Here is a 56,689-nt window from a genome sequence, read left to right on the forward strand (position 1 = left end):
CCCGAGCGCCCACTGGCCCTCGCCACGGGCCCGGCGTGGTGCTCGCGCGGGTCGCGCCGGGGGGTTCCCGGGGCGGGCCGGAATCTCGCTGACCGCCATCGCGGCGTCCTCCGTTGTCTGGGTGCCTCGGTCGATTGGCCGGGCGCGACAACCGGCTCCGGATGGGGCCGTGGACAACGGTGTCAGGTGCGGCCGGCGCGCTGCGGGCCCGAGGCAGGATTGATCGGGCGTCGTCAGTGAGCCGGACAGATGGCGCTGCGCACGCGGCCATAGTCCACGTGGCGGCGAGCCACGAGACGGCGGACCACGGCGGCAGTCATGCACGTCATGCTCCCACACCTCGTCGGCCCCGGCCAATGAGTGGGTGCCCGATCCCACATCACGGGCGGTGGCGCTCGCCACCCTTGATGCTCGCTCTGTGGCAGGCTCGCGGCATGGGTGATTTGTCCGGAAGGTCGGTCCCAGCCACCGGAACCGGCGTCCGGCTCGGCGGTCTGCGCCTGCGTGCCCTGCCGGTGTGGCTGGTGCCGACCGGCGTCACCCTGATCGTGACCCTGGCCGGGCTGGACGCCGCTCAGCCGTGGCGGGACGAGTTGGCGACCTGGAGCGCCGCCACCCGGCCGGTGACCGCACTTCTTCGACTGGCCCTCACGATCGACGCCGCCACCGTGCCGTACTACCTGCTCATGCACGCCTGGATCGCGGTTGTCGGCGATTCGGTGGCCGCGCTGCGTCTGCCGTCGGCGCTGGCGATGGCGGCGGCGGCCGGACTGACCGCCGGGCTCGGGCAACGGCTCGCCGGCACCAGCGTCGGCACCCTGGCCGGGCTGCTCTTCGCGGTGCTGCCCGGCACCTCCCGGTACGCCCAGGAGGCCCGACCGTACGCCCTGGCCACCGCCCTCGCCGTGCTGAGCACTCTGCTGCTGGTCGACGCGCTGCGCCGACCCGGCTGGGGCCGCTGGGCCGGCTACGCGGCGGCGAGCACCGCGCTCGGACTGCTCCACGTGATCGCGCTCACCCTGCTCGCCGCCCACGCCGTGGCGGTGCTCGGTGCCGCCGCCCGGCCGGACCGTCGAGAGCCGGACCGTCGACAGCCGGACCGTCGAGAGCCGGACGGTCGACAGCCGGACCAGCGACAGCCGGTCCGGTGGTGGCCGGTCCGGTGGTGGCTCGGCGCTCTGCTGCCGGTGACGCTGGCCGTGACGCCGTTGGCGCTGCTGGCCGCCGGCCAACGCCGCCGGCAACTGGACTGGGTGGACGCCGCGCGCCCCGCTGACCTGGCGGCGCTGCCCGGCGGGGTGACGCAGAGCGGCGTGGTCGGCGGCGTACTGGTCGGGTTGGCCGCGCTCGGCCTGATCCGGGCCGGCCGGTGGGCGCTGCTGCCGGCGAGCTGCGTCCTGCTGCCCGTGTCGCTGCTCTTCCTCACCGGGTTGGTCGTGCCGCTCTGGGTGCCTCGCTACCTGCTCTTCGTGGTGCCGTTCGCCTGCCTGCTGGCCGGCGCTGCGCTGGCCGCGGCCCGGTCGCCGGCCGTGCTGGTCGTGGTGCTCCTGGCCGGACTCCTCGGCCTGCCCGACCAGGTCGCGCTGCGCCGCACCCACGAGTGGCCCCGCACCGCCACGGTGGACTACCGCGGCGCGGCCGAAATCGTCGCGGCGGGCCAGCGGAGCGGCGACGCGGTGGTCTACTCGCCCCGGGACGGCTGGCTCCTGCTCGACCTGGGCCTCCGTTACCACCTGCGCGAGCGGACGCCCCGGGACGTGCTGCTGATCGAGGACCAGGACCGGCGCGGCGACTTCTGGGCCACCGAATGCGACCGGCCGGCCGGCTGTCTGGCCGGCACCGACCGGGTCTGGCTGCTGCTCGCCGGCCACCCCCGCGACCCGCTCGCCGCCCTGCCCACCGCCAAGGCCGACGCGCTGCGCGCCCGGTACCGCGTGACCCAGGTCTGGCCCCGCCCCGGCCTGACCATCGCCCTGCTGACCCGCTGACCGCCCCGGGTCAGGAGGCGGGGCGGGTGAGCGGAACGATCAGGACGGCCTCGGTGCCCCCGGCGGCGCCGGGACGCAACTCGATGTTGCCGCGCAGTTCGCCGGTGACCAGGGCACGGACGATTTGGAGCCCGAGCTTGCTGCCGCCGTCGGCGTCGAAGTCAGGTGGCAGCCCACGGCCGTTGTCGGCGACCGTGACGTGCAGCGTCTTGCGGGACCGGTGGGCGGAGACCACCACCTCGGGCACCACCGCCGGTTCGGGCGCCGCCAGCTCCGGCTCCGGCACGATCGGTTGCTCCGCCGTGGTCGGTGCCGGGGCGTCCTCGCCGGCCGGCGGAAAGCCATGTTCGACGGCGTTGAGCAACAGCTCGTTGAGGACCATCACCAACGAGGTGGCGATCTCGGCAGGCAGCACGCCGAAGCTGCCCTTGCGCCGCATTCCGACGCTCACCTCGGTCGCCGCCACCTCGGTCGCCGCACTGGCCACCCGGTCGACGATGCCGTCGAACTCGACCGCCTCGTCGCTGGACATGGAGAGCGTCTCGTGCACGAGGGCGATCGACGCCACCCGGCGTACCGATTCCTCCAGCGCCACCCGCGCCTCCGGCATGCCCACCCGGCGGGCCTGTAGGCGCAACAGCGCGGCCACGGTCTGAAGATTGTTCTTCACCCGGTGGTGGATCTCCCGGATGGTGGCGTCCTTGGTGATCAGGGCCCGGTCCCGGCGGCGTACCTCGGTGATGTCGCGGACCAGCACCAGCGCGCCGATCGGCACTCCCGCGGGCATCAGCGGCAGGGCCCGGGTGAGCATGGTCGCGCCGCGCGCGTCGATCTCCCGCCGGGGCGGCGCCTCGCCGCGCAGCGCGGCGAGGATGCCGTTCGCGGCCTCGGTGCCCTCCAACGGATCCTTGGCCAGCCGGCGGTGCAGTGCCGCGAGATCCTCACCCACCAGGTGGGAGACGTAGCCCAGCCGCCGGTACGCCGACTGCGCGTTCGGGCTGGCGTAGGTGACCTTGCCGCTGGCGTCCAACCGCACCAGGCCGTCGCCGACCCGGGGTGCCGAGGTGGTCTCGCCGGGATGCCGGGGCGGCGGGAAGGTGCCGTCGGCGATCATCTGGGCCAGGTCGTCGGCGGTGGTCAGGTAGTTCAGCTCCAGCTGGCTGGGCGTGCGGGCGGTGGAGAGGTTGGTGTCCCGGCCGACCACGGCGATCACCTCGCCGGCTTCGCCGTCGGCCGTCCGTAGCCGGACCGGGATCGCCTCGTGGCGGGCGGGCACATCGCCGTACCAGACCGGATCGCCCTCCCGCCAGATCCGGCCCTGCCCGTAGGCGACCTCCAGGTGCGCCACCTCCGGGCCGCCGACGATCCGCCCCACCTGGTCGTCCTGGTACGCGGTGGGCGCGGTCGTGGGGCGGACCTGGGCCACGCAGAGGAAGCTGCCCTCGCCGTCCACCGGCACCCAGAGCAGCAGGTCGGCGAAGGAAAGGTCGGAGAGCAGCTGCCAGTCACCGGCGATGCGGTGCAGGTGGTCGACGTCGGCCGGGCTCAGACGGGTGTGCTCTTCGGCGAGATCACGCAGCGTGGACACGCCGACCAGGGTGCCACGCCGCCGGTCACATCGTCGCGGTGACCTTCTTCAACCCCCGGGGCGCGTCCGGATCCTCGCCCCGGGCCAGGGCCAGGGCCAGGGCGAGCCGTTGCAGCGGCAGGATGTCCAGCAGCGGGGCGTACCGCTCGTCGACCGCCGGCACGGCAAGACGGGTGGCCCCCTCGACCTCGGCGGAGCCGATCACCACCACGTCGGCACGGCGCTCGCCGAGCCGGGGCAGCACGTCGCCCATCGACCGCCCGCCCGGCCCCGAGCCGACCACCGCCAGCACCGGTACGTCCGGATCGGTCATGGCCAGCGGACCGTGCAGCAGGTCGGCGCCGGAGAAGGCCAACGCCGGCAGGTACGACGTCTCCATCAGCTTCAGCGCCGCCTCCCGGGCGGTCGGGTACGCGTATCCCCGGCCGGTGGTGACAAGTTGGGCGGCGAACCGGTAGCGCGGTGCGAGCTGGGCCGGAGTCGGATCGGCAAGCGTACGCGCGGCCAGCTCGGGCAGGGCGGAAAGGGCCCGGCGCTCCTCGGCGGGCAGCGCGCCATCGCCGGCCCGGATCCCCTCCACCAGCATGAGCAGGGCGAGCAGCTCGGCGGTGTACGTCTTGGTGGCCGCCACCGCCCGCTCGTGTCCGGCCGCGATGTCCACCGAGAACTCAGCGACCTGCGCCAGCGGTGAGTCCGGCGCGTTGGTCACGGCGAGGGTGAGCGCACCGGCGTCCCGGGCGACCCGGAGCACCTCGGTCAGGTCGGGCGAACCGCCGCTCTGGCTGACCCCGACGACAAGCGCGTCGGAGAAGTCCGGGCGGGCGCCGAAGAGGGTGATCGCGCTCGGTGAGGCGAGGCCGGCCGGCAAGTTGAGACGGATCTCGGCGAGGTAGGCCGCGTACAGCGCGGCGTGGTCGGAGGTGCCCCGCGCGGTGAACACCACGTGTCGCGGCCGGCGTTGCGCTATGGCCGCCGCGACCCGGGCGATCGGATCGGCGTACTCGGCGCTGAGCAGTCGTTCGTAACCCGCCGGCTGCTCGTCGATGTCGGCGGCCATGCCGGCCCCTGGGCGCGTCACGAAAGACTCCTCCCCTGCGCGATCTCCGCGCATTTCCTGCTCAGTCTTGCATCTTTGATCTGGCTTGAGCAATCGAACGAGCAGCATTGCGCACCGATCACCAAAATTGGATGTTGTCACCTACGCTGACCCGACCTCACCGCCAACCGGTACCGACAGCGAGAGGACGACGTGGCCGAGGGAACGGACGGCCGGGCGTTGCCGGCGACGGAGGAACTGGCCCTGGCCCGGCGGGCCCTGGACGCCGGCGAGCTGACGCGCGCCGCCAACCATGTCGCGAGTGCGTTGGTCCGGGCACCCACCCTGCCCGAGGTGCACGAGACCCTCGCCCGACTCGCTGCGGCCGACGGTGCCGGCGGGCTGGACCTCTTCCCGCTGCAACACCACACCTTCGTCGGCGCGGTGGTCGCCCGGGCACACCTGCTCGCTGCGGCCGGCCGGCCCGCCGAGGGTCTCGACCTGCTGGTCGCCGCCACCGCGCACGCGCCCGGGGCGGACTGGGCGGGGGTCCCCTGGGTCATCGCTCCGGAACTGGCCGAGCGGATCGGTCCGGACCGCGCGGCCCGGGTCCTGATGCAGGTCTGTGCCGCCGCCCCGGACCCGGTGCCACCGGCCGACCGGCCGGCGCTGGCGGCCTACCTGACGCTGGCCCGCAACGCGATCACCGTCCACCCGGAGCACGGCCTGCTGCTGGGCACGGCGTCCGCGCTGGCTCGGCGGGTGGGTGAGGTCACGCTCGCGGTCCGCTGGGCCGCCCGGGGCGTACGCGCGGCGCCGTCCAAGATGGGCGAGGTCTGGCTCGGGTACGCGCTGCGCAGCGCCGGCCGGACCCGGGAGGCGCTCGCCGCGCTCCGGCGCGCCGTCGACCACGACCCGGACGACCTGGCCGTCTATGCCGACATCGCCGGCACGCTTGCCGACCACGGCCGGCTGGACGAGGCGCTCAGCTGGATCGAACAGGCGTTGGTCCGCAACCCCTCCTTCGACTGCGCCGTGCACACCGCGCACCGGCTACGGTTCCAGCGCGACGGGGACGTCCGTCACCTGGTCGCGCTTGCCGACTTCGTCCGGGACCACCCGGACGACTCACACGAGCACGGCGACCTGGCCGAGTGCTGTCGCGCCCGCCCCTGGCTCGGGCAGCTGACCCCGCCCGCACCGGCACCCGTCCCAGCGCAACGCTCGGCTGAGGCACCGCCGTCCGATCGACCACCGACCGCCGAGGCCGCGCGGCCAACCGCCGGGCCACCGACCGCCGGGCCACCGACCGCCGGGCCATCGACCGCCGAGGCCGCGCGGCCAACCGCCGCACCACCGACCACCGGGCCACCGACCACCGGGCCACCGACCGCCGGGCCACCGACTGCCGAGGCCGCGCGGGCAGCGGACCAGGCGCGGGTGTCCGAGCCGGCGCGAGCGGTCGACCCGCCGCGACCGTCCGACCGGGCACCGGCGACCGATCCACTGCGGGCAGCCGACGCTGCGGGGCCGGTGTCCCCGGCGGTACGCCCGACCGCACCGCCACCGTCGGCCGAGGCGGCCCGCCGGCTCCGCCAACTCGCCCATCCGGCCTGGCCGCATCCGCCGGCCGCGTACGACACGGCGGTCGTGCTGGCCACCCTGGACCTGACCGACCTGCTCGGCCTGCTGGCCCATCCGCCCGAGACCCCGCAGACCGCGCTGGGTCGGGTGCTGTCCGGTCAGGATCCGGCGCTGTGGGTACGGTGCGTACAGGTGTGGACCTGCCTCGGTCTGCTGCACCACCGCACCGACGAGCCCTGGGTGGAGTCGACCCGTCGGCGGGTGCTTGTGGAACTGGTCGACGAGGTCGAGGAGCTCGCCGAGGCGGCGCTCTTCGCACTGGTCACCGCCGCCTGGGTGGACCCGTCCGTACGGCCCGACGTGGCCGGACTGGTTGCCGGCCGGCTGACGGTGGCGGCCCGGGAAGGAACGGGTCTCAACGTCCCGTCGCTGGCCCACCTGGCCCTGGCCACCCCCGACCTGGATTCGGGCACCGTCGCGCTGGCCCGGTCGCTGGCCGGGGTCCGGACCGTCCGGTCCCGCGACCGGCTGCGTACCTTGCTGCGTCGCCTGGTACGCACGCTGCGACCGCGCCTGCCCGGCCCACCGCCACCGCCCTGAAGCAGGTGTTAAGAAGGGGCCCCTGCTCTACCCGAGGCGTTAACAGGGGGCCCTTCCTTTCATCGCCCTTACAGCGCCCTTACAGCGCCCTTTCAGCGGGCCAGGGTGGGTTCGGGGTGGTGCTCGGGCGGGGTGGGGTCGTTGGTGGTGCGCAACGGGATCTCCCGGATGAACCAGGCCAGCACGGGGACCAGGATGGCGAAGAGCACCGCCCACCCGAAGACGTGCGAGATGGCGTCGGCGAGGCCGCCGAGCACCAGCTCTCGGGCCTCTGCCGGCAGTTCCTTGAGCTGCTCGATGTTCATCGCCGCACCGCCCTCACCGCCACCGCCGCCGAACGCCTCGCCGGCCGCCGATCCGGCCAGCCGGCTGGCGAAGATGGCGCCGAACAGCGAGATGCCGAACGAGCCGCCGATGGAGCGGAAGAAGGTGGCCGCGCCGCTGGCCGCGCCGAGGTCGCGCTGCTCGACACTGTTCTGTGCGATAAGCATCGTCGTCTGCATCAGGAAGCCCATGCCGACCCCGAGCACGATCATGTAGAACGACGAGGTGACCTTGCTGGTGTGCACGTCAAGCAGGCTCAACAGGGCGAGACCGATGGTCATCACCACGCCGCCGACGATCGGATAGATCCGGTAACGCCCGGTCCGGGTGATCCCCCGGCCGACGACAAGCGAGACCACGAGCATGCCGAACATCAGCGGCAGCAGCAGCAGGCCGGAGTTGGTGGCCGAGGCACCCTGCACGGTCTGTTGGTAGAGCGGCAGGAAGTTCATCGCGCCGAACATCGCGAAGCCGAGCAGGAAACCGATCACCGAGATCAGGGCGAAGTTCCGGTTCATGAACAGGCCCAGCGGCAGGATCGGTTCGGCGGCCCGCCGCTCGACGAAGCCGAAGACCAGCAGCGCGACCACGGCCAGCCCGATCAGGCCGAGGATCTGCGGGGAGAGCCAGGCGTATTCGTTGCCGCCCCAGGTGGTGATCAGCACGATCGCGGTGATGCCCACGGACAGCAGCCCCGCGCCGAGCCAGTCGATGCGGTGCTCGGTGCGGTACCGGGGCAGGTGCATGGTGGCGATCAGCAGCACCAGGGCCACGCCGCCGAGCGGCAGGTTGACGTAGAAGGCCCAGCGCCAGGAGAGGTGGTCGGTGATGAAGCCGCCGACCAGCGGGCCGGCGACCATCGCGATGGCCATGATCCCGGCGATCATGCCCTGGTAACGCCCCCGTTCCCGGGGTGGGACGAGGTCGCCGATGATGGCCATCACGCCGACCATGAGACCGCCGGCACCCAGACCCTGTACCGCGCGGAAGGCGATCAACTGGACCATGCCGTCATCGGGCCCGCCGAGCAGCGCCGAGCCGGACATGCCGCAGAGCGCGGATCCGACCAGGAAGACCACCACGGCGGTGAGGAAGACCGCCTTGCGGCCGTACAGGTCGCCGAGCTTGCCCCAGATCGGGGTCGAGACGGTGGTACCCAGCACGTACGCGGTCACCACCCAGGTGAAGTGGTTCAGCCCGCCGAACTCACCGACGATGCGCGGTAACGCGGTACTGACGATCATGTTGTCGAGCATCGCCAGCATCATGGCGATCATCAGACCGAAGAGCACGACCCGGACGTTGGGTCGCGTGACCGCCTGATTCTGCTGCACCATCGGTAAGCTCTCCCCCCGAGACAGGGCGGACTTACTTGCCGCCCGGCTAGGCACCTTACTAGCCGCACGGTAAGTTGGATAGCAGAAACCGGTCAAACTAGTTCAGGAGTGTTGGTGAGCCAGAGCACGGGCGGCACGCGGGAGCGGATCAAGGCCGTCGCGCTGGAACTCTTCACCGAGCAGGGCTACGAGGCCACCTCCCTGCGCGAGGTGGCCGAGCGGCTCGGGGTGACCAAGGCCGCGCTCTACTACCACTTCAAGAGCAAGGACGAGATCGTCACCAGCGTGGTCGCCGACCGGTTGGACCGGATGGACGCCCTGATCGCCTGGGCGGAGGCGCAACCGCCTTCGCCGGCCACCCGGCGCGCGGTCATCGCGCGGTACGCCGAGGCCATGTTCGGTGGCGAGCAGCCCTCGGTGATGCGCTTCTTCGAGCAGAACCAGACCGCGCTGAAGAGCCTCTCCGCCGGCCGGGAGTTGCGCGAACGGATGCTCCGGCTGGCCACCGTGCTCTGCGCCGGAGACGACTCGCCGGGCGCGCAGCTGCGGGCCGCGCTCGCGCTGTTCGCGGTGCACAGCAGCTGGTTCGTGGTACGCACCCCGGGCATCACCGATGCCGAGCGCAAGCGGGTGGCCCTGGAGGTCGCCGACGAACTCCTCGCCCCGCTCGCCGCCCCGCCCAGCGGCAGCTAGGGCAGGGTAAGGCGGAGGGCTAGCAGGTTGACGCCGGGGACGGGTGCCCAGTCCTGCTCTGGTACGCGGACAAAGCCCCGCCGCCGATAGAGCCGGTGCGCGGCCTCGGCGTGGCCGTCGCGTACGCAGATCACCACGGCGGTGCAGCCCAGCTCGGTCGCCCGCGCGACGCACGCCTCGACCAACGCCACGCCCGCGCCCCGGCCCTGCGCCGCCGGGTCCACCGCGAGCATCCGGAACTCGGCCTCACCCGGACCGCACAACTCGGCGTACCGGCTTCCGGGCTGGACGAAGGTGACCGCACCGAGCAGCTCACCGGTGTCCGGATCGGTGGCGACCAGGATCTCGCCGTGTGCGGCCCGGCCGGCCACGTCGGCCAGTACGTCGGCGTAGCGGGGCTCGCTCTTGAGCTGCCCGTCGGTCTCGTACGCCGCGACGGTGAGTCGGGCCACCCCGGCGAAGTCGGCCGGCTCGACCGGCCGGACCAGCGGGCGGTTCAACCGATCACCGCGATCAGATCACCGTCCTGCACGACGTCGCCCTCGTTCACCGCGAGCTGCTGCACGACACCGTCGCACTCGGCCACCACCGGGATCTCCATCTTCATCGACTCCAGGATCACCAGGGTGTCCCCCTCGGACACGGTGTCCCCGGCCGACGCGACGACCTTCCAGACGTTCGCCACCATCTCGGCGCGGATCTCCTCGGCCATCTTCGGGGCCCCTTCTCTCGCGACTGCCTGGGAGGTATCCAATCATGCGCCGGCCGGGTACGGGCCAGGAGCAGCCCCGGCCGCACCCGCCCCGGGCGGCCTCTAACATCAACGGGTCGGACCCTGGTGCCGGGAGGACCGGTGCGTGCACCGGCGTCGAGGTCGAGCGCAGGGCGATCCGACCATCACGAGGAGGTCAGCATGGCGAAGAAGGCCCGTAAGAAGAAGGCCCGTAAGAAGAGCGCCGCCAACCACGGCAAGCGCCCCAACTCCTGAGCGGGTGTGCCGGTCCGCGCCGCGGACCGGACAGCGAAACGCCGGTGGCCCTGGTCGGGCCACCGGCGTCGTCGTTTTCGGTGTCGGTGTCGGTGTCGGTGTCGCGGTGGGGCAAGGGTGGCGACCAGCAGGCCCGGCCACCGAACCGCTGGTCAGTCGGCCAGTTCGCGCGACTCCGCGGTCTCGAAGACGACAAGCTCGCTCAGCCGTACCCGGAGCCGCTCACGCAACTCGTCCGGCGCGGACTCGTTGCCGCAGCAGCGCGCCACGAGCGCCTTGACCTCCTGCTCGATGCCGTACTCCCGCAGGCACGGGCCGCATTCGTCGAGATGGTGGCGGATCAGCGTCCGGCGTTCCTGCTCGCACTCCAGGTCGAGGTAGAGGTAGACCTCGGCGAGAACCTCACGGCAATCCGTCTCGTGCGGGTCTCCACAGCTCACGTCACACCTCCCGGCCACTGGCCGCGGTCGAACTCCGGGCCGACGAGGCGGCGGAGAAGCCGCGCTCCGCGGCGTAACCCTCAAGCAGCTTGCGCAGATTACGACGCCCGCGGTGCAACCGCGACATCACGGTGCCGATCGGCGTACCCATGATGTCGGCGACCTCCTTGTAGGAAAAGCCCTCGACATCGGTCAGGTAGACCGCCAGCCGGAACTCCTCCGGCAACTGCTGGAGGGCCTCCTTGACGTCGCTGTCCGGTAGCCGGTCCAGCGCCTCGGTCTCGGCGGACCGGAGGCCGCTGGAGGTGTGCGACTCCGCCTCGGCGAGCTGCCAGTCGGTGATCTCCTCGGTGGGCGCCTGCACCGGCTGCCGCTGCCGCTTGCGGTAGGAGTTGATGTAGGTGTTGGTCAGGATGCGGTAGAGCCAAGCCTTCAGGTTCGTGCCCTGCTCGAACTGGTGGAAGGCCGCGTACGCCTTGAGGTACGTCTCCTGGACCAGGTCCTCTGCGTCGGCCGGGTTACGCGTCATCCGTAGGCCGGCCGCGTACAGCTGATCGACGAAGGGCATCGCGTCCCGCTCGAACCGGGCCCTGCGCTCGTCCGTCTTCTCGGTGGTCAACCGCACATCCCCTCGGGTTGGATGCTTCCCCGCCGAGGATACGCGTCTCGACCCAGCAGCAGATTCGGTTCCGACGGGTGTGCCCGTCGCCACCTCGGTAGGCGACACCGTCGCCAGCCAGTCCGGGCCGGCGAGCAGCCGTCTGAGCTGCCGCGCCTCCCGCTTCTCGCGTTCCCGGCTCCGGATCTCGGTCGGCACCGGTCACCCCCCTCGCACAGTGGTCGTCCGAGGGGTTCAACACCCGCTGCGGGTCGGGGCATTCCTCCCGGCCCCGTTCCTGGTCCCGGCCCGGGGGTCGTACGCCGGGGCCGGGACCAGGAAGGGCCTGGGAGCCCGGTGCCACCGCCCGGTGCGGGCGGGCCGACACCAACGGATGCAACGACCCGGCCCCGCCGCCGGAAACGGCGACGGCGCCCGGTCAGCCCGCCCAGCCGTGCTCGCGCAGCCAGTCGAGCACCACGGCGGCCGTCGCGGCCGGGTCGCCGCGCAGGTCGTGCCGCTCGCCCGACCGGATCACCACCCGTACCCCCGGGGCCGGTTCCGGCACGCCGAACGGATCGCGGTCACCGTTGACCACCAGGGTCGGCACGCCCGTCGCCAACTCCCCGGCCCGGCTGCGCTCCGGTCGTCCGGGCGGATGCAGCGGAAAGGCGAGCGCCACCACCCCGGCGGCGCCCACGGCGGTCGCGGTTCGGCAGGCCACCCGCGCTCCGCTGGACCTGCCGCCGACAAGCAGCGGTACGCCCGGATGGCGGTCGCGCAGCACGGCGAGCACGCTGCGCCACGCCTCGTCGAGATGGCCGGCGGGAGCCGGCGCCCGCCGGCCGGCGACCCGGTAGGGCTGGGTCACCCGGGCCACGACCAGCCCGGCGGCCAGCGCGGCGTGGCAGAGCGCGAGCAGGTCGGGGGCGTCGACATCGCCGCCCGCGCCGTGCCCGAGCACAAGCAGCGCCCGGGCGGTGCCGGCGGGCCGGCCGGTGTCGACTCGCGCCGGACCGCGCGGGGTGTCCAGGAGGTCATCGTGCGGCATCGGCCCATTCTGCGTCGCCGCGCCGGAACACCCCGCACCAGCCGTACGGCCAGCCCTCTCGGTGCCGCGCCGGTCACTGCGGCGCTCAGGCTCCGGTCAGCTCAGCGGCACCAGCGTGAGCAGTTGATCACGCACCGGCGGGCCCGCCGGGTCGACGGCGTCCGGATCCGGCTGCACTTCGCTGCGCCAGGCGACAAGCATCGCCCGCCGCTCGCGCGGGGTGGTGCCGCCCCACACCCCGTGGCAGTCACCGACCTCCAGCGCCCAGGCCAGACAGGAGCCCTGCACCTCGCAACTGCGGCAGAGCGCCACCGCCGCGTCGGCCGGCTCGTTCGGCGCCGGAAAGAACGTCTCCGGATCGACGCTCTGGCATGTCCCTCTGGTCCGCCAGGCCTCGTCCTGCCGACGTTCCCGCAGAGCACGCAACAGTCGCGGATCACGCCGCGCGGCGGCCACCTCGTGCGGACGGGGCATACGCGCCCGAGTCATCCACCCACCTCCCCCGTGGGATCAGAAATATCGATGGGGATCGTTCACAGGGCGTGAGCGACACCCCCACCGGCGCTGTGTTCTATCGCATTTACCGACGCGGAGACAAGACTCTGCCAGGAAGTTGCCAGAACGGCCGAGCGACGTTTCGCCCGCAACCGCGGCAAATCACTCCCGACAATGCGCACCCGTAATCAGAACAGCGTCATGTCCTCCGGCGCCGTCGACCGCGCCGGTGACACCCGGGCGGTGAGTTGCGGGCCGTCGTTGCGGACGTCGCCCACCGCCGGCCCCACCGGCCGGATCTCCAACCCGGCGAGCCAGTCGAGTGGCGCAGGCGCGAGCAGCCCGGCCGGATCATCGGCCGCCCCCAGCCAGTCCGCCCACCGCTGCGGCGGCAGGAGCAGCGGCATCCGGTCGTGCACCTCGGCCAGCTCGCCGAGGGCGGTGGTGGTCAACACGCTGCACGTCAACAGCGGGCCGCTGGGGCCGTCCCACACCGACCAGATGCCGGCGAAGGCGAGCACCGATCCGTCCCACCGGGTCAGGTAGTACGGCTGCTTCGGCTCACCCGGCCGGCGTACCCACTCGTACCAGCCGTCGGCCGGGATCAGGCAGCGGCGGCGGGCGAAGGCGGAAGCGTACGCCCGGCTGGTCGCGACCGTCTCGACCCGCGCGTTGATCATCCGGGCGGCACCGGCGGGCGAGCGGGACCAGGCCGGCACCAGCCCCCAACGGCCGAGCGAGAGCGCCCGATGGCCCGCGGAGCTGACCCGGACCAGCGGCACCGGATCGGTGGGCGCGACGTTGTGGTCGGCGACGAGCCGACCGTCGGTCTCGTCGACGGCCTCGAACAGGCCGCTCAGGTCGCCGGCGCTGCGGGTCGTGGCGTACCTCCCACACATGTCGCACACGCTAGCGCGCCGCCGACCATTCGGATGTCCCGTCCACCGGGAGTGCCGACCCGGCCCACCACCGGCGCCGTACCGGACACGGCAGAATGTAGCCGTGGGGAACTTGACCGCGACCCGGCCGCCACTGCCGTGGACCGCCCCGACCGCCAGCGACCCGGTGTCGGCATCGCTGCGCCTGCCCGGCTCGAAGTCGATGACCAATCGGGCCCTGGTGCTCAGCACCCTGGCCACCGGCCCGTCGACACTTACCAAGCCGCTGCGCGCCCGGGACACCGAGTTGATGGCCGGCGGGCTGCGCGCGATGGGCGCGCACGTGTCGATCGCCGACGACGAGCGCTGGCTGGTCCGGCCACACCGCCTGGTCGGTCCGGCGCACGTCGACGTCGGGCAGGCCGGCACGATCATGCGGTTCGTGCCACCGGTGGCGGGGCTGGCCGACGGGCAGGTCACCTTCGACGGTGACCCATCCGTACGCACCCGGCCGCTCGGGCCGCTGATCGAGGCGCTGCGCTCGCTCGGGGTACGCATCGACGTGACCGGTCCCGGCAGCCTGCCGCTGACCGTGCTGGGCACCGGCCGGGTCACCGGCGGCGAGGTGGTCATCGACGCCTCGGCCTCCAGCCAGCTCGTCTCCGGGCTGCTGCTGGCCGCACCGCGCTTCGACCGCGGCCTGGTGGTCCGGCACGTCGGCCCGCCCGTGCCGTCCGCGCCGCACCTGCGGATGACCGTGCGGATGTTGCAGGCCGCCGGCGCGGCGGTCGACAACACCACGCCCGACGTCTGGGTGGTCGAGCCCGGCCCGCTGACCGGGCGCGGCTGGGAGATCGAGCCGGACCTCTCCGGTGCCGTTCCGTTCTTCGCCGCCGCCATGGTGACCGGCGGCGAGGTGACCCTCCAGGGCTGGCCGAGCGGTAGCGCCCAGCCGGTCGAGGTGCTCCGGTCGCTGTTGCAGCGGATGGGTGCCGAGGTCGCGCTCACCACCGAGGGGCTGACCGTGCGGGGCAGCGGCCGGGTACGCGGGCTGCACGCCGACCTGTCGGACGTCAGCGAGCTGACCCCGGTGCTGACCGCGCTGGCGATGCTTGCCGACTCCCCCTCGGTGCTCACCGGGGTCGGTCACATCCGCGGCCACGAGACCGACCGGCTGGCCGCGCTGGCCCGCGAGTTCACCGCGCTCGGCGCGGACCTCACCGAGGCTCCCGACGGGCTTGAGATCCGACCCCGCCCGCTAGGCGGCGGCATGTTCCGCACCTACGACGACCATCGGATGGCGCACGCGGCGGCGGTGGTCGGCCTCGCCGTGCCCGGCATCGAACTCAACGACGTGTCGTGCACCTCGAAGACCATGCCCGAGTTCCCGGCACTATGGTCGGCAATGGTGACCGGCAAGAGCTGAGCGAACAGGTAGGAGCGGCCCTGGCGACCAAGCGGCGGGAGTACGACGAGGACGACGTCCGGGTCCGGCCCGGCAAGTCCTCGCGTCCGCGTACCCGCACCAGACCGCGGCACGCCGACGCGAAGGACGGCTTCGTCATCGCCGTGGACCGGGGGCGGTACACCTGCGTGCTGGCCGGCGCCGGGGCGGACGAGCCGATGGTCACCGCGATGCGCGCCCGTGAGCTGGGACGCAAGTCGGTGGTGGTCGGCGACCGGGTCGGGCTGGTCGGCGACACCTCGGGCGCACCCGGCGCGCTGGCCCGCATCGTCCGGATCGAGCCACGCCGGTCGGTGCTGCGACGCACCGCCGAGGACGACGCCAGCACCGCCGAGGGGCGGCTGGAACGGGTGGTGGTCGCAAACGCCGACCAACTCGTGATCGTCAGCGCGCTTGCCGATCCACCGCCGCGTACCGGGTTCATCGACCGCTGTCTGGTGGCCGCGTACGACGCGGACATCGAGCCGCTGCTCTGCCTGACCAAGGCCGACCTGGCCGGCCCGGAGGCGGTGCTCGACTACTACACCGAGCTGGAGCTGCCGTACGTGTTGATCCGGCCGGACTCGCCGTTGGACGCGCTGCGCAGCCTGCTCGCCGGCCAGGTGTCGGTGCTTGTCGGGCACTCCGGGGTCGGCAAGTCGACGCTTGTCAACCGCCTGGTACCGGAGGCCGCACGCGCGGTCGGCGCGGTAAGCGCGATTGGCCGGGGCCGGCACACCTCGACCAGCGCGGTGGCGCTGCGGCTGCCCGTCCTGCCCGGTGCCGACGACGATCCCGGGTGGATCGTGGACACCCCGGGCGTGCGCAGCTTCGGGCTGGCGCACGTGTCGGCCGAGAGCCTGCTGCACGGCTTCTCGGATCTGGTGGAGGCCACCGTCGACTGTCCGGCGAACTGCCCGCACACCGCCGACGAGGCCGACTGCGCGCTGGACGCCTGGGTCGCCGACGGCCGGGCCGATCCGCGCCGGCTGGCCTCGTACCGCCGGCTGCTGGCCTCCCGGGCCGGCGAGCCCGACCCACGCGGCGAGCCCGAGCCACGCGGCAACCCCGAGCCACGCGGACGCGCGGAATGACCCGGCCCCGCCAGTCGCTACCGTTTCCGGCATGACCGGGTACGCCGACGATCTCGCCCTCGCCCACCGGCTCGCCGACGCCGCCGACGCCATCTCCGCTGCCCGTTTCCGCGCGCTCGACCTGCGGGTCGAGTCGAAACCCGACCTGACGCCGGTCTCCGACGCGGACACCGCCGTGGAACGGGAGATCCGCGCCCGGCTCGCTGCGGAGCGCCCCGACGACGGGCTGCTCGGCGAGGAGTTCGGTGCCACCCCGACCGCCGGAACGCGGCAGTGGGTGGTGGATCCGATCGACGGCACCAAGAACTTCGTCCGGGGCGTACCGATCTGGGCCACCCTGGTCGCGCTGCTTGTCGACGGCCGGCCGGTGGTCGGGGTGGTCTCCGCGCCGGCGCTCGGCCGGCGTTGGTGGGCGGCGCACGGCACCGGCGCGTACGCGGGCCCCGACGCCGCCCGGGGCGAGCCGATCCGGGTCTCCCGGGTACGCGAGTTGGCCGACGCCAGTTTCTGCTACTCCTCACTTGACGGTTGGGAGCGGGCCGGGCGGCTGGAGCCGGTGCTCCAGTTGATGCGGGACAGCTGGCGCAGCCGGGCCTACGGCGACTTCTACGGTTACATGCTGTTGGCCGAGGGCGCGCTGGACGTGATGGTTGAACCAGAATTGTCGCTATGGGACGTGGCCGCGCTGGTACCCATCGTGACCGAGGCCGGGGGAAACCTCACCAATCTGGCCGGTCGGCCGGCCCCCGGCGGAGCTGAGAACAGCGCCGTGGCCAGCAACGGGCTGTTGCACTCCGACATCCTCGACCGGCTGGGTCGGCCCGTCGCGCACTGACGCCCGGTAACCTCTATCCTCGCCAGGTGGCTACCGCAGGTTGGTGTTTCCTGGCGGCGATGATCGTCGCCTACGGCGTCGCCAACCTGTTGCAGTCGGTCGCTGCCGCCCGCACCACAGTGCACCACACCTTCGATCCGGGGTTGCTGCTGCGCCTGGCCGGCCACCGCACCTACCTGGTCGGCCTGGTTTGCCAGGTGGGCGGATTCGTGCTTGCCTTCCTGGCCCGGCGGGACCTGCCGCTGTTCCTGGTGCAGGCCAGCGTGGCGGCCGGGTTGGGTGTCACCGCCATCCTCGGGGTGGTCGTGCTGAAGTGGCGGCTTCCGGTGGCCGAGGTGGTGCTGCTCCTGCTGCTCTTCGCCGGGATCAGCGCGCTTGTGCTCGCCGCCCGGCCGGCACCGTCGAAACCGCTCGGCACGGCGGGCATGATCGCCCTGCTGGTGACCCTGGCGGCGATCGCGGTGCTGGGCTTCTTCGCGGTCCGGCTGCGCGGCGCGCCCGGCTCGGTGGCCCTGGGCTCGCTCGCCGGACTGGGTTTCTCCGCCGCAGCGGTGGCCGCCCGGCCGTTGGCCTCCGCGCCGAACTGGGAGTCGTTCCTCACCGACCCGCTGCTCTACCTGCTCGTCGGCCACTCCATCGTCGGTCAGCTGCTGCTCGGGCTGGCGATGCAGCGCGGTTCCACCACGGCGGCGGTGGCCGCCATGGACGCCGCTGGCGCGGTGCCCGCCGCGATCATCGGTCTGTTGCTGCTCAACGACAAGATCTGGCCGGGCCGGGAGTGGCTCGCCGGGATCGGTTTCCTGGTCACCCTCGCCTCGGTCATCGGGCTGACCCGCTACGCCGAACCACAGCACCACCACGCCGTAGCCAAGGAAACCACCCGCGCCGTCGTAGGGGTGTAAGGAAGGGCCCCTTCTTAACGCCTCAGGTATAGGCGGGGCCCCTTCTTAACACCGCAGGCCGGGTCAGGCCGCCTCGACCGGTTTCCGCCGGCCGACCACCCGCTCGTAGAGCCGCTCCAACGCGGCGGCGGTCCGTTCCCAGGTGTAGCTGCACCGCACCCGGTCCACCGCGGCGTGCCCGTACGCGAACCGGCCCGCATTGTCGGTGAGCAGCCGACGCAGCGTCATCCCGAGGGTGCGTACGTCGCCCGGTGGCACCAGCTTGCCGGTGACCTCGTCGACCACGGCGTCGGCAATGCCACCCATGGCGTAGCCGACCACCGGGACACCGCACGCCATCGCCTCCAGCGACACCCGGCCGGCCGACGAGTAGCGCGGAGTGCAGGCGACCACGTCGGCCGAGCGGTACCAGGTGGCCATCTGGTCGTGCGGCACCGCGCCCACCAGGTGCACCTGCTCGGTCACGCCCGCACGCTCGGCCAGCTCGCGCAGCCGGCGGGCCTCGGCGTGGTTGTCCAGCCGGTCGGCCGGCGGTCCACCGGCGATCACCAGCTCCGCGTCGCCAACCAGACGCATGGCCCGGATCAGGTCCTCCTGGCCGTGGCCGGGCGAGAGCCCACCCACCGACAGGATGCGAGGCCGCTGGTCGCGCGGAGCGGCCTCGCCGTCGGGACGGAACCGCTCGGTGTCCACGCCGGTGGGGACCATGGCGACCGAGGTACGTTGCAGGCCCATCCGGGTCAGCTCGTCCACCTCGTCGTTGCACTGGGCGACCGCGATGTCGATGGCCCTGGTCAGCGCCCGCTCCAGCGGGATGCGGTTGCCCGGACCGTCGTACTGCGGGCCGAGGTGCCGCAGTTGCTCCATGCCGATCGAGTGGAACGTCTGCACCACCGGAATGTCGGTCTGCCGGACGGCGTGCGCGGCGGCCAGGCCGCCGATCCAGTAGTGCCCGTGCACCACTTCCGGAGTCCAGTCACCGGCCCACTGGTCGGCCAGCCACTGGCCCAGCTCGGCCACGTACGGCACCAGCTCGGCGGTGGGAATCGGGGCGACCGGGCCGACCGGTGCCCGGTGCACCCGGTAACCGTCCACGGCGTCGCTCTCGGCGGATTCCGGATCGTCCCGCCGGGTGTAGACCCGGACGTCATGACCTCGCCCCACCAGTTCGGCGGCGACCCGTGCGATGTGCTGGTAGGTGCCGACGACGGTACCGTCGCCGGAGGGCGGCGCAGCGGCGTGGGCACAGACGAGGCCGACGCGCATGGGTCACCTCCATGCGTGATTGGGCGGTGGTCCTCCGGTCAGAGCGTCCCATTAACCCGCCCCCGAGGAGCCGAAACCTGGCAGATCCGCATGTGACCAGCGGCATGCTCCCCGGCAACGCGGGGTACCGAGGCAGAATGCCCCTGACCCGTCCGCTCGCCGACGCCACCGTCGTGATCACTGGTGCCTCCAGCGGGATCGGCGCGGAGACCGCGTACGCCCTGGCTCGTCAGGGCAGCGCCGTGGTGCTGGCCGCGCGCACCGAGTCGGCCTTGCACGAGGTCGCACGGCGCTGCCGTGAGCTGGGCGGACGGGCGCTCGTCGTACCCACGGATGTGACCGACCCGGAGGCGGTCGAGCGGCTCGCCGCCACCGCCACCGCCCAGTTCGGCCGGATCGACGCCTGGATCAACAACGCGGCGGTCGGCGTGGTCGGGCTCTTCGACGAGATCCCGACCGCGCAGTTCCGCCGGGTGCTGGAGGTGGACCTGCTCGGCACCGCGTACGGCATCCGGGCCGCCCTGCCCCGGCTCGGCGCGGCCGGCGGTGGCGTCGTGATCAACAACGCTTCGGTGCTGGCCGAGGTGGCGATGCCCTACCAGTCCGCCTACAACACCGCCAAGCACGGCATCCGCGGGCTCGCCGACACGATCCGCCAGGAGCTACGGGTCACCGGCCGGAGCGCCATCTCGATCTGCACGCTGCTGCCGGCCGCCATCGACACCCCGTTCTTCCGGCACGCCGCCAACCACAGTGGCCGCCAGTGGGCGCCACCCCCACCGGTGTACCCGCCGGAGTTGGTCGCGAAGACCGTCGTCCGGCTGCTGCGCCGGCCCCGCCGTGAGGCGTACGTGGGCGGTGGGGCCCGCCTGATCGGCCTCCAGTGGCGGCTCGCACCGGCGGTGGCCGAGCGGCTCCTCGGCTGGTACGCCCAGCGCACCCAGTTCACCGCCGGCACCGAGTGGGACACCGCCGGGAACCTCTTCCGGCCCACCGGCGAGGCCCGGTCGACGGGCGGCTGGCACGGCCGACGCCGTCAGCTGGTCCGGATCACCGCCGCCTTCGGTGGGTGGCGGCGGTTACGCCGGCAGAGCAGCGGGTAGTGATCAGACATGCGCGAGGACGAGTACCCCACCCCCGTCTCCGATCCCGAGGCCGACGGTCTGCCGGACACCGCCGACGACGACTCGACGGCCGGTGACGATGTGCTGACCGGACGGGAGGCGGACGGTCCGGCACCGGCGCAGTTGCCCGGCGACCGCTCGGCGACGGTGGCCGTGGACGAGTTCGGTACCACCGCCGAGGAGCAGCTCGACGGCGAGTCGTTGGACTACAAGCTGAGCCGGGAACAGCTCGAACCGGCAGTCGACGACCCGCTCGCCGGCCCGGTCGACCCGGCCATCGCGGCCGAGGCGGACAGCCGCGAGCAGGCGGCACAGGCCCAACTCGACGCCGACGTGATGGACCCGGGCCCCACCTCCGACCCGAACTCACCGGTCTCGCTCTACGACCACGGCCAGCTCGGCAGCGTAGCCGACGCCACGGTGGGCCGGCTGGTCCAACCGGACGAGGGGGCCCACACCGACCAGGAGACCGATTCGATCGCGTACGACGCGGGAGCGGCCGGCGGCGGTGCCAGCGCCGAGGAACTGGCGATCCACGAGACCCAGCCACCGCACTCGGTCTGATGCCGGTTCGACGGGCTCGCCGAGCGGTCCCGTTCAGTCGTCCAGGCCGCGTTCGATCGCGTACCGGGTGAGTTCGACCCGGTTGTGCAGTTGGAGCTTGCCGAGCGTGTGCTGCACGTGGTTCTGCACCCGTGCGGTGGGACAGGCCGAGGCGTTCGGCGATCTGCTTGTAGGACAGCCCCTTCGCGACCAGCCGCAGCACCTCGGTCTCCCGTTCGGTGAGCCGGGGTGCCGCTGGTGCGGCCGGGCCCGCTTCGCGCTGCCCGGCGGCCAGCCGGCGGTACTCGCCGAGGACCAGCCCGGCCAGTCCGGGCGTGAAGACCGGCGCCCCGTCGGCGGTCCGGCGCACCGCCGCCAGGAACTCCGCCAGCCCGGCGGACTTCAACAGGTAGCCGGTGGCGCCGGCCTTCACCGCCTCCAGCACGTCCTGCTCCTCGCCGCTGGCCGAGAGCATGAGCACCCGGACCTCGGGTCGGGCCGCGCGCAGTCCCCGGATCACCTCCACCCCGGAGATGTCCGGCAGTTGCAGGTCGAGCACCACCACGTCGGGCGCGGTGGCGGCGGCCACCCGGACCGCCTGGCGTCCCTCCCCGCAGCTGGCCACCACCTGGTAGCCGGCCTCGGCGAGATCGCGGGCCACGCCTTCCCGCCACATCGGGTGGTCGTCGACCACCATCACACGTACGCCGCTCACGATCGTCTCCTCGGCACGGTGAGTTCCACCTCGGTGCCGCTGCCCGGGGTGGAGCTGATCTGGGCGGTACCCCCGAGATCGGTCAGACGTCCCCGGATGGCCTGGGCCACGCCGAGCCGCCCCTGGGCCGCAGCCTCGGTGAGCCGGTCCGGTGCGAAGCCGGGTCCCTCGTCGCGGATCGACACGGTGACCGCCGAACCTTCGTCCTCAATCAATATCCAGGCGCGCCCGCCACCGTGTCGGGCCACGTTGTCCAGGGCCGCGCCGGTCGCGGCGGCCAGTTCCCGGGCGACCGTCGGCGGCAGCGGCACCGGGGTGGCCGGGGCGGAGAGCGAGACGGTGGCCGAGGCGTACCGGCCGAGCAACCCACGCAGGTCCACCGGAGCATCGGCGGCACCGGCCGGGACCGGCCCGGCGCCGGAGATCAACGCGCGCAGCGCCGCCTCCTGCTCGCCGGCCAGCCGGGCAAGTTCCCCCGCCTCGCCGTCGAGGCGAGCACCGCGCCGCTGCACCAGGGCGAGCACCTGGAGCACCGAGTCGTGGATGTCGCGGGCCAGCCGTTCCCGTTCCCGGTTTGCGGCCTCCAACTCGACCGCCCGCTGCAACCGTTCCTCGGTGGTCGCCGCCAGCCGGGCGACGTGCCCGACGACCACGCCCGCGAGCAGCATCAGGATCGCACCGTTGAGCGCGCTCGGGGTGAGTATGCCCCGGGTCGCGAGGTCGGCTGCGCCGAGCACGAGCGCCGCCGTCACGCCCCGGCGCCGCCCGCCACAGACGGCCCAGGCGAGTACCGGCCCGCCCAGCCAGGCCACCGCCAGGGTCGGTAATCCGGCGGCGAGCGCGGGCCGGCCCATCACCGCGGGGGTGACCAGCAGGATGGCCAGGACGACCCCCAGATCGGCAAGCAGCAGCGGCCAGCCACGCCGGGCCGGCACGGCGTAGTTGACCGCGGTGACGGCGGTCCAGACCCCCATCACCAACACCAGCGCGCCAGCGGCGAGCGGGTGGGCGTAGCGGTCCGCGTCCCGGGTCACCACCACGCAGACGTACGCCAGGGAGGCCATCCGGTACACCGCGATGGCCCGCCAGAGCGGGACCTCGAAACCACCGGGCGCGGACACGAGCGTCACGATGCCACAGGGGGCGTTTCCGGCGCCCCTCGGCCGAGCGGTCGAGCGAATCCTGACGTACGGTGGAAAATGCCGCGTAAGACCTCCGCGATCTCCGTCGGGACAGGGCCATGACGAACGCACAACCCCGCAGACCGCGTACGGTGGTGCCCATCGAACACGCCCTCCTGATCGCCGACGCCTTCGACCAGGCCCAGGTGACCGAGCTTCGACACTCGGTCGCCTCCTGCGCACGCTCCGTTGGGCTGCGCGACGATCGTCTGGACGACTTCGTGCTGGCCGTCAACGAGCTGATCACCAACGCCGTGCGGCACGGTGGCGGTCAGGGCTGGCTGCGGCTGTGGCAGGAACCCGGCCTGCTGCTCTGCGAGGTCTCCGACCACGGCACGGGCATCAGCGTCCAGCGCCTCGACAACCGCAACCGGCCGGCACCCGACACCGCTGGCGGTTGGGGGCTCTGGCTGGCCCGCGAGTTGACCGACGCGATGGAGGTCGAGACCGGATCGGCCGGCACCACGGTACGCATCGTCACCGCGACCGTGCCCACCGAGCAGCACATCGGCCGGCACCGGCAGGACTGAGCGGGCGCACGGGCCGGCGGACGATCCCCGTCGACGGGGTCAGTCCCAGCGCTGGCCGGTGAGCTTCTCGTAGACCTCGACGTAGCGGGCGCGGGTGGCGTCCACCACCTCGGCGGGCACCTCGGGCGCCGGATCCCGCCGGTCCCAGCCGCTGGCCATCGCCCAGTCCCGGACGTACTGCTTGTCGTAGGAGAACTGCGTCCGACCCGGCTGGTACGACTCGGCAGGCCAGAATCGGGACGAGTCCGGGGTGAGCACCTCGTCGCCGAGGACCAGGGTGCCGTCGGCCGCCCAGCCCAGTTCGATCTTGGTGTCGGCGACCAGGATGCCCCGGTCGGCGGCGAGTTCGGCACCCCGGCAGTAGATGTCGATGGTGATCTGCCGCAGCCGCTCGGCGGTCTCCGCGCCGACCTTGTCGACCACCTCGGCGTAGGTCATCGGCTGGTCGTGCTCACCCATCGGCGCCTTTGTCGACGGGGTGAAGATCGGCTCCGGCAGGATGGCCGCCTCGACCAGGCCGCGCGGCAGTTCGACGCCGGAGACCGCGCCGCTGCTCTCGTACTCCTTCAGCCCGCCGCCGGTGAGGTAGCCCCGGGCGACGCACTCGACCGGGACCATCTCCAGCCGGCGGCAGCGGATCGCCCGACCGGCGAACTGCGCCGGCACATCGGTGGCGGAGATGACGTGGTTGGGCACCAGGTCCGCCAACTGCTCGAACCACCACAGCGACAGCGCGGTGAGCAGCTTGCCCTTGTCCGGGATCGGAGTGGGCAGCACCACGTCGTAGACGGAGACGCGGTCCGAGGCGACCAGGATCAGGTCGTCCCCGTCGGCGTAGAGGTCCCTCACCTTGCCGGAGTGCAGAAGTTCCACGGCGACAAGTAGACCACAGCAAGGAAGGGCCCCTTATTAACGCCTGCGGTATAGGAAGGGCCCCTTATTAACCCGCCGGAGCGCGTCAGCGTCGGCGGCCACGGGTCATCCGGATCACCAGCAGAACGATCACACCGACCACCAGCAGGCAGCAGAGCAGGCTCAGGAAACCGAAGAAACCGAAGCCGCGCCCGCGCCGCCGGGCGGCCTCGACGACCAGCTCGCCGGTGCCGGTGGAGGCCCACGCGGCCACCGGCACGTACAGCGACAACACGACCGTCCCCAGGAGCGTGCCGAGCCGCCCCCACCATTTGCCGAAGGAAGACATGCGCCCATCCTCGCCGACCCGGGCAACCCTGCGGCGACGATCGGGACCCGTGTCGCGGCTCGGCCTCGACCCCGACGCGTGGCCAGGCGCCGAAACGACCAGAGGTCCCGGACGAATCCGGGACCTCTGGTCTGGCAGTAGCGGGGACAGGATTTGAACCTGCGACCTCTGGGTTATGAGCCCAGCGAGCTACCGAGCTGCTCCACCCCGCGTCGGTAGAAACAACCTTACCCCACCCGCCGCAGCGCCCTCATCCGCCCCACCCCACCCCGTTCCGGCAGGGCCACGAGCTGGCCCGGAGGGGCCTTGCCGGAGCATTCCGGCCAGGAACAGGAGAACGGCCCCGGACTGGTCCGGGGCCGTTCTGCGGTGGTAGCGGGGACAGGATTTGAACCTGCGACCTCTGGGTTATGAGCCCAGCGAGCTACCGAGCTGCTCCACCCCGCGTCGGTAGATCCACCGTAGCGCACCCACCCCGGCCACCGCAAAACGACCCACGGAACGACCGGGCGAGCCGACGGATCGGACAACCGAAGAGGCCCGCGGCGGCGACCAGGGATCGCCGGGCCGCGGGCCCTGTTCGGTGGTACGTCAGCCGCTCGGCGAGGGGCTGCCGGTCGGCGCCGGGGTCGACGGGGTGCCGCCGGCCGCCTGCTGAGCCTGCTGGAACGCGGTGAGCGCTTCGTCCAGGGCCTTCAGCGCGCGGCCGTACCGCTCGAAGTCGCCGGACGCCTGCGCGGCCCGCACCTCCGTGATCGCGGCCTGCACCTGGTTCGCGGCCACCCCCAGCTCGCCGGTGAGCGGCGGCGCCTCGTTCGTCGGCGGCGAGGCGGGTGGCGACGCTGGCGGCTCCTCACCGTCGCCCGGTGGCTCCTCCGTGGCCGGCGGCGGGTTGCCGGCGGCGGCCCGCTTGCCCTGTTCGACGAGTTGCTTGATGCCGTCGGCCGGGTTGTCGGCAAGCACCACGAACGAACCGCCGTCGCCGTACGACAGCAGCACCTTCTGCAACAGCGGGTACGCGTCCTGCTGGTTGCTCTTCACGTAGACCGGCTCCACGTAGAGCATGCCGTTGCCGAAGGGCAGCGAGAGCAGATTGCCGTACTGCACCTGAGCCTGGTTCGAGGAGAGCAGGTTCAACTGCTGCCGGATGTTTGCGTTGTTGGTCATCTGTTGGTGCACCTGCACCGGACCCGAGACGCGGGTCTGGTCGGGCAGTTCCAGCACCTGCAACGTCGGCCGCCCGTCCTGGTACGACCCGGAGATCAGCGCGGCCAGGTTCTGCCGCCCGTTCGGGGTGACCGCGCTTGTCAACTGGAAGCGCGGCTCCTCCTGCTCGGGGAACTGGGTGTAGAGGTAGTACGGCGGCTGCTTCACTCCGCTGTCCGGCGCGTCGGGCACGTTCGGCACCTGCCAGAAGTCCTGGCCGGAGTAGAAGTCGCCCGGGTCGGTGACGTGGAACCGGGTGAGCAGGTTGCGCTGCACCTTGAACAGGTCGGCCGGGTAGCGGAAGTGCTCGACAAGCGACGGCGGGATCTCCGCCCGCGGCTTGATCAGATCACCGCCGAACGCCTTGTTCCATGCCTTGAGCACCGGGTCGTTCTCGTCGAACTCGTAGAGGGTGACCGTGCCGTCGTACGCGTCGACTGTCGCCTTTACCGAGTTACGGATGTAGTTGACGTTCTCCCGGGCCAGCTGGATGGTGCCGCGGCCGGTCAGCTCGTCGGTGGTCTCCTGCTGGAGGTTGACCCGCTCGGCGTACGGGAAGGTGGCGGCGGTGGTGTAGCCGTCCACGATCCACTGCACCCGGCCGTCCACGATCGCCGGGTACGGGTCGCCGTCGAGGGTGAGGAACGGGGCGACCTTCTCCACCCGGTCCCGGGGGTTACGCACGTAGAGCAGCTTGGAGTTCTCGTTGACCGCCTCGGAGAGCAGGAAGTTCGCCTCCTGCTCCTTGATCGCGTAGAGCAGTCGGCGGGTGAACGACCCGATCTCGACGCCGCCGGAACCGGTGTAGGTGTAGTACGACTCGCGCCCCTCGCCGCTCTCGCCGGCGGGCCGGTCGAACTCGGCCGGGTTGGCGTCCGGGTTGGGCTTGCCGACGATCGCGTAGTCGCCGTCCGTCATCCGCTCGCCGTAGTAGATCCGGGGCTGGTTCGCCGGGATCAGGTCGGTGGGCGAGGAGCAGGACTCCTGCGACCGCTCGCCGAGGAAGCCGGAGACGAAGAACGGCTGGCCACCGCAGACCACCCGGTTCGCGGGCGCCGCGACCACGCCGTACCCGTGGGTGTAGACGGTGTGCCGGTTGATCCAGTTGCTCTGCTGGGCGGTCAGTTCGCTGTAGTTGATCTCACGTACGCCGACCACGTAGTCCTGGGTCTTGCCGTCGAGCGTGTACCTGTCGATGTCGAGCTTCGGGCCGAAGTCGTAGAAGCCCCGAACCTGCTGGAGCTGGGTGTAGGTCTCGCTCACCAGTTGCGGGTCGAGCAACCGGGCGTTCGGCACCACCGCGGTGTCGGTGGCCAGGTTCTCCTGCGGTGTCAGGTTGCTCGCCGCGTACGCCGAATGTTGCGCGATGTCCAACCCGTACGCCGCGCGGGTGGCCTCGATGCTGCGCTGGATGTACGGCGCTTCCTTGTCCCGGGCGCTGGGCTTGACCTCGAAGGTCTGCACCGCCCAGGGGTAGATGCCGCCGATCGCCACCGCCGACACACCGAGCAGCGCCAGGGAGATGCCCGGCCAGACCAGGTTCCGCATCCAGGCGTTGGAGAACACGATTATCGCGATCGCCACCACCACGGAGATGTAGGCCAGGATCTCCTTGGCCGGCAACAGCGCGTTGATGTCGGCGTACCCGGCGCCGTAGACGCCCACGCCGTCGTTGTACTCGAGCAGCATCGAACGCCTGTCAAGCACGTACGCGACTGCCTTGAGCAGGACGAAGACGGCGACCAGCGAGCTCAGGTGGGCTCGGGCGGCGTTGCTCATCCGGTCACCGACGCCTTGCAGGCGTACCCCGCCGAAGAGGTAGTGCATGGCCAACGAGCCGATCAGGGCCAGGACCACCGCGGTGAAGCCGAGGCCGAGCAGGAACCGCCAGAACGGCAGCTGGAAGACGTAGAACCCGATGTCGGTGCCGAACTCCGGGTCGTCGACGCCGAACTCACCGCCGTGCAGGAAGAGCAGCCACTGGTTCCAACGGCTCTGTGCCGACAGCCCGGCGAAGAGACCGACGATCGTGGCGGCTGCCACGATCCACAGCCCGAGCCGGGGGCCGAGCAGCATCCGGTACCGCTCCAGGGTGGCCTGCTCGGGCGAGTGCGGCCGGTTGCGGGGGCGCAGTCGTTGCGCGAGCCAGAGGTTGCCGCCCACGATCGCCGCCATCGCCAGCGCGGCGGCCAGGAAGAGCAGCAGCCGGGTGACGACCACGCCACGGAAGACGCCGGTGTAGTCGACCTCGGAGAACCAGAGCCAGTCCGTCCAGGCCTGGACACCCCAGCCGAGCAGGGTGAATAGGATGAACACCCCGATCAGGACACCGATCGTGACGCGTCCACGTCGGCTCATCCTCGGCAGGGGGCTGCTGCTACGCATGACCACTGTTGGCTCCGCACGCTCGATGTGATCGGCTCCGACCAGGCACCCAGAGTACGGGGTGTTCCTGAAAGCCTCCGCGCAAGGTGTCGCCGGGAATCAGCAGTGGGTCGGTTCGCCACCGGAACGCAGGGTCTCCAGCGCCGTCAACGCCTCGTCGAGCGAACCCACCTTCACCAACGGCAGGTCGGGCTGCCGGTTACGCACCGCCTCGGCGCAGTTGGCCGCCGGCACCAGGAAGGCCGTCGCGCCGGCCTCCTTCGCCCCGACCAGCTTCTGCGGGATGCCGCCGATCGGGCCGACCTGACCGGTGTCGTCGATGGTGCCGGTGCCCGCGATGATCTGGCCACCGGTGAGATCGTCCGGGGTCAACTTGTCGATGATGCCCAGGGCGAACATCAGCCCCGCGCTGGGGCCACCGATGTCCTTGAGGTCGAAGGAGAGGGTGAACGGGTGCGGCTGCTGCTGCTCGATCTCGATGCCGATACGGGGCCGGCCGTCCTGTTCGCGACTGGTGATGGTGCCGGTGCGGGCGGCGCCGTCGCGGGTGTAGCCGATCCGCAGCGCCGTGCCCGCCGGCTTCGACCGGATCAGTTCGGTGAGCCGGGACGCGAGCGGCACCGGTTCCCCGTCCACCGAGGTCACCACGTCCCCCGGCTGGAGCACGCCGGCCGCCGGACCGTCGGCGGCCACCGTCTTGACCACGACCTGCACCTCGTAACCCAACTCGCGCAGCGCAGCGGTCTCCGCGCTGGTCTGCGAGACCTGGAAATCCTCGGCATTGCGCTGCTCGACCTCTTCCCGGGTCTCCCCCGGCGGGTAGACCAGCTCGCGCGGCACCACCGCCTGGTCGTCGGAGAGCCAGCCCTGGATCGCCGCGCGGAGCTTGACGTTGGGCTGCACGCCGACCGTGGTCAGCCGTAGTTGACCGGCGGAGGTGGAGGTCTCCCGGCCGGTGACCTGGATCACCTCCTTGCCGTCCTCCTGACCCAGCGTGTCCACCGTCGGACCGGGACCGAGCACCACGTACGGTACGGGCGCGCCGAGCACCCCGATGCTGAGCAGAGCGGTGAGCAGAGCACCGAGCAGGACGGTCACGCCGCGACGTCTCATGCGGCAGAGCGTACCGATCCGGGCGAGATCGCCCGGTCGGCACGAGGACGACTTCGCCCTCAGCGCAACCGTGGCGGCGGCCACCTGGGGCGCCGTCCGCGTACCGTAGACGTCGTGCCTGATATTCCGTTCGGTTTCGCGCTACCGGGTGGGCAGCCGCCCGACCCCAACGACCCCGCGCAGATGCAGCAGTTCATGTCGCAGTTGCAGCACCTGCTCTCCGCGCCGGGAAGCGGGCCGGTCAACTGGGACCTCGCCCGCCAGGTCGCGGCCAGCCAGCTCGCCGCGGCGGGCGATCCGGCGGTCTCGCCGTACGAGCGCAACGCGGTGGAGGAGGCGCTGCGCATCGCCGACCTCTGGCTGGAGCCGGCCTCCGCGCTGCCCTCGGGTATCCGGACCGCGGTGGCCTGGAACCGGAACGAGTGGATCTTCAAGACTCTCGACGTCTGGCGCAAGCTCTGTGATCCGGTGGCCAGCCGGATGGTCGGCGCGATGGGTGACCTCGTGCCGCCGGAGGCGCGGGCCCAGCTCGGCCCGATGCAGTCGATGGTGGCCACCCTCGGTGGTGCGCTCTTCGGCGGCCAGCTCGGTCAGGCACTCGGTTCGCTCGCCGCGGAGGTGCTCTCCGCGGGCGACATCGGCCTGCCGCTCGGCCCGGCCGGCACGGCCGCGCTGATTCCGGCAAACATCCGCAGCTACGGCGCGGGCCTGGAGCTTGCCGAGGACGAGGTACGCCTCTACGTGGCCCTGCGCGAGGCGGCGCACCAGCGCCTCTTCGAGCACGTGCCATGGCTGCGCGGGCACGTGCTCAACGCCGTGGAGACGTACGCCGCCGGGATCCGGGTGAACCGGGAGGCGATCGAGGAGGCGATGGGCCGGGTCGACCCGACCGATCCGGAGTCGATGCAGGCGATCGCCCTGGAGGGCATCTTCACTCCGGAGGACAGCCCGACGCAGAAGGCTTCCCTGGCCCAGCTGGAGACCGCCCTCGCCCTGGTGGAGGGCTGGGTCTGCCACGTGGTCGACGGTGCGGCGGCCGGTCGGCTGCCGAACGTGGTGGCGCTGGGCGAGGCGTTCCGCCGTCGCCGGGCTGCCGGCGGTCCCGCCGAGCAGACCTTCGCCGCGCTGGTCGGCCTGGAACTACGTCCTCGCCGGCTGCGCGAGGCCGCCGCGCTCTGGGCGGCGCTCACCGAGCATCGGGGCATCTCCGGCCGGGACGCGCTCTGGGGGCACCCGGACCTGCTTCCCTCCGACGACGACTTCGCCGACCCGGTGGCCTTCGCGATGGCCGACACCGACCTGATGACCGAGCTGGAGAACTTCGACTTCTCCGCGCCGGGCGGGCCGGAAGAGAAGGCGCCGGGTGGGCCGCAGGAGCAGGCTCCGGGCGAGCCGGACCGCCGCGACGACAGCGACGGCGGCGAGCCGCGCTCCTGAGCCGGTCGCTGCATCGCAACGGCCGCCGCTGACGGACCGGCGGCGACCGTTGCCCTCGGGCTCAGCCGGGTCGGCCGGTCCCGGAGAGCAGGGTGCGGGTGTTCTCCCACCCGCCGAGAGCCGGGTCGAGCCGGGCCAGGTCCGCTGGCCCACGCAGCCGGTGCCAGGACGGTGTCACGGCCAGGTCACCCGGCCGGGGTGCCGCCGCGCGCACGGTCGCCGGCACCGCGGCCTCCATGTCCAATGCCGGCAGCCACTGCGGTACGGGCAGCCGGGCCGCCACCCCCAGCAGCCCCGGCAGATTGCCCTCGACCGGTGCGACCGCGACCGGGCGGCTGGTCAGCGGGCGCAGCAGCTTTCCGACGGTGAGACCGGGCAGGTCGGGCGCGTCCCCGGCGACCACCGCAACCTGCTCGTACCGGCCCGCCGTCGCCGCGAACACGGCGTTCGGTGTCGGCTCGGGCACCTCGTGAACGGCCATGCCGGGCCAGATCACCGCGTCGGCCAGCCACCGGTCGGCCGGGGTGACCGCCACCGCGGTGTCCACCTGGTTGAGCGTGGTGAGCAGGTCCACCACGTCCTCGGCGAGCGCTGTGCGCCACTGGACCGGGTCGACGCCGGGCGGCGCCCAGCCGATCGGCGCGAGCAGTGCCACCACCACACGTACGACCATCCGTCGACCCTACGCCCGCCGGACCTCCCGGGCAGCGCGCGGTGCGGGGCTGTTCAGGGCGGGCCGGCGACCGCCGCCACGCCCTCCAGGTAACCCCGCGCGCGTTCGGTTTTCGGGTACCGGCCGACCAGGGCCCAGAACTGGGCGTTGTGACTGGGCACGATGAGGTGGGCGAGTTCGTGCAGCAGCACGTAGTCGATCACCCAGTCGGGCATCTCCTGGATCCGGTGCGAGAGCCGGATCGAACGGTCCGCCGGGGTACACGAGCCCCACCGGCCGTTCTGGTTGTTCACCCACCGGACGCTGGCCGGCACGGCCTGGTCGCCGTAATCGGTCAGATAGAGCTTGATCAGCCGGGCGGCCCGGTCCAGCAGCCCCGCGTCCGAGCGGGTCAGCCGCCCTTCCCGGGCGGCGAGCCGGGCGAGCATCCGATCGACCCACTCGCTCTCCTCCGCCCGGGAGAACTGATCCGGGATGAGGACGACGACTCGTTCACCGTCTCGGTAGGCGGACACCGTGCGTCGCCGGCGCTGGCTGCGCCGTACCTCGACGACCGGCTTCCGCGGCCCAGCCATCAGTGGACCGCGCAGCCTCGGTTTGCTGTCACGATGGCAAGCTAATGCAGTGTGACCAGGGGTCCGCAAGGGTCAACCCGCGACACGCGCCCGAAAAATGGTGATTGGTCGCCAGGAGTCCCGAAAAATTTCTTGCCGGACCGCCAGGCCGACGTCACGATCACCCTTCGTGTTGGCCGGCGAGCTGTCACAGCCGCGCCAGCGACACCCTAGATGATCATCGTCCGGTCGCCGCCGTCGGGGGTCCCGGCCGGGCTCAAGCGTCACGACCAGCGGATTTACCGACCCTCAGTCGGCGTGTCCCCGCGAAACTGGCTGATCTGGGCCGATCCGGCGTGCACACTCTCGACGTCGCCTTGCTCACAGTGGCAATGCGCAGCTGACATGGAACCGCCCACACCTGGGTAGGGTCCGCCAACCAGTGGTCACGTGGGTGATCACGGCAAGCCCAGCGCCGGACGCGGCAGCGACCGCCGCCGGGAAACCCGCCGGAGGGGTACCGACCGGCGGACGAGACGAGGAGGCACACCGTGGCCGACCAGGCCCAGACCTACAACGGTTACTGCGTCAAGTGCAAAGAGAAGCGGGACTTCGAAGGCCGCGTCGAGGTCTCCAAGACCGGCATGAACATGGCCAAGGGAAAGTGTCCGGTGTGCGGCACAACAGTGAACCGCATCCTGGGCAAGGCGAAGGTCTGACGTTCGCGTCCCGGGCGACGGGGTGGCCGACGGCCACCCCGTCGCGCGTTTCCGGACACTGTCGGAGAGCCGACTGGGTTACCGGCTGGTTGTGGATATCTCGCCGAAACCTGTGGACAGCCCTGGATCTGGGGCCACCCACCTGTGGACAACGATCGACGGACAGCATGGAATCGGTAACTGTTCGTGCCATGTCGCCGTCCACACAACGCCCGCCGTCTCCCCGCCCGACCCTGTTGCCCGGGCTGAGCCGACTCTGGCGCAACCGGCACACCCTGCAACTCGGCCTCGGTCAGGAGCGGGCCGTCCTGGTCGAGGTCACCGACCCGCGCGCCACAAGGCTGCTCGACCTGCTCGACGGCACCCGCAGCGAACGGCACGTCCTGGCCGGGGCGACCCGCACGGGGGTCTCCGCCGAGCACGCCCGCGCCCTGCTCGACGCCCTGCGCGACGCGGGGCTGGTGGTACCCGGATACACACTTCTGCCTCGGGACCTCGCCGGACCACGCCGGCTCCGGCTCGCCGCCGAGGCCGGCGCCCTGGCGCTCACCGCCGCCCGGCTGCCGGGCACGCCGGCCCAGGTGCTCCGGCGCCGCCTGGCCGCCCGGGTGGTCGTCACCGGCGCCGGTCCGTTCGGCGCCGCCATCGCCGTCGCCCTGGCCCAGGCCGGCGTCGGCCACGTTCATCCCGACCTACCCGGACCGGTCCGCCCGGTCGACCTGGTCGGCACCGGCATCGGAGCCGACGAGATCGGGCGTCCGCTCGGCGAGGTGACCCGGGCAGCGCTGGCCCGGACGGCACCTGGCACCGGCACCTGCCCGCTGCGCCGGCACCGGCCGGACCTGGTGGTCCTCCTCGGTGCCGACCGGCCGGCCGCGCTGCTGGCCGCGGCCCACGCCCAGCGGCGGCGGCCACACCTGCTTGTCGACGTACGCGAGGGCGTACCGGTGATCGGACCGTTGGTCCGCCCACCGGCTGGCCCCTGCTTGCACTGCCTCGACCTGCACCGGGGCGACCGGGACCCCGACTGGCCGGTGCTCGCCGCCCAGCTCGCCAGCACCCCGGCCACCCCGACCTGCGCCGTGAGCACGCAACTGGCGGCCATCGGGTACGCGGTGAGCCAGGCGCTCAGCCAACTGGACGGCGGCACCCCGGAAACCCTCGGCGGGGCGGTCGAGGTCGGCACGGCGGGCAGCCTCCGGCACCGTCACTGGCCGCCGCACCCCCGCTGCGGCTGCGGTCGAACGGGCAGTGCAGTCCAGCCGACCCCGCCGCACAGCAGCAGCAGGCACGTCGAGTCGGTAACAATGACCAAGTGACCGACATCCCGCGCCGGGCCGTGTCCCGCACCGCCAAACTAGCCGCTCTGCCGCTCGGCTTCGCCGGCCGGACCGTCCTCGGCATGGGAAAGCGCGTCACCGGCCTCGCCTCCGACGTGATCTCGGCGGAGATCCAGCAGCGCACCGCCGAGCAGCTGTTCAGCGTCCTTGGCCAGCTCAAGGGTGGGGCGATGAAGTTCGGTCAGGCGCTGTCGGTCTTCGAGGCGGCCCTGCCGGAAGAGGTCGCCGCGCCCTACCGACAGGCCCTGACCAAGCTTCAGGAGGCCGCGCCGCCGCTGCCCGCCGCCAGCGTGCACAAGGTGCTGGCCAGCCAGCTGGGTCCCGCCTGGCGGGACAGGTTCGTGACCTTCGACGACTCCCCCACCGCGGCGGCCAGCATCGGCCAGGTGCACCGTGCGGTGTGGCGGATGCCGGACGGCACCGGTCGGGACGTGGCCGTCAAGATCCAATACCCCGGTGCCGGTGACGCCCTGCTCGCCGACCTCAAGCAGCTCTCCCGGCTCGGCGGCATGTTCCGGGCCATCCAGCCGGGGTTGGATGTCAAGCCGCTGCTGGCCGAGCTACGGGAACGGATCACGGAGGAACTGGACTACGAGCTGGAGGCCGAGTCACAGCGGGCCTTCGCCGCCGCGTACGCCGACGATCCGGAGATCTTCGTGCCGGCGGTCTTCTCCGCCTCGCCCCGGGTCCTGGTGACCGAATGGATCGAGGGCACTCCGCTGGCCGAGATCATCCGGGACGGCAGCGAGCAGCAGCGCGACGAGGCGGGCCGGTTGATGGCCACGCTGCATCTCTCTGCACCGGCCCGAGCCGGGCTGCTGCACGCCGACCCGCATCCGGGCAACTTCCGGCTGCTGCCCGACGGCCGACTCGGCGTGATCGACTTCGGCGCGGTGGCCCGAATGCCGGAGGGCACGCCGGAACCGATCGGCCGGATCGCCGGACTGGCCCTGCGTGGCGATGCCGACGAGGTGGTGGCCGGCCTGCGGGCCGAGGGTTTCGTCAGCTCCGACGAACCGGTCGACGCCCAGGCGCTGCTGGACTTCCTGCGCCCGATGCTCGAACCGATCGCCGCCGACGAGTTCCGGTTCACCCGGGCCTGGCTGCGTGCCGAGGCCGCGCGGCTGGCCAGTCCGCGGTCGCCCGCGTACCAGTTCAGTCGACAGCTCAACCTGCCGCCGTCGTACCTGCTCATCCACCGGGTGACGCTCGGCTCGATCGGGGTGCTGTGCCAACTGGAGGCCAAGGCGCCGTACCGGGGCATCCTGGAACGCTGGCTGCCCGGTTTCGCCCAGGTCAGCTGAGCGGCGCCGGACACGCCAACGGGCGGGGACATCGTCCCCGCCCGCGGTGCGGTGCAGCTTAGAGAACGCCCAACTCGCGGGCAGACCGGGCGCGGCCGGCCATGGCGACGGTACGGGCGGATCGGGTTGCCTCAGTGCTCGTGGTGCGACCGGCCTGAGGCCGGAGCATTCGAGCCCTCGACAACGCTTCTTGGAGTAGGTGCATCTCGAAAACTCCGTTCGGAAGGTGCGACATGGTGGTCAGCTCTTTCGTCGCCGGTACGACACCGGCGGGGTTGGTTCGGATCGGGAACATGTCAGGCAGCCAGCCGGACGGCGCTGCGCGACGTGGTGAGGCCATTGGCGGCCAGCCGCGCCTCGGCCTCGACCTGAAGCGCGGCGTCGCGGGCGAGGTCCTCCTTGCGCGGGCGGCCACGGGGCCGCTTGCGCGCAACGACCGCGCCACGCTCGAAGATCTCGCCGCCCCAGACGCCCCAGGGCTCGGCCCGCTCGACCGCGCCGGCGAGGCACTCGACGCGCAGCGGGCAGTCTCCGCAGAGCGACTTGGCCAGTTCCAGCTCGGTGGGCGAGTCGGAGAACCACAGGTCAGGGTCGAACTTCCGGCAGGGCAGGTTCGCCTCCATCTCGACAGTCAGGTCGAGCGGGGCTAACGCCAGACTCATCTCCCGGTCACCTCTCTCTCGTGTCGATCTCGTGGATCGCTGGTCCGACTACTTCGGCGGTGCAAAAAAAACTGAGGCCGCGGATCCCGGTATGCGGGTTCCGCGGCCTCGAGGTGAGCCGGTGGTCTGGGGTCAGACCGGTCTACCTCGAGGTGGAACACCGCGGACGTCCATCCGCTTGTTGGCGCCATCGACGCCCTTGCCCGTGAAGCCACTGGTCCCCTGGAGCCCATGCGGCATCGGTGCGAGAATCAGCTCGGCCTGAACCTCGACCCGGTGCGTCTGCGGAGCCCACGGTCGCGCAACAGCGACGGTCGCCCGAACGGCCGACAGCGGAGCCACGACAGCCTGGGCAGCCGGCAGCGGAGCCACGGCCGTCTGGGCAGCCGGCAGCGGAGCCACGGCCGTCTGGGCAGCCGGCAGCGGAGCCACGGCGGTCCGGGCAGCCGACAGCGCAGCGACGGCAACGGGCAGCGCCATCGGACGCTTGTTGACGTAGCTCTCCATCGGTGCCACCTCCTTGACGTTCACTCGCGATCGACTCGGACACGAACCCCGTGAGCAGCCCGAACAGGGCCCCTCGCGAGGTGTGTCCTGAGGCTATGCCCGCCAGCGGCGCGAGGGCAAACGAATTAACGGTGAGATTCAGAAACTTTTCTCTGGGCAGATCTCGTCCACCGCCGCGCCCTTCACCAGGGCCAGTACCGCCTCCCCGTAGAGGCCCAGCTTGCGCGGTCCGATACCGGCGATCGCGACGAGGTCCTCCGCCCGGGTCGGCCGCCGTTCGGCGAGCGCCACAAGCGTCGCGTCGGTGAAGACGACGTACGCCGGCACCTTCTGCGCGCCCGCCACCCGGGCCCGCCACTCACGCAGCCGCTCGTGCAGTTCGTCGTCCATGTCGGAGGGGCAGGTGGCGCAGCGACCGAGCTTGCGATCCGGCCCGGCGAGCAGGGTGGTGCCGCAGATCCGACAGGAGACGATCCGGTTGGCGCGCCGCGGGGCGCCGGGTGCCGAGCGGGTGCCCGCGGCCCGCTCCGTGGTGCCGGACGGGGCGAGTTGTGGCAGGAAACGGCACGGCCGCCGGGCCCGCCCGCCCGGTGACCGCGAAGCGGCGTACGACAGCCAGAGCCACTGACGGGCCCGGGTGATGCCGACGTAGAGCAGCCGCCGCTCCTCCTCGACCTGCTCGGCCGTGCGGGCGTACGTGGTGGGCAGCGTGCCCTCGGCGAGGCCGACCAGGAACACCGCGTCCCACTCCAGGCCCTTCGCCGAGTGCAGGGAGGCAAGCGTCACCCCCTCCACGGTCGGCGCGTGCTGCTGGGCCGCCCGCCGGGCCAGCTCGTCGGTGAAATCGGCAAGGGTGACCGGACGCTCGACCGTGGCCGCCGTGCCGAGCGGCAGCAGTTGCGGGGTGGCCGCGTACTCCTCGGCGAGTTGGACCAGCGCGGCGAGCGCCTCCCACCGCTCGCGCGCGGCGCCACCGGCCGGGGGTGCCTCCGGCGCCCAGCCGACGCCGGCGAGCGCCTCGACCACGGCCGCCGGCAGCGGGGTCTCGCCGGGAACGGCACGGGTGGCCGCGCGCAACGCCACCATCGCCTGGCGCACCTCGACCCGCTCGAAGAACCGCTCGGCGCCCTGCACCACGTACGGCACGCCGGCCTCGCCGAGCGCCTTCTCGTACGCCTCGGACTGCGCGTTGGTGCGGAACAGCACCGCGATCTCCCGAGCCGGCGTGCCCGCGTCGATGAGCGCACGGCAGCGGGCGGCGACCGCGTTCGCCTCGGCCGGCTCGTCGGTGAAGATCCGTCGTTCCGGCTCGGGACCGGCCGGGCGCTGGCCGACCAACTCCAGCCGCAGCCGCGCCTCGGTCCCCCGTGCCTGCGAGATGACCGCGTTGGCGAGCCCGACCACCTGGGGGGTGGACCGGTAGTCCCGGACCAGCCGGACCACGGTGGCGCCGCGATGCCGGCGGGGAAAATCCACCAGGTACGACGAGGTCGCCCCGGTGAACGAGTAGATCGTCTGGCTGGCGTCGCCGACAACTGTCAGGTCGTCCCGGCCGCCCAGCCAGGCGTCCAGCAGCCGCTGCTGCAACGGGTTGACGTCCTGGTACTCGTCGACGACGAAGTGCCGGTACTGGTTGCGGACCTGCTCGGCGACGTCCGGATGCTCCTCGATGCCCCAGACCGCAGCGCGCAGCACGTCCTCGAAGTCGATCACTCCACCGGAGCGTTTGAGCTTCTCGTACGCGCCGAAGACCTCGGCCACCTTCGTCGGCTCGTACGGTGTCTCGCGCAGCGCCTTGGCCGCGGCCACGACGTACTCCCCCGGCTCGACCAGGGCGGACTTCGCCCACTCGATCTCACCGGCGAGGTCCCGGGCGGCGGTCCGGTCGGCCCGTACGCCGGCTCGGGCCGCAGCCAGCGTGACCAGCCGGACCTTGCTGTCCAGCAGCTCGGGCATGGCCCGGCCGTCGAGCAGCCGGGGCGCGAAGTACCGCACCTGGCGCAACGCCGCAGCGTGGAAGGTACGCGCCTGTACGCCGGCCACGCCGAGCGACGCGAGGCGGTGGCGCAGCTCCGCGGCGGCCCGGGCGGTGAAGGTGACCGCGAGCACATGCCGGGCGGATATCTCCCCGGTCAGCGCCCGGTACGCGATCCGCGACGTGACCGCCCGGGTCTTGCCGGTGCCCGCACCGGCAAGCACGCAGACCGGACCGGCCTGGGCGGTCACCGCCGCGCGTTGCTCCGGATCGAGCCCGGCGAGCACGCGTTCGGACGGGGAGTTGACCACCACAGCGGGGAATTGTCTCAGCTGCCGCAGACGTTGCAGCGGATAGCCTCGACCTGATCGGCAAGCAGCCGGTCGTGACCCTGGAGGATCCCATCATGCTGACCATGTATTCCACTCCCTGGTGCGGCTACTGCCACCGGCTGAAGTCGCAGCTCGACCGGGAGGGGATCGCCTACCAGGTGGTCGACATCGAACAGGATCCGGCAGCCGCCGAGTTCGTGATGGGCGTCAACGGCGGCAACCAGACCGTCCCCACGCTGCGCTTCGCCGACGGCAGTGCACTCACCAACCCCTCGATCAACCAGGTCAAGCAACACCTGGCCAGCATCAGCGCCTGAGGTCGCGGCCCGGGCGCGGGACGTCCCGCGCCCGGACACGCCAGGCCGGACCGCACTCAGACGTCGGACCGGACCGCGCCCGGACACGCCAGGCCGGACCGCACTCAGACGTCGGACCGGACCGCGCCCGGGAGTCGGACCGTTACCTGTCCGCCCGGCTTGCGGGACGGACGACGAGCGCGGCGGCGACGCAGACGACGGTCGAGATCACGGCCACCGCTGGGACCGAAAAGCCGATAAGCGAAAAAGCCTGGGCACCCGATCTGAGCGCGCCGGTGAGCGCGGCACCCTGGGCGAGGGCCACGATCGCGACCACGATGCTGGCGGTCACGAGCGGCATCGACACGCCGTACAGCAGCTCCCGTAGGGTGCTGCCGGGCCGCGCGACGTCCGGGCGCCGCAACCGCAGTCCGCTCGCCGTCCCGGCGATGCCACAGGTCAGGGCCGCCAACAGCACGACCGCGTACCCGGTGAGGACCAACCACCTGGCATTGTCGGCGCCGGTCACCGCTACCCCGCGCCATTCCTGTCCCGGCAGGGTGACCTCGGGCAGCGCCAGGGTCGCGTACGCAGTCCTTTTGATCTCTCCATAGCCCGCTTCGCCACCACCGTTCATGACGATCGCGCTGTGCAGGCGGTCGCTTCCGGGTTGGCCGCCGATCTGGACGTCGGCAGGACCGGAGGCGCTGGAGTCCGGCAACACGCCGGTCGCGATGAGCAGCCCACCAAAGGGATGGTAGGAACGGTAGGCGTCCTGGAGAGGGCTCCCGACCGTGGGACATTCCGTCAGGTCGCCGATCAGCCGGAGCGCGGCACACGAGCCGACTATCCGCAGACGCGGCTCGGGCACCGCCTGTGGGCCGAGGAACTCGTCCCCCTCGGCCAGGTAGATGCGCAGCACCCGATCACCAGCGACGCTGTCGTCGAACTCTTCGATGTCCCGGCTCAGGCTGGGCGAGCGGACGCTGACGACCTGGTGTCCCGCTACCTCGACCAGCCGGAGGGACTCGGCGACCGGCGCGATCCGCATCGTCAGGACAACGTGCAGGCCACCCAGGACCGACAACGCGATCACAAGCATCGCGGCGAGTGCCAGTGGTGCCCGGACCTGGCTCTCCATCATGCGGGCGCCGCGCCTGAGCCCTTCCCTGTCGTCGCGGTGGGCCCGCGCGCTTAGCCATCGTCCGATGCTTCGGGAGAGTCGGACGACCAGGAACGGGAGCACGAGCGAGGAGGCCAGGACGCCCAGGCCCACCATGACCAGGCCGGTATCGCCCCCGGTGACCGCACCCCATACACCCAGCACAAAGCCGATGAGCAGGGTCCACTGCAACAGCTCCGAACGAAGTTCGGCGAATCGGCCTTCGGTGGGACGGATCGGAGTGCCACGTGTCGGGCGGGCCGCGAGTCGTCTCGACCAGAGCAGGTGCGCCACGGTCAGCGCGGCAAGAACCGTCGACAGGAAGATCAGCACGGCAGCGCCGAGCAGTGGCAGTCTTCCGATGGTCGTGGCCAGATCGGCGGCGTCGACCGGATACTCCGTCAACGGCAGGGTGAAGCTCCGTCGGGAAAGTACGGCGAGGGCGAGCCCGGCTGTGCAGATCCCGGCCAGCAGCGCGAGGAACGGTCCCAGACCGTCGCCGATCACGCGGCGGGCCGGTCCACCGGGAGCGGTTGGCACACCGCTGACCGGTCGGCCGGCATGGGGCAGCAGCGACCCGAGTGCGACGAAGGCGAGGAACGCTGCCGGCAACCCGAGCAGGGCCACTAGTAGCCGGGCCTGGTTTCGGCTCAACCCGCGCCCCTCGCCGGCCCATGCGTATCCCGTTTCGGCACCGAATCGGGCCACCGGTTCCCAGCCCTCGACGGCCGCCGCGACCGGCCCGGGAGGCTGGTAGTACACGAAGAACTCCGCGCCGTCGGTGAGCCCGTCCGGTGCGATGGTGCCGGCGAGCCGCCCGTACCGGTGTCGCACCTCGTCGGCCTCGCCGCTGGCCAGCAGAGCCGGCGAGACGAATGCTTCGCCCGGTGCCGGCCACCGGGGTATGCCCGGTGGCGGCGGCGCGGTGGGCACTTCGTTGACCAGCCCCACCACCGAGAACTGCCGATCGTCGACCGTGTCGGCACCCTCCCGGTACCACCCTGCCGGGGGTTGGCCGACGGCCTTCTCGGCGAGGACCGGGGTGCGCTCCCGCGACCGGTGCTCCCGGCCGTCGAACAACGCTTCGACGGCCACCAGTCCCCAGAGCACGGACAGCAGCATGCCGCCGGCAAGAGCCAGGGACATCAGACGCTTCCAGCCGGCCACGGGGTACCTTTCGCTCTGCGGTGGGTGCTGGTTTCGCGGCGTCGCCGGCACGGCCAACCGGCCGGTCCTCCGGGCCGGCGACGCCGATCAGCTGGCGTTAGTGCCCGGTGTACGCCCAGGAGCTGCACCACCAACCGACCCCACCCGGGCCCGCGTGACACGCGTTCAGTCGGTAGACCAGGCGGCTGTCGGCCGGCGAGTCCGAACAGTTGCCATTACCGCGGGATTCGTTCACCTGGTAATTCGTGTTCGTGCCGCGCCGGTTGAAGTTGCTCCGCACCGCCCTGCTGTCGGCGGCGATGTCGCAGAGCTTCACGCGGGTGTCCGACGACCACGTGTAGGCCCGGGCACCACTCGATTCCGCCGTCGCCGCACTTGCCGGCGTCGGCAGTGCCAGGGCCGCCGCGCCGGCGAACGCGGCGACGATCAACTTTGCCTGGGTTCTGCGCTTAAGCAAGGCAACCTCCCGTACGACCAGGTCGGGCTATCTGCCCGCCGTGCAGCGATCATGCGCATGACTCGACGTCGAAACATCTGCAACGCTCCGGTTGCATCGCCGCCGCGAATCTGGTATTGCGCATAGCGCTCAACGCATCGCTTAGCGCTCAACACATAGACACAAACGCTTGACATGTCGAGTATTCTTGGCCACCACCGGCAGGGCATCCACGGGGAGGATTGCTGATGCTCTCGATCGTTAGCGTAATCGCGCGCAAAGAATCGGAATTCGGTTGCGTCGAGTTGGACGTCGGCCGATCAGCATCATTTGGCGAATGCGGCTGCGGCTGCTGCGTGTTCGACATCAGGATTCCGCGATCACGAGCAGCCGTATCCGGCCAGTTCTGGTCATTCACGGATCATTGGCGGCTGGACAACTCCAGCAGCTTCTCGGTCCTCCTGATCAGGGATGCCGAGGGCGCTGGCTGCGTGTCCGTTGGTCCTGGCAACCGCGCCGTGGTGTCGTTCGAGGTGGCTCACGTGTCGGTGGCCGGCGAGGACGAATCGAGCATACTGACCGTGCTCGGCCCCGAGCCGGTCGAGCGACCACCAGCACACCGATGCCCTCAGGCCGCCACCGACTCGACACATCCGATCAGACGGGGAACGATTTACTTCGAGGTACTGGTCGCCCTGTGTGCACCTCGCCTGAGCGGCACCTCCAATCTTGAGCCGACTTCCCGGCAAATCGCCGCCGATCTGCGCCAGCGGGGAATTTTTCTCAACGACCGCTCGGTGGATGCCCACATCGACTACCTCGTCGATCGACTCGATATTCGGGCGCCGGATGCGACGAAAAGATGTGGGCGTCCGTGGAAAAAGCAGCTACTCGTCAACGTCGCTTTGAACCACAACATTGTCACCCACCTGGATCTGCAAAATACTGGCACCCCGACCGGGCTGTCTGATCCGTCTGCGGCACGACTCGCCTGATAATTTCAGCGCCGGTAGCTCCGGCCGGCGACGACCCGCTCGGCCGGAGGACCGTCCATTGCCGCACGCGGCGCGGGGACACGCGGGCGGGTCGGCGGGCTCAGGTGCCGGCCACGCCAGAGGTAGCCGCCGGCGACCAGGGTGGCCAGGCCGACCAGCGCGAAGACCAGCCGGTAGTCGAGCACGCCGACGACCAGGGCGCCCATGCCGATCGAGAACGCCTGCGGGCAGCGGATCACGGCCTCAGCGGCTGCCGCCACCCGGCCGAGCAGCTCGGGCGGCGTCCGCCGCTGGACCAGCGTGTGCAGCCCGACCAGGGTCAGCGGCAGGGACACCCCGGCCATCAGCACCGCCACGAAGCCGAGCCACAGATTCGGGTACGCCAGCATCAGCGCGGCCGGCCCGAAGAACGCGACACCGACGCCGAGGGTGCCCAACTCGCCGACCCGGCGCAGCACGGCGGCGGAGCAGAGGCCACCGACCAGCCCGCCGACGCCCTGCACGGTGACCAGCACGCCGACGAAGGCCGCGTCCCGGCCGAGCCCTCGATCGGCGTACGCGAAGATCAGCGACTCGGTGAAGCCCATCACCAGCGAGCCGAGGCCGTAGCCGAGCAACGCTCGCCGCAGCGCCGGCTCACGGGTGAGGTGCTGGAGCCCGGCGACCAGTTCTCCCAGCCAGCGGCGAGCCGGGGTGATCTCGTCGGCAGGCCGGCCCGGCCGCCGGATTCCGCCGCCGTCCGCCCGGTTTGCCTCGGCCAGTGCCGCGCCGGCCCCGGTACCGGACGGATCGGCCCAGGAGGTGGCCGACTCGGCGGGGCGCAACGTACCGACCACTGCGGCTGCGATCAGAAAGCCGGCCATCCCCACGGCGGCAAGCGTCCAGCCGCCGAGGACCGCGTAGAGTCCGGCGCCGACCAGCGGCCCGACCAGGCGTAGCCCCTGGCGGACCGTTTGCAGCACCCCGTTCGCCTCACCGAGCAGTTCGGACGGCACCAGTTCCCGGACCAGCCGGCTCAGCACCGCGCCGACCGTGAGATTCGACAGGCCGTAAAGGGCGGCAACCCCGTAGATGATCCACATGTCGCCCGCGTCCCGGACCGCGAACAGCGGCGTGAGCAGCAGCGCCATCGCCAGGTTGGTGACCACGAAGAAGGGGCGCCGGGGATACCTGTCGACGAACCAGCCGACCAGCGGCGCGAGCACCCTCGGCGCGATGATCACGAAGATGGTGGCACCGGCCAGCCCATCCGATCCGGTCAGGTCCTTGACCCAGATGGCGAGCGCCAGTAACAGAATCGACTCCGCGATCATGCTGGCCAGCAACCCGCCGAAAAGCAGGCGAAAGTCCGGGCGACTCAGGACGGTGCGCATGGATCCCTCCGGGGGTGGCGCGACGCGGGTGGCAGACGCCCGACCGGGGGCCGACGACGCAGGTCACGGTGGCTCCGTCCGGGTGTCGGGGGTGGCGTATTTCCGGTGACACGCCCGCCGCCGGTACTTCCGGCGCCGGTCGCGACGTCCATACTGGCCGTGGGGGGCGAATTTCATACAGTTACCGTCGCGTCGTCGGCGGTCGACGAAAAGAGGACACCGTGCCTCCAGCCGCACCCAGCCCGATCCGGCGGCGTTCCCGGCTCGGCACTGAACTGCGCCAGTTGCGCGAGGCTGCCGGCCTCACCGGTGACCAGGTCATCGACCGAATCGGGTGGGCCTCCGCCTCCAAGCTGTCCCGTCTGGAGAACGGTCGCAGCCGGCCCGATCCGCAGGACGTGCAGCGCCTGCTCGACCTGTACGGCGCCAGCGAGGCGAAGCAGAAAAAGTTGCTCGGTTTCACCCACGAGGCCGCCGACATGCGTGGCTGGCTGAAGAAGTTCCCGGCAATGACCCAGCAGCAGCGCGGCTTCGCCGAACTGGAGGCGGGCTGCGCCGAGATCTCCGAGTACGGCCCGGTGCTCGTGCCGGGACTGTTGCAGACCACCGGGTACGCCCGGCTCCGGATCTCCTCGGCGCAACAGATCGACCAGGAGGCCGGTGAGCCGGAGATCGGTGAGGACACCGAGGCCGAGATCGCGGCCCGGCTGGCCCGACAGGAACTGCTCAAGCAGGACACGGACCCGCCGCATTACACGGCGGTGCTGGAAGAGGCAGCGCTCAGCTCCCGGGCCGGCCCGCCCGACGTGCTCCGGGAGCAGGTCAACCAGCTGCGTGAGCTCTCCATGCTGCCAAACGTCACGCTGCACGTACTGCTCCGGGAGACCCCGCTCGACCAGCAGTGGTACCTGCCGCCCACCGCTTTCTCGCTCTACCGGTTCACCGATCCACAAGATCCGGAGACGCTGGCCATAGAAGGTGGATTCACCGACGTCATGTCGACCGAGGTAATCGCCCTAAATCGCTATAAAGTGGTGTTCGAGCGGTTACGCACGGCGGCGCTCTCCGAGCAGGACACCTACCACTGGCTGACGAAGTCGCTGGGACGGCTCTCCGGCACGGCGACCCCGTCCAACCTGGCCAGCGGCTCGGCAACGGCGCCGGCCCAGCGTCGCGGATCCTCCGGGCGTCTGACGGAGCGGTGACCCATGGGCGGTGGCCCAGCGGGAAGCCGTCGTCAGGACGTGCCACGCCGCTCGTTCCATCGGTTCACCACAGGAGCGCAACGATGAACGAGATCCGCAACACGCCGTCCGTCCTGGCCCAACTCGCGGACGCACCATGGCGTACCAGCACCCGCAGCCAGACCTCCAACTGCGTCGAGGTCGCGCCGCTGCGTACCGACTCGACCGCGGTGGCCCTGCGCGACAGCAAGGACCGGGGCGGCCCGGTGTTGCTGTTCGACCGGGCCGGCTGGCTGGGCTTCATCTCCGGCACCAAGAGCGGGCAGTTCGACCTCACATAGAGGGCGTACGACAGGGCGGGGCCGCCGGCATCGGTGCCGGCGGCCCCGTCGTCGTCCTCACCGGAAACGCCGGTGACCAGGAATCGGATGATCGGACAAGGCAACGGGCCAATAGGCGCGTTTCACTTGCTGGGACGCGACTCGGGCGTACGATGACGGAGTACCGACGTGGAACTTCCACGGATTTCACCCGTCGCGGCACATCCGGAGACCCACATGCGGTTCCTGATCGTACGCACCGACATTCGCGCCGCTGCCGATACCGACATCACCGCCGCCTGGGCCGGCGGTCGCCGGTTGCGGGACGAGACCATCCGACCCGAGCCGCGCCGCCAGGTCGTCCACGCCGAGGACCGGGACGCCGCACTCCTGCTCGCCCGGGCGCTCGCCACGGTCGGTTCCGTACGCTCCGGCAAGCAGCGGGTCAAGGTGCTGCCGCTTGACGATCCGGGACGCTGCCGGGCCCGGCCGGATTCGCCCGGCAGCTGACCAACCCCACGTCCGTCGTGGTCGACCGGCTCCCCCGCCGTGTTACACACCCAGCCGACCACGACGGGCCCGTGTCCCCGGCCCGTGGTCGCCGCGGCAACGACGACCACGGGTCGGGGCCGCACACGCTTGCCTGGCCCGTCGAGCCGTCGGTTAGAAGATCTGTTAAAAGGGGGCCCCTGCTATGCACGAGGCGTTAACAAGGGGCCCTTCCTTCAACAATGGCCGTCGAACCAGCGGTGGATGAGGAAGAGCGCGATCGACGAGGGTGGGGGCAGGCGTAGTTGGGCGCCGTCGCCCACGTCGACCGGTCGCCCGGCCAACGCCGCGCCGATCTCCTGCCGGGAGAACCAGCGGGCCTCGGCGATCTCCTCAGGGTCGACCCGCAGCGGGTGCGCCGGATCGGCCGTGGCCAGGAAGCCGAGCATCAGCGAACCAGGGAAGGGCCAGGCCTGGCTGCCCGCGTACGCGATGTCCCGGATCGGCACGCCCACCTCCTCGTGGACCTCCCGCAACACCGTCGCCTCGGCCGACTCCCCCGGCTCCACGTAACCGGCCAGGCAGGAGAAGCGACGCTGCCCCGCCGGGTTCGGCCAGGCGGCGTTGTTGCCCAGCAGGCACCGCCCGTGCACGCCGTCGACCCCATCGTGCACCAGCACGATCATCGCCGGATCGGTACGCGGCCACACCCGCTCGCCCTTGGTGTCCACCCGGGACCAACCGGCCTCGTCCGCCCGGGTCGGCTCGCCGGTGACCGGATGGTAGAGGTGCCGCAGGTGCCAGTTGGTCAACGCCAGCGCCGTGGTGAAAAGTCCGGCGTCCCGGTCGCCGAGCCGGTGCCCCACCTCGCGCAGATGTGCCGCCCGGGTGCCCGGCATCACCGCCAGGGTGGTGTGTACGCAGAAGACCGGCACCCCGTCCGGCTCGACGCCGAGAAACATCGCCTCGCTGGCCAGCGTCGGCGGCAGGTCGTCGGCCTCGGCGAGGACCAGCGTCGGCACCGCAGTGTCGGTACGCACCAGGGTCTGCCCGCCGGCCTCGACGTCGAGCACCAGCACCCGGGCACCGGTCCACGCCTGCGCCAGCCACTGCGGGTCGGTACGCCGGTGCGCTGCCCGATCCAGGGTGGCGCGGGCCAGCGGCGGGGTCGCCTCCCCGCGTACGTCGGCGGGCTGACCGACACCGTTCGGGCCGGCGTACCGGCTCATGTCGGCACCGGCGCGGTCACTACCGGGGTCAGGGTGGCCAGCGACGGTGCGATCCGCTCGGCGTCACCGAGCACCAGGGTGACCGCCTGGGCCGGCGCGAGGTAGCGGGCCGCCGCCGCGGCGACGTCGTCGGCGCTCGCCTTGGCCAGCCGGGCCGCGTGCTCGGGCAGGAAGTCCAGCCGCAGCCCGTTGCCGGCGTACGCGCTGACCAGCGAGGCCAGCCCCGCCTGAGTGGAGACGCCCAGTTGGAGCGTACCGAGAGCGTACTGCCGGGCCTGTTCCAGCTCCTCCGCCGTGGGCGGCAGGGTGGCCAGCCGGCCCAGCTCGTAGCTGGTCTCCAGCAACGCGGGCGCGGTCACCTCGGTGGCCACCTCGGCGGCGGCCACCAGGAGCGAGCCGGCCACCGAGTGCTCGACAAGCGAGTGCGGCCCGTACGTGTAGCCCTTGTCCTCGCGGATGTTCTCCACCCAGCGGGAGGAGAAGTATCCCCCGAAGATCAGATTGGCCAGTTGCAGCGCGGCGTGATCGGGGTGGGTGCGCGGCACCGCCGGCAAGGCCATCCGGAGCGAGGACTGCACCGACCCGGGCCGGTCGACCAGCAGCAGCGGGCCGGGCTCCAGCGGAGGAGCCGGCGGCAGCTCGCCCTGGTGCCCATCGCCCTGCCAGCCGTCGAGCGCCTTCTCGGCCGCGTCCAGCGCCCGCTCCGGCCGGACGTCGCCGACAAGCACGAGCACTCCACCCGCCGGATGCACCCGCTGGGCATGCATTGTGCGCAGCGCGCCCGGCCGCACCGCCCGGACCTGCTCGGGATCCGGCGTCTGCACCGCGTACGGGTGCCGCCCGTAGATCCGCTTGAGCAGGGCGGTACGGGCCAGGTGGGCAGGCTGACTCCGGGCCACCTGGATGCCGTCGACCAGGCGGTCCCGTTCCACGCCCACCCACGCGGCCGGGTAGCTGGCCCCGGTGACCACCTCGGCCAGGATCTCCAGCATCCGGTCCAGCCCGGTCGCCAGGGCGGTCCCGGAAAGCATCAGCCGGTCCGGGTCCAGCCCGGCGGAGAGCCCGCCGCCGATCTTTTGCAGCTCGGCGGCGATCTGCACGCTGCTCATCGCCGCCGTGCCAGAAAGCAGGGTCTGCGCGAGCAGGTGCGCACGGGCCAGCGGGGCCCGGCCGAAGGGGATCCACAGCCGCACCTCGACCAGCGGAACCGCCGGGCGGCGTACCGCGATCACGGTGAGCCCGTTGGCGAGCGTGCGCTCGGCCTGGCTCGGCAGCTTGAGCCGGCGGGTCGGGCCAAGCGGCGGCAGCGGACGGACGCTCACCGGACCACCTTCGTTCGCGACTGCGGGGCTCGCAAAACCGGCTCACTCCTCGCGCTCACCGGACCACCTTCGTTCGCGACTGCGGGGCTCGCAAAACCGGCTCACTCCTCGCGCTCACCGGACCACCTTCGTTCGCGACTGCGGGGCTCGCAAAACCGGCTCACTCCTCGCGCTCACCGGGCACCTCCGGGGATGACCTCGACGGATGCGCGGCGCTCCGGCCGCAGGGTGGCTGCGGCGGCGCGGACCTGCGCCTCGGTGACCTCGCCGACCAGCCGGGGCAGCTCACCCAGCAGGCCCGGCTCGCCGCGTTGCTGCTCCAGGACCGCCATCCGCAGCGCCCGGCCCAGCACCGCGTCGGTGTCCCGCAGCAGGTGGGTCGCCATCCGGGCCTGGGTACGGGCCAGCTCGCCGTCGGTCAGCCCATCGGTGGCCAGCCGATCCAGCTCCTCGTCGATGGTGCGCAGCACCTTGTCCACGTCGCCGCCGGGCGGCAGGTGGGACTGGAGCAGCAGCGCGGTGGGGTCGCGTACGTCGAACGGGTCACCCATGAACCCCAGGTAGCCACCCACGCTTGTCACCGCGCGGTCGGTGTGCACAAGTCGCTCGACCAGTCGGGAGGCGTCGCCGTCGGTGAGCACCTCGGCGAGCACCACGTACGGCAGGTAGGCGGCGAAGTCGCCGACCGGATCGGGCACCCGCCACGCCGACGCCACCGCCGGCAGCGGCGCCAACTGGTCGGTGTACGCCCGGCGCCGCTCGGCGGTCAGCTCCGGCTCGGCGAAGTCCGGCCGGTCCGGCGCGGGCCGGGCCGGCACGTCCCCGAAGTGCCGCTCGATCAGTTTGCCCGCCTCGGCGGTGTCGATGTCACCGCTGACCGAGAGCACCGCGTTGCCGCTGGCGTAGTAGCGCCGGAAGAAGTCCGCCGCGTCGGCGACGGTGGCCGACTCCAGGTCGTCGAAGGAGCCGTAACCGTCGTGCGCGTTGGGGAAGGTGTCGAACATGACCGGTGGCAGGGTCAGCCACGGGAACCCGCCGTACGGCCGGTTGAGCACGTTTACCCGGATCTCCTCCTTGACCACGTCGACCTGGTTGCGCAGGTTCTCCTCGGTCAACCGGGGGCCGCGCATCCGATCCGCCTCCAGGAACAGCGCCCGTTCCAGGGCGTTGCTCGGCAGCGTCTCGAAGTAGTCGGTGTAGTCCAGGTGGGTGGAGCCGTTGAAGGTGCCCCCGGCGCCCTGCACGTGCCGGAAGTGGGCGAGTTTCTCCAGATTCTCCGAACCCTGGAACATCAGGTGTTCGAAGAGATGCGCGAAGCCGGTGCGGCCCTCTGGCTCGGAACGGATGCCGACGTCGTAGACCACCGCGACCCCGATGACCGGGGCGCTGCGGTCGGGGGCGAGGACCACCCGCAGGCCGTTGTCGAGGGTGAACCGCTCGACCGGATACCTCGTCGCTGGGATCTTCGCTCTGCGCGTCGGCACGGATCCGACCCTAGCCTCTCCCGGCTGCCCAGAAAGGAAGGGCCCCTTATTAACGCCTGCGGTATAGGAAGGGCCCCCGCTTAACCGGGCCGTGCCGGGTGCGCCAGGCGTGGGTCCGCCGCGCTCAGCCGGCGGCGGCGTCGGTGTGGAGTTCCGGACGATCGGTCGGCGCCGGCGGCCCGTGCAGTTCCACAAGCCCGGACGGGGCGGCTCCGCCCGGCGTGACGGGCCACGGTGTGAAGGCGGCCAGCATGGCGAGCAGCACACCGGCGATCGCCACCGCGACCACCAGGAGCAGTTCGCGTGTCGCCGCCGAGCCCAGCATCTCGTCCCTTCCGCACCGAGCCGGCGTCTCCGACTCATCTGACGGGACCCGGGTCCCCCGACCCCGGGTCCCTCGCATCCAGCGTCACCCCGGTCATTGAACGGGGACAGTCGCCCACCCGACCTTCCAGCGACTGATTGCCGACTCAGGACCGACGAACCGGGCGGGCCACGGCGCGAACGGAGGATGACGCGAGACTTGCTCCGCCGGTGACGGGCCACCGCAGGCGGGACATGCCCAGCCGCAGCGGCCCGTCCGACGCGGGCGACCTGCGCGAATCAGAGCGGGCGGATGTTCTCCGCCTGCGGGCCCTTCTGGCCCTGGACGACCTCGAACTCGACCCGCTGGTTCTCGTCCAGGCTCCGGTAGCCGGAGGACTGGATGGCCGAGAAGTGGGCGAAGACGTCAGCGCCACCGCCGTCCGGGGTGATGAAGCCGAAGCCCTTGTCCGCGTTGAACCACTTGACGGTGCCAATAGCCATGCTTGTTTCGTCTCCTTGACGGAACGTCGGACCCGCATCTGTCACGGGCCCGTAGAGAGGAATGTTTCATGCGGGAACCCGCACGAAACGCCTGTCGCTGCTGGTCGCCCCGCCCGGAGAACTCCGGACACAACAAAGTGCGCCTGGGGCCACGCTTCGGCCAGGCGCACACAGAGCTGGTAACCAAAACTGCAACGCGCGAACCTTACCACGGATCCTGGCCCATGCAACGGTTTCGACCCAGCCGGGCTCAGGCCGGCTCCGGAACCGCGGTGATCAATTCGGCGAGCCCGTCGGCGTCGAGCAGGTCCGCCGGACGAATGGTCACCCCGTCGCGTACGTAGTGGAAGGCGGCACCGACCCGGTCGACCGGTACGCCGGCCAACTCCGCCCAGGCCAGTCGGTAGACCGCCAACTGCACGGCGGCCACCTCGGCCGCCGACCCGGACGGGCGGGCACCGGTCTTCCAGTCGACCACGTCGAACCGATCTCCGGGCCGGCGGAACACCGCGTCCATCCGGCCGCGTACCACCACGCCGCCGATCACCGTGGCGAACGGCACCTCCACCTCGATCGGCGTACGGTCGGCCCACTCGCTGGCCAGGAAACGCTGCTGGAGTTCGGCCAGCGCCTCGTCCGGTGCGGCGTCCGCGTCCGCCGCACCGGGCAGTTCGTCGGTGTCGAGCAGCCGGTCCGCGCCGAATCGCTGCTCCAGCCAGGCGTGAAAGGCGGTGCCCCGACGGGCGTACGGGTTGGGCTCGGTGGGCAGCGGGCGGCGCAGCGTACGGGCCAGTGCCGCCGGATCCCGCCGCAACGCGACCAGTTGCGTCACCGACAGGTGCTCGGGCAACGCCACGTCGATCGGACCGGTGAGCCGGCTCAGCTCCGCCCGCTCGGCCAACAACAGGTCGGCCTCCCGCCGCCACCGGGCGATGTCCGGATCCGTCGCCGCCGTCTCGTCGTCCGGTCCGGCCGTCTCGTCCCCCTCGGTCAGGCACCGCCGCACCAACGCCGCCGCCTCGGCCAGCACCGGACGGCGTACGCCGAGCGGGTCCGCCGGCCACTCGGCGCGCAACACCACCTCGGTGGTGGGGTTCGCCGCGTCCGGCGTCGGCTCCGGCGCCCACTCGTCGACCAGGTGACCGGCACCGCCGGCCAGGCAGGCGTCGTGCACCTCGCGGAGCAGCGCCGACGGCCCGCGTGGCCGCTTGGTGCCCTCCCCCCACCAGTGTCCGGAGCAGAGCAGCAGCCGGCGCGGGCGGGTCACCGCCACGTACGCCAGCCGTCGTTCCTCCCGCTCGTCGTGGGCCCTCCAGGCGTCGGTGAAGTCCGCCATCGCCCGGGCCACCCCGCGCTGGTCGTCCGCCTCGGCCAGGGCCAGCTCGGGCAGGCCGTCGACGTCGCCGCGCAGCGGGAAGGGCAGCACGCCCAAGCCGCCGAGCCAGTGGTCGGAGTTGCGCACCGGTCCCGGCCAGACCGCCCGGCTCAGCCCGGCCACCGCCACCACGTCCCACTCCAGCCCCTTGGCGGCGTGCGCGGTGAGGATCTGCACCGCCCCCTCGACCACCTCCACCTCACCCGGGGCCAGGCCACGCTCCTCGTCCTCGGCGGCGGCCAGGTAGGCCAGGAAGCCGGCGAGCGTGGCACCGGGACTCTCCCCGCTGAACCGGGCCGCCACGTCGCCAAGCGCGTCCAGGTGCCCCCGGGCCAGGCCGGCGTCGCCGGCACCGCCTCCGCCGGCGCGTACCGCCACCTCCACGTCCAGCCCGGTGGTCCGCTCGATGTCCGCGATCAGCTCCGGCAACGACTGGTCCAGCCGGTAGCGCAGCAGGCCCAGCTCCCGGGCGTACGCGCGCAACCGCGCGTATCCCTCGGCCGAGTACGCCTGCGCCGGGCCGAGGTCGGCCAGCGCCTCGACCAGGGTCGCCTCGTCGAGGCGGTCCGGGACGATCTCCGGGCTGCCGTCGTCGGCGAGCTGCCGGCGGGCGGTGGCGATGGCCCGGGCCCGGCGGTGCAGGGCGACCAGATCCCGCGGCCCGATCCGCCAGCGGGCACCGGTCAGCAGGCGCAGCAGCGCCGCACCGTCGGTCGGGTCGGCCAGTACCCGCAGCGTGCACACCACGTCGCGCACCTCGGGAGTGTCCAGCAGGCCGCCCAGCCCGACCACCTCGACCGGCAGGCCACGCCCACGCAGCGCAGCGGCGATCGCCGGGATCTGGCTGCGCACCCGGACCAGCACCGCAGTGGTCGGGCGCAACGCAACCGGGATCCGCTCGGGCAGCACACCGGGCATCCGGGCCGCGCCCTGCCAGGCGGCGAGGATGCTGTCGGCGATCCAGTCGGCCTCGTCGGCGTACGTGCGCAGCAGCGCGCAGTGCACGGTGCCGGCGGCGGCACCGCGCGGGCTGCGGTGCGCGATCGGCTCGTCGACGCTGAGCGCGGCGTGCAGTTCCGGCACCCGGGCGCCGGCGGCGCGCAACGGAGTGGCAAGCGCGTTCGCCACCGCGAGGATCTCCGGGCGGTTGCGCCAACTGGTGGTCAGCCCGAGCACCCGGGCCGGGCTGCCGTCGGCACGGGCGAAGTCGGTCGGAAAGCGGTCCAGGGTGCCGGCGCTGGCGCCCCGCCAGCCGTAGATGGACTGGCAGGGGTCACCCACGGCGGTCACCGGATGCCCGCCGCCGAACAGCGCACCGAGCAGCACCACCTGGGCGTGGCTGGTGTCCTGGTACTCGTCGAGCAGCACCACCCGGTAGCGGCTGCGCTCGATCTCGCCGACGCCCGGGTGGTCCCGGGCCACCCGGGCGGCCCGGGCGAGCTGGTCGGCGAAGTCCATCGCCTCGAAGTCGTCCTTGCGGCGGGCGTACGCGCGCACCAGCGGCAGCAGCTTCAGCCGGATCTGCTGGAGCGTGAGGGCCTTGCGCACGTCGGCGTAGACCCGCCCGGGTCGGGCCTGCACGTCGGCGAAGAACCGGCCGGTCCAGGCGGCGAGGGTGTCCGGGTCGACCAGGTGCTCGTCCAGCTCACCGGCGAGCGCCAGCACCGCGTCGGTGACACTGCTGGGCATCCGGTCCACCCCGGACATGTCCCCGTCGTAGTTGCGCACGATCAGATCGACAAGCTGCCAGCGGGACGCCTCGGTGAGCAGCCGGGTGGTGGGTTCGTAGCCGGCCCGCAGGCCGTGCTCGGTGACGATCCGGCCGGCGTACGAGTGGTAGGTGGCCACCGTCGGTTCCCCGGCCAGCGGGTCGTCGAGCGGATCGCGCCCGCGCCGGCCGAGTCGGCGGATCAGCTGGTCGAGCCGGGTACGCACCCGATGCGCCAGCTCACCGGCGGCCTTGCGGGTGAAGGTGAGGCCGAGCACCTGCTCCGGCCGGACGTACGAGTTGGCGACCAGCCAGACCACCCGGGCGGCCATCGTCTCGGTCTTGCCCGAACCGGCGCCCGCGACCACGAGCAGCGGCTCCACCGGGGCCGCGATGATCGCCGCCTGCTCCCGGGTCGGCGCCGGCAGGCGCAGCAACCTGGCCAGTTCCACCGGGGTGTAGCGGGGACCGGCGTCGGCCGCCCGGGGTGCCGGTGCGGCGGGGTTGAACAGGGTGGGCTGGGTCATGCTGTCCTCTGCGGAGCTGGCACGCTCACTCCTTGTGCTCCGGCTGCCGGACGGTCGGTGGCTCGACCACCTGCCGTCCCTGACCGGACACCGGGCAGCTGGTGCGCACCGGGCACACCCGGCACTTCGAGTTGGCGACCGCGGCGAAGGTGGCGGCGGCCATCGTATCGGCGGTACGGCGGACCAGCGCGGTGGCCCAGCCGGCCTCCGGCCCGTCGGTCGTCGGCGGCTGCGCCTGCTCCTTGGCGTCGCGTGCGCCGGTGCCGAGCTGCACCAGAGCCGCCCCGCCGGGCTCGTCGCCGAACTCGGCGAACGCACCCGCCTCCACCGCCGCCTGGTACGCGCCGAGCTGCGGATGCTCGGCCACCTCACGCGCGGTGACGGCGGTGGACTTGCCGGTCTTGAGGTCCACCACCACCAACCGGCCGTCCGCGTCCACCTCCAACCGGTCCACCCGGCCGGTCAGCTCGACCGGCCGGTGCGGGTCGTCGAGGCGTACCGCGAACTCGTGCTCGATGGCGAGCAGCCGGCGCGGATTGGCGGCCAACCAGCGCAGCAGCTTGTCCACCATCTCCTCGGCGCGGCTCAGCTCCGGGCCGACCATCCACCGCGCGGCCAGCTCGATCGCGTCGAACCGGGCGGCGACGTAGTCCAGCAGCTCACCCCGGTCGGCGCTGGCGTCCTCGGCAAGCATCGCCGCCGCGTGCACCAGGTTGCCGACGCCCTGCGCGGTGCTGGCCGCAGCGGTGCCGCCGTGCCGCTCCAGCAGCCAGCGCAGGCTGCACCGCAACGCGCTCTCCATCGCCGACGGGGTGACCCGGACCGGCTCCCCCTCGTCCACAAGTGGCCGGTCGTCCGAGAGCGGTCGCAGCCCCCACCAGTCGTCGGGGTGCGCGCCGGAGACTCCGGCGGCGGCCAGCCGGGCCAGCTCGGCCGCCGCCGCCCGCCGCCGGGCGAGCGGGACCGTCGGGTCGGCGACCGCGGTACGCAACTCCGCCACCAGCGCCGGCAGGGTCAGCGCCCGAGGTGGACGGCTGATCGGCAGCGTGCGCGGCGGCGCGGCGTCCGCCGGGCCGCCGCCGGCCGTCGAGCCGTCGGACCCGGTCTGCGGCGCCGCGCCGCCCACCGCGTCCGGTCCCGACGGGTCGTCCGGTCCGTCCGGCCTCGGCGGTCCGGGTGGGGCATCCGGCCCCGCTGGTCCGGGCGGTGCGTCGGCGGTGGGGTCGGCGGGCCCCAGCTCGTAGAGGAAGCGGCTGGGCTGTTCCTCGTGGTCGTCGCCGCCGACGGCCGCCGAGGCCACCGCGCTGACCAGCAACCGGCGCCGGGCCCGGGTCACCGCGACGTGGAACAGCCGTCGCTCCTCGTCCAGCAGGGCGGAGGTCTGCCCGACCAGGGTGGCCACCCCACCGCTGCCGTCCGACCGGCCGGCCAGCACGTCCACCAGGCGTTCGGAGCCGAGCAGGCTGCCGCGCAGCCGCAGGTCGGGCCAGACCCCCTCCTGCACCCCGGCGACGGCGACCAGGTCCCATTCGAGACCCTTCGCGGCGTGCGCGGTGAGCAGCCGCACGGCGTCCCCCCGGTCGGCGGTCGGGGCGAGGGTGTCGGCCGGCAGCTCCTGGCCGAGCACGTGGTCGAGGAAGACCTCGGTACGCGCGCCCGGAAGCCGGTCGGTGAACCGGGCGGCGGCGTCGAAGAGCACAAGCACGGCGTCCAGGTCACGGTCGGCCGCCTCGGCCCGACGTCGGCGGGCGAGGTCACCCTCACCGGCCTCGGCCGGCCCCCGGGTCAGTGCGGCGGACCACAGCTCGGCCAACCCGCTGGCCCGCCACACCGCCCAGAGCACCTCCTCGGCGCCTGCGCCGGGTCGGCCGGCCGCCTCCCGGGCCACGGCCAGCAGGCCGGCCACCGTCTGCGCCGGCTCGGCCCAGCGCCGTTCGATACCGGCCAGCTCGGCCGGATCACGCAGCGCCTCGACGATCAACTCGCCGGAGGGGCGACGATCGCCGGTGGCCAGGGCGATGGCCCGCAGGCCCTGTCGCAGTCGCCGCTCGGCCAGCGGGTCGGCACCGCCGAGCGGCGAGTGCAGCAGGGCGACGGCGGCCTCCTCGTCAAGCCGCTCCGGCTCCAACGCGCAGCGCAGCAGGAGCAGCAGCGGTGCCACCGCAGGTTGCAG

52 protein-coding genes, 2 tRNA genes and 1 pseudogene (2 of these 55 only partly in view) are annotated in these 56,689 nt (G+C 72.0%); 20 read left to right on the forward strand and 35 right to left on the reverse strand.

Annotated features, from left to right (window positions below):
- On the reverse strand, positions 1-99 hold the 5' end (the start) of the coding sequence (locus QQG74_RS26795) for a nitrite/sulfite reductase (RefSeq protein ID WP_341717459.1). The gene continues 1,623 nt to the left of window position 1, outside the view; only the first 99 of its 1,722 coding nucleotides appear in the window; its start codon is at positions 97-99; the stop codon falls past the left edge of the window.
- 335 nt (positions 100-434) lie between these two features.
- On the opposite strand from QQG74_RS26795, the gene QQG74_RS26800 reads away from it, so the two are divergent.
- Positions 435-1,988 (forward strand): glycosyltransferase family 39 protein, encoded by a 1,554-nt coding sequence (locus tag QQG74_RS26800; RefSeq protein ID WP_341717460.1) that lies wholly within the window; start codon positions 435-437, stop codon positions 1,986-1,988.
- A gap of 10 nt (positions 1,989-1,998) precedes the next feature.
- On the opposite strand, the gene QQG74_RS26805 is transcribed toward QQG74_RS26800, so the two are convergent.
- Together QQG74_RS26805 and QQG74_RS26810 are read right to left on the reverse strand one after the other, a co-directional pair.
- A complete protein-coding gene (locus QQG74_RS26805; protein ID WP_341717461.1) occupies positions 1,999-3,576 on the reverse strand; it encodes a histidine kinase N-terminal domain-containing protein in 1,578 nt (525 codons plus the stop codon).
- Positions 3,577-3,601: 25 nt separating this feature from the next.
- Positions 3,602-4,633 (reverse strand): SIS domain-containing protein, encoded by a 1,032-nt coding sequence (locus tag QQG74_RS26810; RefSeq protein ID WP_341721399.1) that lies wholly within the window; start codon positions 4,631-4,633, stop codon positions 3,602-3,604.
- Positions 4,634-4,825: 192 nt separating this feature from the next.
- Here QQG74_RS26810 and QQG74_RS26815 point away from each other — a divergent pair, with 192 nt between their 5' ends.
- Positions 4,826-6,796, forward strand: coding sequence for a tetratricopeptide repeat protein (locus QQG74_RS26815; protein ID WP_341717462.1), 1,971 nt, complete (start codon positions 4,826-4,828; stop codon positions 6,794-6,796).
- Between the two features lie 92 nt (positions 6,797-6,888).
- Here the strand turns inward: QQG74_RS26815 and QQG74_RS26820 are convergent, their stop codons facing one another.
- The gene (locus QQG74_RS26820) at positions 6,889-8,511 is read right to left on the reverse strand and encodes an MDR family MFS transporter (RefSeq protein ID WP_341717463.1); all 1,623 of its coding nucleotides are present in this window, start codon (positions 8,509-8,511) and stop codon (positions 6,889-6,891) included.
- Positions 8,512-8,565: 54 nt separating this feature from the next.
- On the opposite strand from QQG74_RS26820, the gene QQG74_RS26825 reads away from it, so the two are divergent.
- Positions 8,566-9,150 carry a TetR/AcrR family transcriptional regulator gene (locus QQG74_RS26825; RefSeq protein ID WP_341717464.1) on the forward strand — a complete coding sequence of 195 codons (585 nt, stop codon included), beginning with the start codon at positions 8,566-8,568 and terminating at the stop codon, positions 9,148-9,150.
- Here the strand turns inward: QQG74_RS26825 and QQG74_RS26830 are convergent.
- Together QQG74_RS26830 and QQG74_RS26835 are read right to left on the reverse strand one after the other, a co-directional pair.
- Entirely contained in the window at positions 9,147-9,650 is a 504-nt protein-coding gene (locus QQG74_RS26830) for a GNAT family N-acetyltransferase (RefSeq protein ID WP_341717465.1), read from the reverse strand. The genes QQG74_RS26825 and QQG74_RS26830 overlap by 4 nt on opposite strands.
- Complete coding sequence (locus tag QQG74_RS26835) at positions 9,647-9,862, reverse strand: biotin/lipoyl-binding carrier protein (protein ID WP_341717466.1); 216 nt, start codon at positions 9,860-9,862, stop codon at positions 9,647-9,649. Before QQG74_RS26835 ends, QQG74_RS26830 begins: the two co-directional genes overlap by 4 nt.
- A 141-nt stretch (positions 9,863-10,003) precedes the next feature.
- Between QQG74_RS26835 and QQG74_RS26840 the strand changes: the two genes are divergently transcribed.
- Positions 10,004-10,138 carry a hypothetical protein gene (locus QQG74_RS26840; protein ID WP_341717467.1) on the forward strand — a complete coding sequence of 45 codons (135 nt, stop codon included), beginning with the start codon at positions 10,004-10,006 and terminating at the stop codon, positions 10,136-10,138.
- Positions 10,139-10,290: 152 nt separating this feature from the next.
- On the opposite strand, the gene rsrA is transcribed toward QQG74_RS26840, so the two are convergent.
- The 5 genes from rsrA to QQG74_RS26865 form a co-directional block, all read right to left on the reverse strand.
- Entirely contained in the window at positions 10,291-10,578 is a 288-nt protein-coding gene (gene rsrA, locus QQG74_RS26845; RefSeq protein WP_341717468.1) for a mycothiol system anti-sigma-R factor, read from the reverse strand.
- A 1-nt stretch (position 10,579) separates the two neighbouring features.
- Positions 10,580-11,395: a sigma-70 family RNA polymerase sigma factor gene (locus QQG74_RS26850; protein ID WP_341717469.1), complete on the reverse strand. Its 816-nt coding sequence runs from the start codon at positions 11,393-11,395 to the stop codon at positions 10,580-10,582.
- Between the two features lie 220 nt (positions 11,396-11,615).
- Positions 11,616-12,227, reverse strand: coding sequence for an alpha/beta family hydrolase (locus QQG74_RS26855; RefSeq protein WP_341717470.1), 612 nt, complete (start codon positions 12,225-12,227; stop codon positions 11,616-11,618).
- Between the two features lie 96 nt (positions 12,228-12,323).
- Positions 12,324-12,716 (reverse strand): WhiB family transcriptional regulator, encoded by a 393-nt coding sequence (locus QQG74_RS26860; protein ID WP_341717471.1) that lies wholly within the window; start codon positions 12,714-12,716, stop codon positions 12,324-12,326.
- 194 nt (positions 12,717-12,910) lie between these two features.
- Positions 12,911-13,621, reverse strand: a complete 711-nt coding sequence (locus QQG74_RS26865) for an SOS response-associated peptidase (protein WP_341717472.1) — start codon at positions 13,619-13,621, stop codon at positions 12,911-12,913.
- A gap of 103 nt (positions 13,622-13,724) precedes the next feature.
- Between QQG74_RS26865 and aroA the strand changes: the two genes are divergently transcribed.
- The 4 genes from aroA to QQG74_RS26885 are packed head-to-tail and all read left to right on the forward strand — an operon-like array spanning position 13,725 to position 17,875.
- The gene (gene aroA / locus QQG74_RS26870; RefSeq protein WP_341717473.1) at positions 13,725-15,026 is read left to right on the forward strand and encodes a 3-phosphoshikimate 1-carboxyvinyltransferase; all 1,302 of its coding nucleotides are present in this window, start codon (positions 13,725-13,727) and stop codon (positions 15,024-15,026) included.
- Positions 14,996-16,138, forward strand: coding sequence for a ribosome small subunit-dependent GTPase A (gene rsgA / locus QQG74_RS26875; protein ID WP_341717474.1), 1,143 nt, complete (start codon positions 14,996-14,998; stop codon positions 16,136-16,138). The genes aroA and rsgA overlap by 31 nt, the downstream gene beginning before the upstream one ends.
- A gap of 31 nt (positions 16,139-16,169) precedes the next feature.
- Positions 16,170-16,973 (forward strand): histidinol-phosphatase, encoded by an 804-nt coding sequence (hisN, locus tag QQG74_RS26880; RefSeq protein ID WP_341717475.1) that lies wholly within the window; start codon positions 16,170-16,172, stop codon positions 16,971-16,973.
- 26 nt (positions 16,974-16,999) lie between these two features.
- Positions 17,000-17,875, forward strand: a complete 876-nt coding sequence (locus QQG74_RS26885) for a hypothetical protein (protein WP_341717476.1) — start codon at positions 17,000-17,002, stop codon at positions 17,873-17,875.
- A 63-nt stretch (positions 17,876-17,938) separates the two neighbouring features.
- On the opposite strand, the gene QQG74_RS26890 is transcribed toward QQG74_RS26885, so the two are convergent.
- A complete protein-coding gene (locus QQG74_RS26890) occupies positions 17,939-19,141 on the reverse strand; it encodes a glycosyltransferase (RefSeq protein ID WP_341717477.1) in 1,203 nt (400 codons plus the stop codon).
- A 137-nt stretch (positions 19,142-19,278) separates the two neighbouring features.
- On the opposite strand from QQG74_RS26890, the gene QQG74_RS26895 reads away from it, so the two are divergent.
- Together QQG74_RS26895 and QQG74_RS26900 are read left to right on the forward strand one after the other, a co-directional pair.
- Complete coding sequence (locus QQG74_RS26895) at positions 19,279-20,244, forward strand: SDR family oxidoreductase (protein WP_341717478.1); 966 nt, start codon at positions 19,279-19,281, stop codon at positions 20,242-20,244.
- Positions 20,245-20,253: 9 nt separating this feature from the next.
- On the forward strand, positions 20,254-20,829 hold the full coding sequence (locus QQG74_RS26900) for a DUF5709 domain-containing protein (protein ID WP_341717479.1): 576 nt from the start codon (positions 20,254-20,256) through the stop codon (positions 20,827-20,829).
- Between the two features lie 33 nt (positions 20,830-20,862).
- Here the strand turns inward: QQG74_RS26900 and QQG74_RS26905 are convergent.
- Positions 20,863-21,505 (reverse strand): annotated as a pseudogene (locus QQG74_RS26905) (response regulator transcription factor).
- Between the two features lie 14 nt (positions 21,506-21,519).
- Positions 21,520-22,656, reverse strand: coding sequence for a DUF5931 domain-containing protein (locus QQG74_RS26910; protein WP_341721400.1), 1,137 nt, complete (start codon positions 22,654-22,656; stop codon positions 21,520-21,522).
- Between the two features lie 107 nt (positions 22,657-22,763).
- Between QQG74_RS26910 and QQG74_RS26915 the strand changes: the two genes are divergently transcribed.
- Positions 22,764-23,234, forward strand: coding sequence for an ATP-binding protein (locus tag QQG74_RS26915; protein WP_341717480.1), 471 nt, complete (start codon positions 22,764-22,766; stop codon positions 23,232-23,234).
- Positions 23,235-23,273: 39 nt separating this feature from the next.
- Here the strand turns inward: QQG74_RS26915 and QQG74_RS26920 are convergent, their stop codons facing one another.
- The 6 genes from QQG74_RS26920 to QQG74_RS26945 form a co-directional block, all read right to left on the reverse strand.
- Positions 23,274-24,107 (reverse strand): phosphoribosylaminoimidazolesuccinocarboxamide synthase, encoded by an 834-nt coding sequence (locus QQG74_RS26920; protein ID WP_341717481.1) that lies wholly within the window; start codon positions 24,105-24,107, stop codon positions 23,274-23,276.
- 85 nt (positions 24,108-24,192) lie between these two features.
- Entirely contained in the window at positions 24,193-24,435 is a 243-nt protein-coding gene (locus QQG74_RS26925; protein WP_341717482.1) for a hypothetical protein, read from the reverse strand.
- 138 nt (positions 24,436-24,573) lie between these two features.
- Positions 24,574-24,647, reverse strand: a tRNA-Met gene (locus QQG74_RS26930).
- A gap of 158 nt (positions 24,648-24,805) precedes the next feature.
- A tRNA-Met gene (locus QQG74_RS26935) sits at positions 24,806-24,882 on the reverse strand.
- A gap of 144 nt (positions 24,883-25,026) precedes the next feature.
- Complete coding sequence (locus QQG74_RS26940; RefSeq protein ID WP_341717483.1) at positions 25,027-28,026, reverse strand: UPF0182 family protein; 3,000 nt, start codon at positions 28,024-28,026, stop codon at positions 25,027-25,029.
- 99 nt (positions 28,027-28,125) lie between these two features.
- Positions 28,126-29,139, reverse strand: coding sequence for a PDZ domain-containing protein (locus QQG74_RS26945; RefSeq protein WP_341717484.1), 1,014 nt, complete (start codon positions 29,137-29,139; stop codon positions 28,126-28,128).
- A gap of 114 nt (positions 29,140-29,253) precedes the next feature.
- Between QQG74_RS26945 and QQG74_RS26950 the strand changes: the two genes are divergently transcribed.
- On the forward strand, positions 29,254-30,576 hold the full coding sequence (locus tag QQG74_RS26950) for a zinc-dependent metalloprotease (RefSeq protein WP_341717485.1): 1,323 nt from the start codon (positions 29,254-29,256) through the stop codon (positions 30,574-30,576).
- Between the two features lie 61 nt (positions 30,577-30,637).
- Here the strand turns inward: QQG74_RS26950 and QQG74_RS26955 are convergent, their stop codons facing one another.
- Positions 30,638-31,249, reverse strand: a complete 612-nt coding sequence (locus QQG74_RS26955) for a hypothetical protein (protein WP_341717486.1) — start codon at positions 31,247-31,249, stop codon at positions 30,638-30,640.
- 53 nt (positions 31,250-31,302) lie between these two features.
- Positions 31,303-31,824, reverse strand: a complete 522-nt coding sequence (locus QQG74_RS26960; RefSeq protein ID WP_341717487.1) for a M48 family metallopeptidase — start codon at positions 31,822-31,824, stop codon at positions 31,303-31,305.
- Between the two features lie 530 nt (positions 31,825-32,354).
- Between QQG74_RS26960 and QQG74_RS26965 the strand changes: the two genes are divergently transcribed.
- From QQG74_RS26965 to QQG74_RS26975, 3 genes are all read left to right on the forward strand, one after another.
- Positions 32,355-32,522, forward strand: coding sequence for a DUF5679 domain-containing protein (locus QQG74_RS26965; RefSeq protein ID WP_012014940.1), 168 nt, complete (start codon positions 32,355-32,357; stop codon positions 32,520-32,522).
- 191 nt (positions 32,523-32,713) lie between these two features.
- Positions 32,714-33,841, forward strand: coding sequence for a TOMM precursor leader peptide-binding protein (locus QQG74_RS26970; protein ID WP_341717488.1), 1,128 nt, complete (start codon positions 32,714-32,716; stop codon positions 33,839-33,841).
- Entirely contained in the window at positions 33,838-35,166 is a 1,329-nt protein-coding gene (locus tag QQG74_RS26975) for an AarF/ABC1/UbiB kinase family protein (protein ID WP_341717489.1), read from the forward strand. The genes QQG74_RS26970 and QQG74_RS26975 overlap by 4 nt, the downstream gene beginning before the upstream one ends.
- A 296-nt stretch (positions 35,167-35,462) precedes the next feature.
- Here QQG74_RS26975 and QQG74_RS26980 read toward each other — a convergent pair whose 3' ends face one another.
- The 3 genes from QQG74_RS26980 to QQG74_RS26990 all read right to left on the reverse strand — a co-directional run bounded on the left by QQG74_RS26980 (position 35,463) and on the right by QQG74_RS26990 (position 38,624).
- On the reverse strand, positions 35,463-35,828 hold the full coding sequence (locus tag QQG74_RS26980; protein ID WP_341717490.1) for a WhiB family transcriptional regulator: 366 nt from the start codon (positions 35,826-35,828) through the stop codon (positions 35,463-35,465).
- Positions 35,829-35,960: 132 nt separating this feature from the next.
- Positions 35,961-36,191 carry a hypothetical protein gene (locus tag QQG74_RS26985; protein ID WP_341721401.1) on the reverse strand — a complete coding sequence of 77 codons (231 nt, stop codon included), beginning with the start codon at positions 36,189-36,191 and terminating at the stop codon, positions 35,961-35,963.
- 282 nt (positions 36,192-36,473) lie between these two features.
- A complete protein-coding gene (locus QQG74_RS26990; RefSeq protein WP_341717491.1) occupies positions 36,474-38,624 on the reverse strand; it encodes an ATP-dependent DNA helicase UvrD2 in 2,151 nt (716 codons plus the stop codon).
- A gap of 92 nt (positions 38,625-38,716) precedes the next feature.
- Here QQG74_RS26990 and QQG74_RS26995 point away from each other — a divergent pair, with 92 nt between their 5' ends.
- A complete protein-coding gene (locus QQG74_RS26995; RefSeq protein ID WP_341721402.1) occupies positions 38,717-38,959 on the forward strand; it encodes a mycoredoxin in 243 nt (80 codons plus the stop codon).
- 142 nt (positions 38,960-39,101) lie between these two features.
- Here the strand turns inward: QQG74_RS26995 and QQG74_RS27000 are convergent, their stop codons facing one another.
- Together QQG74_RS27000 and QQG74_RS27005 are read right to left on the reverse strand one after the other, a co-directional pair.
- Entirely contained in the window at positions 39,102-41,246 is a 2,145-nt protein-coding gene (locus QQG74_RS27000) for a hypothetical protein (protein ID WP_341717492.1), read from the reverse strand.
- A gap of 118 nt (positions 41,247-41,364) precedes the next feature.
- The gene (locus QQG74_RS27005) at positions 41,365-41,724 is read right to left on the reverse strand and encodes a hypothetical protein (RefSeq protein ID WP_341717493.1); all 360 of its coding nucleotides are present in this window, start codon (positions 41,722-41,724) and stop codon (positions 41,365-41,367) included.
- Positions 41,725-41,951: 227 nt separating this feature from the next.
- Between QQG74_RS27005 and QQG74_RS27010 the strand changes: the two genes are divergently transcribed.
- Positions 41,952-42,698: a hypothetical protein gene (locus QQG74_RS27010; RefSeq protein ID WP_341717494.1), complete on the forward strand. Its 747-nt coding sequence runs from the start codon at positions 41,952-41,954 to the stop codon at positions 42,696-42,698.
- Positions 42,699-42,703: 5 nt separating this feature from the next.
- On the opposite strand, the gene QQG74_RS27015 is transcribed toward QQG74_RS27010, so the two are convergent.
- Entirely contained in the window at positions 42,704-44,071 is a 1,368-nt protein-coding gene (locus QQG74_RS27015) for an MFS transporter (RefSeq protein WP_341717495.1), read from the reverse strand.
- Positions 44,072-44,292: 221 nt separating this feature from the next.
- Here QQG74_RS27015 and QQG74_RS27020 point away from each other — a divergent pair, with 221 nt between their 5' ends.
- From QQG74_RS27020 to QQG74_RS27030, 3 genes are all read left to right on the forward strand, one after another.
- A complete protein-coding gene (locus QQG74_RS27020; RefSeq protein WP_341717496.1) occupies positions 44,293-45,276 on the forward strand; it encodes a helix-turn-helix transcriptional regulator in 984 nt (327 codons plus the stop codon).
- 83 nt (positions 45,277-45,359) lie between these two features.
- Positions 45,360-45,596, forward strand: coding sequence for a DUF397 domain-containing protein (locus tag QQG74_RS27025; RefSeq protein ID WP_341717497.1), 237 nt, complete (start codon positions 45,360-45,362; stop codon positions 45,594-45,596).
- A 216-nt stretch (positions 45,597-45,812) separates the two neighbouring features.
- On the forward strand, positions 45,813-46,085 hold the full coding sequence (locus tag QQG74_RS27030; RefSeq protein ID WP_341717498.1) for a hypothetical protein: 273 nt from the start codon (positions 45,813-45,815) through the stop codon (positions 46,083-46,085).
- Between the two features lie 215 nt (positions 46,086-46,300).
- Here the strand turns inward: QQG74_RS27030 and nudC are convergent, their stop codons facing one another.
- From nudC to QQG74_RS27065, 7 genes are all read right to left on the reverse strand, one after another.
- Positions 46,301-47,293, reverse strand: coding sequence for an NAD(+) diphosphatase (nudC, locus tag QQG74_RS27035; protein WP_341717499.1), 993 nt, complete (start codon positions 47,291-47,293; stop codon positions 46,301-46,303).
- Positions 47,290-48,615 carry a pitrilysin family protein gene (locus tag QQG74_RS27040; RefSeq protein WP_341717500.1) on the reverse strand — a complete coding sequence of 442 codons (1,326 nt, stop codon included), beginning with the start codon at positions 48,613-48,615 and terminating at the stop codon, positions 47,290-47,292. Before QQG74_RS27040 ends, nudC begins: the two co-directional genes overlap by 4 nt.
- A gap of 173 nt (positions 48,616-48,788) precedes the next feature.
- Positions 48,789-50,099 carry a pitrilysin family protein gene (locus QQG74_RS27045; RefSeq protein WP_341717501.1) on the reverse strand — a complete coding sequence of 437 codons (1,311 nt, stop codon included), beginning with the start codon at positions 50,097-50,099 and terminating at the stop codon, positions 48,789-48,791.
- Positions 50,100-50,223: 124 nt separating this feature from the next.
- The gene (locus tag QQG74_RS27050) at positions 50,224-50,424 is read right to left on the reverse strand and encodes a hypothetical protein (RefSeq protein ID WP_341717502.1); all 201 of its coding nucleotides are present in this window, start codon (positions 50,422-50,424) and stop codon (positions 50,224-50,226) included.
- Between the two features lie 278 nt (positions 50,425-50,702).
- Positions 50,703-50,906, reverse strand: a complete 204-nt coding sequence (locus QQG74_RS27055) for a cold-shock protein (RefSeq protein WP_013735772.1) — start codon at positions 50,904-50,906, stop codon at positions 50,703-50,705.
- 250 nt (positions 50,907-51,156) lie between these two features.
- A complete protein-coding gene (locus QQG74_RS27060) occupies positions 51,157-54,516 on the reverse strand; it encodes an ATP-dependent DNA helicase (RefSeq protein ID WP_341717503.1) in 3,360 nt (1,119 codons plus the stop codon).
- A gap of 25 nt (positions 54,517-54,541) precedes the next feature.
- Positions 54,542-56,689, reverse strand: the 3' portion of a protein-coding gene (locus tag QQG74_RS27065; RefSeq protein ID WP_341717504.1) for an ATP-dependent DNA helicase. It continues 1,347 nt past the right edge of the window; 2,148 of the gene's 3,495 nt are visible here — the last part of the coding sequence; its start codon lies beyond the right edge, outside the window; it ends in the stop codon at positions 54,542-54,544.

The organism is Micromonospora sp. FIMYZ51, from assembly GCF_038246755.1.
In the GTDB taxonomy this organism is placed as follows: domain Bacteria; phylum Actinomycetota; class Actinomycetes; order Mycobacteriales; family Micromonosporaceae; genus Micromonospora.

What these genes read in the sequence shown, in the direction of transcription:
- QQG74_RS26940 (WP_341717483.1), bottom strand. Translation starts at nt 28,026, where the DNA reads ATGCGTAGCAGCAGCCCCCTGCCGAGGATGAGCCGACGTGGACGCGTC.
- QQG74_RS26915 (WP_341717480.1), top strand. Translation starts at nt 22,764, where the DNA reads ATGACGAACGCACAACCCCGCAGACCGCGTACGGTGGTGCCCATCGAA.
- QQG74_RS26945 (WP_341717484.1), bottom strand. Translation starts at nt 29,139, where the DNA reads ATGAGACGTCGCGGCGTGACCGTCCTGCTCGGTGCTCTGCTCACCGCT.
- QQG74_RS27050 (WP_341717502.1), bottom strand. Translation starts at nt 50,424, where the DNA reads ATGCTGGGCTCGGCGGCGACACGCGAACTGCTCCTGGTGGTCGCGGTG.
- QQG74_RS26970 (WP_341717488.1), top strand. Translation starts at nt 32,714, where the DNA reads ATGTCGCCGTCCACACAACGCCCGCCGTCTCCCCGCCCGACCCTGTTG.
- hisN (WP_341717475.1), top strand. Translation starts at nt 16,170, where the DNA reads ATGACCGGGTACGCCGACGATCTCGCCCTCGCCCACCGGCTCGCCGAC.
- QQG74_RS27000 (WP_341717492.1), bottom strand. Translation starts at nt 41,246, where the DNA reads ATGTCCCTGGCTCTTGCCGGCGGCATGCTGCTGTCCGTGCTCTGGGGA.
- QQG74_RS26855 (WP_341717470.1), bottom strand. Translation starts at nt 12,227, where the DNA reads ATGCCGCACGATGACCTCCTGGACACCCCGCGCGGTCCGGCGCGAGTC.
- QQG74_RS26865 (WP_341717472.1), bottom strand. Translation starts at nt 13,621, where the DNA reads ATGTGTGGGAGGTACGCCACGACCCGCAGCGCCGGCGACCTGAGCGGC.
- QQG74_RS26955 (WP_341717486.1), bottom strand. Translation starts at nt 31,249, where the DNA reads ATGGTCGTACGTGTGGTGGTGGCACTGCTCGCGCCGATCGGCTGGGCG.
- QQG74_RS27015 (WP_341717495.1), bottom strand. Translation starts at nt 44,071, where the DNA reads ATGCGCACCGTCCTGAGTCGCCCGGACTTTCGCCTGCTTTTCGGCGGG.
- QQG74_RS26895 (WP_341717478.1), top strand. Translation starts at nt 19,279, where the DNA reads ATGCCCCTGACCCGTCCGCTCGCCGACGCCACCGTCGTGATCACTGGT.
- QQG74_RS27025 (WP_341717497.1), top strand. Translation starts at nt 45,360, where the DNA reads ATGAACGAGATCCGCAACACGCCGTCCGTCCTGGCCCAACTCGCGGAC.
- QQG74_RS26810 (WP_341721399.1), bottom strand. Translation starts at nt 4,633, where the DNA reads ATGGCCGCCGACATCGACGAGCAGCCGGCGGGTTACGAACGACTGCTC.
- QQG74_RS26900 (WP_341717479.1), top strand. Translation starts at nt 20,254, where the DNA reads ATGCGCGAGGACGAGTACCCCACCCCCGTCTCCGATCCCGAGGCCGAC.
- QQG74_RS27010 (WP_341717494.1), top strand. Translation starts at nt 41,952, where the DNA reads ATGCTCTCGATCGTTAGCGTAATCGCGCGCAAAGAATCGGAATTCGGT.
- rsgA (WP_341717474.1), top strand. Translation starts at nt 14,996, where the DNA reads ATGGTCGGCAATGGTGACCGGCAAGAGCTGAGCGAACAGGTAGGAGCG.
- QQG74_RS26860 (WP_341717471.1), bottom strand. Translation starts at nt 12,716, where the DNA reads ATGACTCGGGCGCGTATGCCCCGTCCGCACGAGGTGGCCGCCGCGCGG.
- QQG74_RS26960 (WP_341717487.1), bottom strand. Translation starts at nt 31,824, where the DNA reads ATGGCTGGGCCGCGGAAGCCGGTCGTCGAGGTACGGCGCAGCCAGCGC.
- QQG74_RS26980 (WP_341717490.1), bottom strand. Translation starts at nt 35,828, where the DNA reads ATGAGTCTGGCGTTAGCCCCGCTCGACCTGACTGTCGAGATGGAGGCG.
- QQG74_RS26995 (WP_341721402.1), top strand. Translation starts at nt 38,717, where the DNA reads ATGCTGACCATGTATTCCACTCCCTGGTGCGGCTACTGCCACCGGCTG.
- QQG74_RS26800 (WP_341717460.1), top strand. Translation starts at nt 435, where the DNA reads ATGGGTGATTTGTCCGGAAGGTCGGTCCCAGCCACCGGAACCGGCGTC.
- QQG74_RS27060 (WP_341717503.1), bottom strand. Translation starts at nt 54,516, where the DNA reads ATGACCCAGCCCACCCTGTTCAACCCCGCCGCACCGGCACCCCGGGCG.
- nudC (WP_341717499.1), bottom strand. Translation starts at nt 47,293, where the DNA reads ATGAGCCGGTACGCCGGCCCGAACGGTGTCGGTCAGCCCGCCGACGTA.
- QQG74_RS27030 (WP_341717498.1), top strand. Translation starts at nt 45,813, where the DNA reads ATGCGGTTCCTGATCGTACGCACCGACATTCGCGCCGCTGCCGATACC.
- QQG74_RS26925 (WP_341717482.1), bottom strand. Translation starts at nt 24,435, where the DNA reads ATGTCTTCCTTCGGCAAATGGTGGGGGCGGCTCGGCACGCTCCTGGGG.
- QQG74_RS27055 (WP_013735772.1), bottom strand. Translation starts at nt 50,906, where the DNA reads ATGGCTATTGGCACCGTCAAGTGGTTCAACGCGGACAAGGGCTTCGGC.
- QQG74_RS26890 (WP_341717477.1), bottom strand. Translation starts at nt 19,141, where the DNA reads ATGCGCGTCGGCCTCGTCTGTGCCCACGCCGCTGCGCCGCCCTCCGGC.
- QQG74_RS26835 (WP_341717466.1), bottom strand. Translation starts at nt 9,862, where the DNA reads ATGGCCGAGGAGATCCGCGCCGAGATGGTGGCGAACGTCTGGAAGGTC.